Raw genomic sequence first — 57,671 nt, 5'->3', positions numbered from 1 at the left:
CCCTAACCCGGAGCTGGCAGCACTGAACCTTTAACGCCGCCATAGACCCAGCCGCTCCGGGAACCACGCAATTGAAAGTGCGGTTCGTAATGCGTCGCTCGCGCGACGTAGCCATGGAGCGTTTTAATGTCCCACCCTCGCCCCCTTCCAGTCTGCCCTGCCTGCAACCGTCAACTGCCGGGTGCCGCGGCCCGGTGCCCTTGGTGTGAAACCTCTGTTCCACTGAGAGCCGCACGCAAGCCTCATAGTTGCAAGCGCAACGAGTTCCGGCTGCCCTTTCGCTGGCTTGCGGAGACCGCAGGACAATGACACGCGCTACGACAGCAAGCCGGATCGTCTCGTCACCTGATGACAGAGGTCAGTTGCAGCAGGTCGGAGTACTTCCCTGGCGGATCGGGCGCGACGGCGAGCGCAAGGTGCTGCTTGTCACGGACCGTGAGCGCGAGCGCTGGATCGTGCCCAATGGCCCGCTCGTGAAAGCATGTCCGCCCCTCGTCATGGCCTCGCAACATGCGTTCAAGGTGGCAGGAATTATTGGCGACATGTCCCCGGCTCCGGTATTGACATACAGATACATCAAGACCCTCAACGATGGGCCTCAGCTTGTCTGCTGTGTCACGATATTCGGTATGAACGTGCGTGGCACTTTGACCCACTGGCGCGAAAAAGCGCACCGAAAAAGACGATGGTTTTCTCCACAAGCGGCGGCGGACAGGCTGAGTGATATCGCGCTTGCCGATTTTGTACGGAAACTCGATGCAGAGCCGGGGTGTCGGCATGCCCGCCGTCACTCTGGCCGCCTGATCCTGGGGTTGAACGAGCGGCAAGGTTCTGGTGTCTGACATGCCGACGATGGAGCTAACGGGTTTCGCGCTCACCATGCGTTACGTCTTTCCTATCCGAAGGGTTAGTGCCGGACGCTGATTGCCTGGCGCCAATAGTTGCGACCGCGACATTGGCGTCAGGTTTCTCGCAACCCGACACGAAAACTGCGGAGCAAATCTGGCCGCCTGTGCCATGGCATTGCCCGCATTCGGAAACAAGCAGTCATGACTTTCAGATATATTCACACCCTTCCTATCAGCGGCCCCAACAAGTTGCCTCGTTTCAGGCGGTGGGCTGCCGAAAATATTCCCGGCATTGCCGTCTCTCTGCCGCCCCAGGTACCGGTTAAGAGCGAAGCTCTAACGGTGCGATTGAAATCGGCTGAGGATCGCAACACGCTGATCGCGAAACTGGAGGGCGTCAGCCTCTAGTGATCTCGTGCCCCGCGGCGTACGGCTGATCCGGATCGAGCTGGTGGTGTTCTATGCCGCACGGTTCTTGTCGGTCGAGCTATGCCTTACGCCGCGGGGGCGTCGACTTTGAATAAGAACCGAACGGCGCATTAACCGGCGAAGAGTGCCGTGGCCTCGATCGCCCAGGGGCATCGAGGTATCTCCACAGATCCAGTCCCACAATCGTGATGACCCGGTGGTCAACAGCGCAGGTGGGACTGGATACTCAACCTCGCTCAAGTGGCCGGCCGCCATCGCCAAATAGCGCGATGGCAAACGTCGTTATAACCATCCGCGAGCCATGCCAGCCAGTTTGCGGTCACAAGGTCCGATCGGCTTTACCCAACACCTGTCGCAGCCCATCGATACTGAAAGGCTTGGATAATTGCTGCGCATCGGAAATACCCGAGGCTGTCTTGGCGTTGTCGTCACCGCTTGCGAAAACGATCCGCACGTTTGGCCAGCGTTCCCTTACATGCCTTGCAAGTTCGATCCCGGACATGCCGGGCAGACCGACATCTGTCAGCAACATGTCGATCCTGTTGGTCTCAAGGACGCTGAGGGCATCTTCCGCTGAGTTAGCCTCGTGCACCGTGTGACCAAGCTCCTCTACCATGTCGACCGTCGACATCAGGATAAGCGGCTCATCCTCAACGATAAGGACATGCGGTTTTGCAGACACCGTTGGGCGGCTATCAAGCGGCTCCTGCTCGGGTGCAGGCGCGGGCTCCTGGCGCTCCATCCGTTGCAAGGCAATCCTGTGTTGCTGCGCGTTGTTCAGGACGTGGCGGACTTTGCGGGCCAGTGCCTCGCGCGTGTAGGGTTTGGATAGCAACTCGACACCAGCGTCCAACCGGCCGCCGTGGACGATCGAATTTTCGGTGTAGCCTGAGGTAAATAACACGGCCATGCCAGGGAACTGAGCCTTGGCCTTCCTCGCAAGATCTGTGCTGCGCATCGGGCCCGGCATCACGACGTCCGTGAACAGCAGGTCTATCTGAACGCCACTGCTGACGACGGCGAATGCGGACTGTGCGTCTCTCGCTTGGAGGACGCGGTAACCAAGGTCCGTCAGCAGCGCCACCGATGTTTCCCTAACGCCGTCATCGTCTTCCACCACGAGAACAGTTTCAGTGCCACCCGTCACCGCAATGGCCTCTGGATCACTCAGGCTGTCTTCGACCTGCACCGTGCGCCGCATATAGAGTTTCATGGTCGTCCCATGCCCGACCTCGCTGTAGATTTTGAGGTGGCCGCCGGACTGCTTAAGAAAGCCGTAAACCATCGACAAACCGAGGCCGCTTCCCTTCCCGTCCGTTTTCGTGCTGAAGAACGGTTCCAGGACATGTTCGATGATATCTGGCGATATTCCTGACCCCGTATCGGTCACTGCAACGAGTACATATTGTCCGGGACGGACATCGTCGTGCGAACGGGCGTAATTGTCGTCGAGAACCGCATTTCCGGTCTCGATTGTCAATCGTCCGCGGCCTTCCATCGCGTCCCTCGAATTGATTGCCAGGTTAAGGATGGCGTTCTCCAGCTGACTCGGATCGATCAGCGTATTCCATAACCCGCCGGAGACAACGGTTTCGAGTTCTATCTCTTCGCCCAGTGCCCGGCGCAGCATATCGTCCATATTCTGGATGAGTTTTCGAACATTGACGACTTTGGGCTCGAGCGGCTGACGGCGGCCGAAGGCCAAAAGCTGCGATGCCAGCTTTGCGCCGCGGGCAACGCCGGCCAAGGCATTTTGCAGGCGTTGTTCTGCCCGCCTGTTGCCGTCGATATCTTTGGAGAGAAGCTGCAGGTTGCCGCTCACGACCTGGAGAAGATTGTTGAAGTCATGCGCCACGCCACCTGTGAGGTTACCCAGCGCTTCCATCTTTTGCGCCTGCCTCAACGCGATCTGTGCGGTTTCGCGCTCGACAGTTTCTTTCTCTAGCTTCAGAAGCGCAGTTCTCAGTTCAATAGTGCGCTGCTCGACTTTTTCCTCAAGGGTGTGGTTAAGGCTCTGAAGCTGATCCTCAGCACGCTTTTGGTCCGTAACATCGAAGCCATCAACGAAAATCCCGGTCACTGATCCGTTAAGATCAAAAATTGGCTGGTAGATCAAATGTACGAAGCGCTGATCCGGCTGCTCCTTGCCATCCCGTTCAAGGAAAACAGGCACATAACGACCTATATACGGCGTGCCCGATCGAAAAACACCGTCGAGCAATTCGAAGAAGCCTTGCCCGGCAATCTCAGGCAGCGCCTCTCTGACGCTGAGGCCAAGGAGCTCGCGATGCCCGACAAGTTGATTATAGGCATCGTTGACCAGCTCGAACGTGTGTTCAGGCCCGCTGAGGATGCACATGAAACTTGGGGCTTGCTGGAACAGGGCGCGCATCCGATCTCGCTCCGCGGTCCGAAGTTCCACTTCTGAGGAGAGTTGACGATTGAGCTGCTCGAGTGCCAACGCTGCTTTTTCCCGGATCTCAGCAGCCTCCGCAAGCGCCGCTGCCCGTCGACGTTCTGTTTCGAACGCTTCGGCGCTCGCCAAGCGCGAGGTGATCTGGCCGGCAATCAATTTAAGGAAATCCAGGTAATCGTCGCTGACCGCCCGATGCGGATTGAGCCCGGTGATCATTACCCCCTTGGGTTGGTCGCTGGCTTGTCCGACCAAAGGAATGACCGCAGCCTGAGATGGCGCTCTTTGCCAGGGCCCCGACGGGATGACGTCTGTGGCCGACAACTGTATCAGATCCATGGCCTGTTCTTGCCAGGCGCGTTCAAGGTTCCAGATACCCACACCACGGTTTATTGTTACAGGCAATAAAGTGTCGTCTTCAGCTGTGCCGCAAACCCACCGGCGCATCGCATTGCCGTTCTCGTCAAAAACGTAAAGTGCGCAGAAGGGAAGATCCTGAGGGTTGTCGTTAAGCGCTTTGCGTGAAGCGTTGAAGACTTCGACCTCGGTGTCGGCCACGGCAAGGCCAGACGCCAGGGTGCGCATGGTTGCCAGGCGGCGTTCACTGATGACCCGCTCGGTTTCTTCCGTGACCGCGCAGAAGACGCCCTCGACCTTGCCATTGTCTCCGATCAGCGGACTGTAAGAGAAGGTATGATACGTTTCTTCCGGATACCCGTCGCGTTCGAGAAGCAAGAGCAGCGCGCGGTCCCAGGTTGCCTCTCCGCTTGAATAAACGGTTTCCAAGCGCCCTTTGATATCATTCCAGATTTCAGACCATAATATCTTTGTCGGCACAGCAAGCGCGTTGGGGTGCTTATTTCCCAAGGTCGGCCTATAGGCATCGTTATAGAAAAAGGCGATGTCTGGACCCCAGCCAAGCCACATTTCAAATTTTGAGGTGAGCAACAGCCGAATTGCGACCTTCAGCGCTTCGGGCCACTCGTCCGGACAACCAAGTGTACTATCCGCCCAGTCATGGCGCCGCATCATCTGCGCCATCTCTCCATCGCCAACAAATATGTCCCGATACCGGTCCGAAATTAATGCCATTCCACTTCCATCCCAATAAAGCACATCCTACGTAGAACATTGATAACGCTTCGCTGGCCAGCTAGTTCTAGATCGATACCAGCTTTTGTATGGGGTGGGAGACATTTGAAATTGAGCAAAGGCACATCACAACCTGAATGGAGTACAGCCGAGCTCAGGCGTGCTATCCAGTCGGCTGGGGTCGCGCTCTCGGCCTGGATCGTCGATGACGACACGTTTGTGATGGATGCCAAGGCTTACGAACTCTGGGACATTTGTGGCGAGGTAGACCTCACTTTTGAGCACCTTTCCGCCAAGGTGCATCCCGCCGACCGAGACCGCGTCAGGGCGGCGTTCGTCGCAACCCGCGCCATCGACGGCCCGTTTGAAATTGATTTCCGCATTCTCACGAACGCCTCCGACGTTCGTTGGATTTCCGCTCGGGGCCAGGGCAACGAGGGAGACGCTGCAACCGAAAAAATGACAGGCATCTTTCTTGACGTCACGGGCCGCAAGCAGGCGGAGGAAGGGCATGAACTCCTTGCCGGCGAGATGAGCCATCGCGTCAAGAATATTCTGGCTCTGGCCTCTGGATTAACAAATATCACCTCGCGGACGACCGAGACAAAAGAGGAAATGGCAAAGCAGTTGACTGAGCGACTGACGGCCCTCGGCAGGGCCCACGAACTGGTGCGCCCGCTCCCCGATGGCCAGGGGAGATCGGCATTGCTCGGTGACCTCTTTGCTGTGCTGCTTGCCCCTTACGACGACGTCGGAGCTTTTGCAGGTCGCATCCGCGTTGCTGTGCCGCGGATGGGATTAGGAGAAAAGGCCGCAACCAGCCTGGCACTCGTGATACACGAGTTGGCAACGAATTCGCTCAAATATGGTGCCTTGTCGAATAATGCGGGATTGCTCGACATATCCGGTTCTGTAATCGAAGACGAGGTCGAGATCGTCTGGAGCGAACACGGAGGCGACCCTGCCCAGTCGCCCAGATCGTCAGACGGTTACGGCAGTAAGATGTTGCACAGGACAGTCTCTGGACAACTCGGTGGATCAATCGACTATAACTGGGGAGAGGGCGGCGTCGTTGTAACGCTAAGGATGAAAGAAAGCCATCTTTCTGGATAAATGATCGGGGACCGAGAGTTGGCCCTCAAGCACCCGGCGTGCCGAGACAAAAGCCGAAGTCCCGACCACCGACAGGCTGGGCGCCCTTGCGGGGAAGCATCGACGCGCGCTCCACCAAAACTGATGGAGCCTCACCGTTCTGCGGGACTGAATATGGGCAATCAGAGTGTCGCACGGTTGCGTAGTGACAACATGGACATCGGTATCCCTGTGTCTTTCGGCCATTTAAGTGGTGATGACGGCCATTCTCCTCAAGGCAGAGTTTGTCCAATAGCCTATCTCGGTGTCTTCGCTTTTGCGGTCGAATAGCGACAAACACAAACCATGCCGACGACCCACTACCCAGAGCGATGTCGTGCAACGGAGCACGTGTCTGCTCGCAGCTCCTGGGCGAATGACGGAGACGCTCCTTGAATGCATTTAAGAAATTTTGGCTTGGATTGAGGTCCGAGTGATCATCTCATCTATGCGTTGGAGCGGGTCAGTGGCTCGGGTCCCTTGAAGGCAGAGATCTTAGGCCCCTTTTAAACAGGCTTTAGCAAAAACCGTTCAATTTAAGGATTCGATACGCTTCGATTGAGCTTCGAAGTGCATCCTCAGAATTGCGGTCTCCGTCATTGGCGTCGGGATGGTGCATTTTGAGCCTCTCCTTATAGCGGCTCTTGATTTCTTGGGATGTCGCCTGGGAAGAAAGGCCGAGTGTTTCGAAAGCTTTGGCTTCCAGTACCTTGAGCTTTCTCTGTTGGGCGCCGATCCGGGTTTGCCCTTGCCGATCGGCTTTGCGAGCATTTAGCGTTTTTGCCGAGCCTGAACGAACTGAAGACGGTAACGGAGTTTCAGTCGCCGCGCTCACCCTCTTTCCCCAGGTCGGGCGCGCACCCGTCGTCGCTTCTTTTTGGTAACGGGCGACGTCGGCATTGGAGGGTGGTGTCGTAAAACTATAACCCTTGTTGTAGTCAGTCACATGCTCAAGGCAGAATAAGAGGTAAAGACCTTCTGCACCCGATCCCACCGGCGCGCGGTGAGTACCGCTCTTTTCACACCCGTCCCATTGGCATTTTGGGCCTGTGGCTTGGCTGGCCGATGGCGAGCGTTTGCGAGCGGATCGAAGACCTACGAATATTTTCGAATCATGCGTCATTGGAACTATATGGACGCGGAGGACCCCTAGGGCAACATCAGACATGTCCAATCTCGGGCAATACGTACAGGGCGCGACAGCCAACCTCACTGGGGGAAGCGCTGTTTTCTTGGCAAATTGGTCGTTTGGAAATGGCCAACATGGTGGAAAACATCTTACCGATCACACGCGGTTTCTTCTGAAGTCGATTATCGATTAAGGAGAGTTTGAGCCAACTGACGGTCCTGAAAACGCGCAAAGCCACTAGGTTCTTGCCCTTGACGGTTGAACCCAAGCCGATCGCTTTGGTTCTTCGTGGCCGAGAATCTATATCCAGGTTTCATCGCGATGCCAGCATGTTAGAAATATTCGCGTAAGGCCTTGCCGTCATCCGCGAAGATCTCGGTGCCGTTGACGAAGCTCGGTCGCGCGACCTTCGCAATCTCTTGCGGCTCGCAGTCGCCTAGGCCGTGGCAGAAGGCGCTGAGTAGCCGGCCGAATGTTCGGTTCTCCAGCGATGTTTTAATGACGTCGGGCTCGCCCGGCGTGCGTCGTGATAGCCTGTTGGTGACGTCGGGAGATAATGCCCCAGCCGCCGTGAGCGCCAGAATTTGCCGAAAACCGCAGATGATTAGAAGATTTTTGCTTTCCGGCTTTCCCTTTCTGTGTTTCTTATAATGCTTAAATAGAATTTTTAACGCTTATTAATTCAGAATTAACATGATGGAAGACCGAAAAACCGATGCAGTGTCTGTCAATGCGGGCGGCTTGCTGGCGCTGGAGGCGCGGCTTGCGCACGAGCTCGCCCTTCTAGAGCGACCAGCGAAGCCATGGGTGCCGCGCATGGAGATCGACGGTGGCGGAGTGCTGGATGTTGCAGTTATAGGTGCCGGGCTTTGTGGGCTCACCGCGCTTGCCGCCCTCTCATTTGTCGGGATCGATAATATCAGGGCCTTCGATAAGGCTTCGAGCGGCTTCGAGGGTCCCTGGGTAACGAGCGCGCGTATGGAGACATTGCGCACCCGCAAGGAACTCGCTGGTCCCGCGCTCGGCGTACCCTCCCTGACATTCCGCGCATGGTTCGAGGCGCAGTACGGCGCGCGCGCCTATGAGGAGATGGTGCTCATACCGCGTGAAGACTGGATGGCCTACATGGTCTGGTATCGCAATGTACTGGCGCTGCCCGTGAGCAACGATACCGAACTTTCCGGTCTCATTCTGCGCGAGGATGGCCTGCTTGATCTCGAGTTACAGGGGCCGGAAGGTGCGACCAGAGTTCTGGCGCGCCGGGTGATCCTGGCGACAGGGCTTGATGGCCTCGGTGCGCCGCGACTGCCAGATGTAGCGAAAGCGGTTCCTGCAAGCTTCGTGCGCCACAGCGGCGATATATTCGACGTGAGCGCGTTACGGGGCAAGCGGGTCGCCGTGGTCGGAGCCGGAGCTTCGGCAATGGACAATGCGGCCGCAGCACTTGAGGCGGGGGCTGACCGCGTCGACCTTTTCATTCGCAAGCCGGATATTCCGCGTGTGGAGAAATTCGGCGGCATCGCAAGCCTCGGCATGTCCCACGGTTATATCGGCCTGCCCGATGCTGACCGCTGGGCCTTCATGGTCGAGGCGGAGCGGACGCAGATTCCGCCGCCACGCCACAGCATCCTGAGGGTCTCGCGGCATGGCAATGCGCTCTTCCATCTTGGCAGTCCCGTTATCAGCATCACAGAAGTGGGCGAGGCGGTGGAAATAGAGACTCCGAAGGGGCGCTATCCGGCCGACCTCATCATTTTCGCCACTGGCTTTGATGTCGATTTCGCCCGACGGCCGGAATTTGCGGCCTTAAGCGGCAGTGTCCTGCTCTGGCGCGACGCCTACCAGCCGCCCGCGGAGCAGAGCAACGATGCGCTGGGATCCTATCCCTATCTCGGGCCGGCCTTCGAATTTCTGCCGAAGCCGGATCTGCCTGCGACGGAGGCGGAAACGATTTCCCGTATCCATTGCTTTGCCTATCCGGCTGTTCCCTCCCACGGGAAAATCACCAGCGGCATTCCTGCGGTCAGTCAGGGGGCGGAGCGTCTGGCGCAGGGCATTGCCCGCTCGCTGTTCGTCGAAGACCGCGCCCGTCATTTCGAGACTTTCATGAACCACGACGCCGCTGAAATCACCGGCGAGGAATGGCGCGACGCGGACGCGCGGGACAAGACCAAGGAGCATGCCAATGGCTGAACCGGCACTGAAACTGGAAATATTTTACGGCATTTCATCGCCGTGGGCCTATTTCGGTGCGCCACGGGCGGTCGAAGTCGCGCGCTCGCATGGAGCCGAGATTGTGCTGCGCCCGATCCGCATCATCGAGGCCAATGGCGGCATTCCACTGCGCAGCCGCCCTGATGCCCGGCAGAGCTACCATGCCGTGGAACTGGACCGGTGGCGCCGTCATCTCGATATGCCGCTCAATCTCACGCCGAAATTTTACCCCTGCGCCACCATTGAACGCGCAGCGCAACTCGTCATTGCCGCACAGAAGGCCGGGCTGGACGCGATCAGCCTTTCCTTCGCCATCCAGCGCGCATTGTGGAGCGAAGACCGCGACATTGCCGATCTCGATACGCTCCGTGCCATTGCGCAAGCGGTTCTCGGTCCCGAAGCTGTGGCGCTGGTGCGCGATCCGCAGCCGGAAGACATCGTGGCGGAATGGAACGGAAATCTCGCTGAGGCCGAGCGCCTCGGAATTTTCGGAACACCGACCTATGTGGTGAACGGAGAGCTGTTCTGGGGGCAGGACCGCCTGGAATTCGCAAGCCGCGCCCTTGGTGCCCTGAAGCAGCAAATTTCGCAATCCGCAGTGAGGACATCCGCATGACCGATGCCGCAAAACTCCACAATCAGGCCATCGTCATCGACGGCCTGCAGACCTGCCAGTGGAACAGGTCGATATTCGAGGACATGCGCGCGGGCGGCCTGACCGCCGTCAACGTCTCGAGCGTGATCTGGGAAAATTTCCGCGAGGGCATCGGTTATGTCAGCGAATGGAAGCGTTTCCTGCGGGAAAATGACGACCTGATCCGCCCGGTGCGCACGGTGGCCGATATTCACGTGGCCAAGGCGGAAAACAAAACGGGTATCATCATAGGCTGGCAGAACACCTCGCCGCTTGAGGACAAGCTGGATTATGTCGAGATTTTCAAGGATCTCGGCGTCGGCATCATGCAGCTGACCTACAATACCCAGAACTATTCCGGTGCAGGTTATCTGGAAGAAAACGACAGCGGCCTGACGGGCTTCGGCCGTGAGGTACTTGGGGAGATGAACCGCGTCGGCGTGCTCTGTGATCTGAGCCACGTCGGCGACAGAACTACGGCGGATGTCATCGCCCGCTCGAAGGCGCCGGTCTGTATCTCGCATGTGTTGCCGCGTGCGCTGCGCGACGTGAAACGCAACAAGCCGGACGAACTGCTCAAAGCCTGCGCGGAGAAGGGCGGCATCATCGGCATCAGCCTTTTTGCGCCGGGTCTTGCTGCCGGAAACGATGCGACGGTCGAGGATTATCTCGATGCCATGGCCTATGTCATCGATCTCGTCGGCGAAGATCACGTCGGCATCGGCACGGATTTCTCGCAGGAGCGGCCGCGTCCCGGCCCCTGGCAGCTCTGGGCCAACCGCGACAAGGGCACGGCCCGCACGCTGACGGAATTCGCGACGGTCAAGATTTCCAAGCCGAAGGGCATCGAGCGCATTGGTGAGGTTCCCAATATCACCGCCCGCATGCTGGCGCGCGGCTGGAGCGAAACGCTCGTTCTGAAACTTCTCGGACAAAATTGGCTGCGCGTGCTCGATGCCGCGTGGCGGCCCGCAATCTGACAACACCAAATCAAATGGAGGCAACTGAAATGAAAAATGTTCTCAAGCGCCGCAAGGCCGCTCTCGTCGTCGGCATCGTTGCCGCCGGGATCGCCTCGCTCTCGGGAACCGTCTTCGCGCAGGATGCGACGAAGGGTACCGTCAACATCGTCGGTTTTTCCGGGGTCTTTGCGGATAACTATCAGAAATTCATCATCGACGCCTTCAAGGCCCAGCATCCCGGCATCGAGGTGAACTATCAGCAGAGCAAGAATTCGGCCGAAACGCTGGCGTTGCTCACCCTTCAGCGCGCCGAGCCGAAGGTCGACGTCGCCCTGATCGATGTTTCGGTCGCCATCAAGGCGAACAAGGAAGAATTGTTCACCAAACTCGATGCCGCCAAGGTGCCGAACCTTGCCGAGCAACCGGAATGGGCGCGCATCGATGGGGACCGCTCCGTCGCCTTCTCGCAGGACAATCTTGCCATCCTCTACAATACCGACGCGGTGAAGGAACCGCCGATAAGCTGGACCGATCTTGCCGACCCGAAATACAAGGGAAAGATCGCCGCCAAGCTTTCCGATACGCGCGGCGTCATTCTGCTGCCGATCCTCACCAAGCTGAAGGGTGGCGACTACAAGACCTCCGTCGATCCGGCCATCGATTTCCTGAAGCAGGTTGCGCCGAGCGTTTCGACTTTCGAACCGGCTCCGGACTGCTATGCCGTGGTGCAGAGCGGCGAGGTCGATCTTTCCATCTGCTGGAATGGCCGCGCGCAATATCTGCATGACACGCAGGGCGGGAAAATCGGCGTGGCCTTGCCGAAGGAAGGCTCCATCGGCCAGACGAACACGATCGGTCTGGTCGAAGGTTCCGCCAATAAGGAGGCCGCCGAACTCTTCGTGAATTATGCCCTGAGCGCCGAGGCGCAGGCGACATTTGCCGAAAAGAGCTTCTACGGTCCGGTCAACAGCAAGGTCTCGCTGAGCGAGCCGGTTGCTGCCCGCATCTACGGCAGCAAGGAAGCCCAGGCCGCGCAGTCCTCGCTGGACTGGAGCTTCGTAGCGGACAAATATTCCGCATGGATACAGCGGATCAACCGCGAGGTCATCGCAGCGAATTGAGACAGGACGCAGAGGACGCCATGGCCGATCATCATGTCGAGATCGACAATCTCGTGAAGACCTATCCGGGCGCCCTCAAGCCCTCCGTGGATCATGTCAGCTTTTCCCTGCCACGCGGGGAAATGCTGGCGTTGCTGGGCCCATCCGGCTGCGGCAAGACGACGATCCTGCGCATGATTGCAGGACTTATCCCGGTAACCTCAGGCGAAATCCGTCTGGATGGCCGGGATATCTCCGCAACCCCCGTCCATAAGCGCAATATGGGCATGGTTTTCCAGGCCTATGCCCTGTTCCCGCATATGAACGTTTCCGAAAACATTGCCTTCGGGCTGGAAATGCGCGGCACCCCAAAGTCAGAGCGCAAGGAGCGGGTGGTAAGGGCGCTCGATCTGGTCAAACTCTCCGGTCTTGGCGAAAGACGCGTCTCCCAGCTTTCCGGCGGTCAGCAGCAACGCGCGGCAATCGCCCGCTCGCTCGTCATCGAACCCGCGCTGCTGCTGTTTGACGAGCCGCTTTCCAATCTCGATGCGAAACTGCGTGACGAGATGCGCGATGAAATCCGCGACATCCAGAACCGCACCGGTGTTACCAGCATTTTCGTGACGCATGATCAGGACGAAGCCCTTTCGATGGCCGACCGGCTCGCTGTCATGTCAGAAGGCCGACTCGAGCAGATCGGTACGCCACGCGAGATTTTCGACCGGCCGAAAACGGATTTCGTCGCGTCCTTCATTGGGGGCGGCTCGTTCCTTGCAGGCACCGTCGTGGCCCCGGGCCGTGCGGAAATTCCGGGGCTCGGTATCCTGCATTTTTCGGGTGCCATACCGGTCGGGCAAAAGGCGCGGTTTCTGGTGCGGCCGCATCGCTTCGTGCTGGGCGAGGGTGTCAACGTCTTTTCCGGCATTGTCGAACATGTCACCTATCGTGGGCAGATGCTGACGCTCGGCGTGCGTGCGGGCGACTATCGCCTGCAGGCCGATTTGCCCACTCACGCTGCCTCACTGCCGGCCAAGGGCGAGCGCGTGATGCTCTCCGTTGCACCTGAGGATGTGACGCTGATCGGGGAGGCGGCCTGATGGCGGCGGCGAGCCATTCCGCCGGTGGTGGCGCATCACACCGCGGCATCCTGATCCTTCTGCTTTTGCCAGGCCTCATCGCGCTGCTGACGACCTTCCTGCTGCCACTCATCTGGCTAGTACGTGCGTCGTTCGCCTCCTCGGCCATGGCCGCACTTCGCGGTGGTGACTGGACGCTCGAATCCTACAGAACCGTGCTGTTCGACCCGTTTTACTGGAAGATCGCCTGGAACACGCTTTATCTCGGCGTGAATGTCGCGGTTCTGGCGGTTATTCTCTCCTATCCCATCGCGCTGTTCCTTGCCCGCACCCAAAGCCGCTGGCGCGGGGTGCTGACAGCGCTTGCTGTTGCGCCACTTCTCACCTCCTCGGTGGTGCGTACCTATGGCTGGATGGTCATTCTGGGGGACCGGGGCGTGATCAACACCGCGGTGCAATCGTCCGGCCTGACGGATGGCGTCATCCGGCTGACCAACAATTATTTCGGTGCGACCGTCGCATTGGTTGAAATCCTGATGCCCTATGCAATCCTTGCGATGCTGAGCGGGTTTGGCCGGCTGAACACGCAGTTCGAGGAGGCCGCAGCGATGCTGGGGGCAAACCGTTTGCGCGTGTTTACCCGCATCGTGTTGCCGCTTTCGCTGCCCGGCGTTTTGACTGCAGCACTTCTGGTCTTCGTGCTGGCCATCTCGTCCTTTGTCACGCCGCGCCTGATGGGCGGCGGCCGTGTCTTCGTCATCGGCACGGAGGTCTATAACGAAGCGACGGTGACGCTGAACTGGCCACTGGCTGCCGCACTTTCGGTGTTGTTGCTTATCCTGTTCGGCAGCGTGATAGTGATTTACCAGCGCGCCATGCGCGCGCTTGAGACGTGAGGCCGGCCATGGACGCGAAATTCGGACGCTTCGCCCACGCACTTCTGCTGACCCTGCTTTACCTGTTTCTTCTGGCGCCGATCATCGTCGTCCTGATCATTTCCTTCGATACGCGCCAATATCTGGCGTTTCCGCCGGAAAGCTTCTCCTTCGGTTCTTACGCCAAGGTTTTCGCCAATGCCAAGTTCATCAGCGCCTTCTGGCGAAGCCTTGGCATCGGCCTGCTCGTCGGTTTCGTGTCGATTTTCGCGGGGCTGCTTCTGTCGCTGGCGCTGTCGCGGCACGAATTCCGCGGCAAGGGCGCGGTCAATTTCCTGATCCTTGCACCGTTCCTCGTGCCGCATATCGTGCTTGCCGTTGGCGTAATGCTGGTGCTCGGGCCGCTCGGCCTGCTCGACAGCTATACCGGCATCTTTCTTGCGCATCTCGGCATCACCACGCCCTATACGGTGCGCACCATCACCATGAGCCTGATGACCGTAGATCGCCGTGTCGAGGAGGCGGCGCGCGTTCATGGTGCATCGCCCGCCATGGTGTTGTGGCGCATCACCCTGCCGCTGGTCCGGCCAGGTCTCATAGCCGGTGCGGTCATCGCCTTCCTGATTTCGTTCGATGAGGCGACCATCTCGCTCTTCATCGTCTCGGTCAAATCCTCGACGCTGCCGACGGAAATCTATCATTATCTGGAATATTCCACCGATCCGCAGATCGCCGCACTATCCGTTATCCTCATCCTTATCTCGGTCGGTGTGGTCGTGGCGGTCGAGCGGCTGGTCGGACTGCGTCGGGTGTTGTGACATGACCATCGTGAAAGTGGCAGCCGGTACGTTGCAAGGTATCAGGGAAAACGGAATTCACGCCTTTCTCGGTGTGCCTTACGCCGCGCCGGTAAAGCCGGAACGGCGTTTCGACGCGCCGCAGCCGGTCTCACCGTGGCAGGGCGTGCGCGATGCCACCCAGCTTGGTCCCGTCTGCCCGCAAATTCCAACCTATGGTCCGGTCGGTGCCGCCGCGACCTCTAAACTTGCCTTTGGCGAGGATTTCCTGACCGTCAACATCCGCACGCCTGATACGGCAGGGCGAGCGCCCGTGCTGTTCTGGATCCATGGTGGCGGCTACGCGGTCGGTTCGGCCAATGAACCGGTGCTGCAGAGCGGTGCGTTCGCGGCGAGCGGCATCGTTGAGACCACGGTCAATTATCGCCTGGGCGCGCTCGGTTTCCTCCATCTTGAAGGCAGGCCCGACAATCGCGGTCTGCTCGATCTTGTCGCCGCACTCGAATGGGTGCGCGATAATATCGCCGCCTTCGGTGGCGACCCGGACCAGGTGACGCTGGCCGGGCGTTCGGCCGGTGGCTTTGCAGTCGCGGCGCTGATGGCCATGCCGGACGCGCAGGGACTTTTCCACCGGGCCATGCCACAGAGCGGTTCAAGCACCGGTGTCGCCTCGATGGACGATGCCGAAAGGCTGACCCGACGGTTTCTGGCGGCCGCAAATGCCGATGAGGCTTCGCTCGCAGCCCTGCCGATGAACCGGTTGCTTGAAATCCAGCGTGATCTTTGCAACCAGTCCTATGAGGAGCATGATTTCGCCCGTGACGGGGACGCCTCGATGCTTGGCGTTCCCTTCGTTCCGGTCATCGAAGGGGCAAGTCTGCCGAAACATCCGGAAACTGCCGCGCGCGAAGGCCGCACCGCCGCCGTGCCAATGATGATCGGCTGCACAACTGGCGAACATGTGGCCCACGCAATCGTGCAGCCTAAGATGGACTTCGCACTTTGCGCCGGGCTGCTGCATGAGCGCGTTCTTCCGCGTGGCCTCGCCGGCTCCGATATTGTTAAGCGCTATCGCATGGCTCTGCCCAACCACAGCCCGCGCGGCATTTGGCGCGCGATTGCTGGCGATCTCGTCTTTCAGCTCCCAGCCATACGTTTCGCGAGGCTGCATGCCCGTTTCAATCCGGTCTATAAATATCTCTACGGTTCGCTGGAGGCCGATGAGCTGGGTGCGCCACACGGCGCCGAAGTCGGTTCCGTCTGGTATCGTGATGGTTCGAATGACCGCGAATTGCCCGAGCGCCAGCGCGTGGCGGATCCGGACTTCGCAAGAGCGATACATGATCTGTGGGCCTCATTCATAAAGGACGAACGTCCCCGCGCCCCAAACGGTGAGTGGCCGCTCTATCATGCTGACAAACCAGTGGTTCTGCGTGCAGGCCCGGCCGGTTTTGAATTTACTGCCGACCCCTTCGACGGGCGCGAGGCGCTTTGGCTGCCAGCTGGCCATGACGATCGCGGACCGGTATAGCGCTTGGGTACGACGAGGCAAAAACACAGGTCCTGGGCGGAGTGAAAAATGGCGTCTGACTATCTTGATACGCGGCAGCTAGAAGCTTTCGTGGCGGTGGTTTCAATCGGCAGCATCACCGGTGCAGCGAAGGCCTTGGGCAAGTCTCAACCCGTCGTGACACGCCTCATTCAGGATCTGGAGGGCGAAATCGGTTTTGCGCTGCTGCATCGCAATGGTCCCCGTATCACCCCCACAGAAAAAGGAGTGGCCTTTTTCGCCCAAGCGGAGTTGTTCCTCGGCGGCCTCAGGACGATTAGCGAAAGTGCGAGGCGCATTCACGCCTCACGGCGCACGGCCATCGAGGTCGCGTCCATTCCGGCGATTGCTGCAAGCCTCCTGCCAAGGGCGCTCGCGGCCCTGCCGGCGGACCGGTTTCCCGATCATGTGCATCTCCAGAGCATTTCTTCGGAAAATGTCGTGCAGGCGGTGATGGCGGGCACCGCGGATCTCGGCGCCGTCAGCCTTCCGCTAGACAATCCCGGCGTCGATATTCACTGGCTGGGGGAGGTGCCGTGCGTGGCCGTGCTCGCGGAAGATCATCCGCTCGCTCGGAAGGCGGTCATCTCCGCCGCAGACCTTGCCGGAAACCGGCTTATCGCTTCGGCAAACCCCTTCCGCCTACGTATGCGGATTAATGATGTGCTTTCCAGTCTCGGTGTCGACCCTTCTTCCGTCATCGATAGCAATGCGACCTACGTTTCCCTGTCGCTGGCGCGCATGGGTCTCGGTGTCGCAATCGTCGAGTCGATTACTCTCTGGGGTTTGCCTGTAGAGGGTGTTCGCGTCATACCGCTGTCTTTTCATATCCCGTTCCAGTGGGGCTTCGTGACGGCTGCCGGTCGGCCGGTCATTTTCGAGGTGGAACAACTGGTGGCAACGGCACGACGGCTGGTAGCCGATATTCCTCAAGCGATTATCTACGACAGAATATCGCAGATTCAGTCTTTCGATTGACTTGTACATCTTACTTGCCAGACCCTGCCAAAGGCGACACTGCAGGGAAAAGGCAGCGCCGGCAAAGGATGTAGGCGGCGGCTTTCGTTTTCAGCTCAGCTTGTCGAGGATCTTACACAGCCTGATCATTCTGGCCTCCTTAAAACCTGTTCCGACGTGGGCGAGCTCATTACTACAAAAGGCCGCAGGGGCCAGAGAGCTAAAACCGCCGGGCGACGCGTCGATACCGAGGCCGCCCGTGACAAGCTGCAAAGGATATCGGAAGGCACCGCCAACCAGTTCGCAATGGAGAAGGCCATCGCTTCAGGCGATGGGCGCCTCATGCGCAAGGCCAAGCTGGCGGCCAATACTGCCCGGCTCAAACGGCTCCGAGCCGCCTACGAGGACGACCAATATACGGTTCCGTCGCCAGATGCACGATGCCGAAGCCGCGGGCAATCAAAGCTCGACCGGTGGCAGATCTGGACGACGAGACCCTCGCGGCGGCTGCATAGCTGCATTGCACAATAAATGTTTTCCTGATGGTCAAAAATCAGGCATAACGCCTTCAGCTGATGCAGATGACGGTCACCTCCCAGTTCCGTCGCAGCAGCTGTTCCCCTCTGGAGGTTTTAGATCTCCACACTTCATGGGCCGCGGTTTCCGCAGGCCCATTTTTTTATTCTTCGTTCGACGATTCTGAGGGATTTATACCGAGGCGGCTTTAGCGCAGGTCCCGCCGCTCGGCAGCTTGAAGAGCGATCATATCAAGGTACCTTTCTCGCATGGCTTTCATGTCGAATTCTCCGCGGGACCATTGCTCCAGCAAAGCAACGAAGACAGGATCCTTGTCGATCGGCATATCACGCGCTGCCGCGCGAGCAATAGCACGCTGCGCGATCGCCCTGCGGGTTTCGGGGTCTGTGCTCATGTTGCCTCGCCTGATATTCAGATGGACGGGAAGATCTAACAGGGAGTAGTCCAGATCGCGACTCCAAATTGCTCTTCCTCAAAAAATATCTGAGCATTACCGCTGAAATTGCAGCGGCGTTGGATATTGTCCCCGGGATACAAAAAGAAGGTTGCTCCCCTCACGGATTGAGCGCCTTTTTCGTATCGGCGGCGCCCGCAAACATAGTCCTGCGTCTTGACCGGAACTGGTGCTTTCCCGCCGCATTTGGCATGTTTTCCAACCCAGTCGCTTGCCACCAAATTGCGGAAGCCGCGGATATTCCACTTCTCGTACCGGTCCTCAATAATTCCGAAAGGGGGGCCGTGCGCCAATCCGTGCTCGGGGTTTATCCAAACGGCTATACGGCGAAGTCGAACGCTATGCCGCTCGTCTCGCTGTCACCTTCACTGGATTTCACGAGCGTCGTCTCAGCGAGCCGCGCCTGGACGGCCAAGGTCGCTGGTCGCGATGCTGTAAGTACTCGCGGTACCAGCCCCTCAGCGCATTCTTTGTGGGATAACCCTGCTGGCGAATGGTCCCGTTAAGTCGCTTGCCAAGCCTGATGTAAAGCTCAACGGCTCGAAGTCTGTCTGCGTAGGAATACATGAACCACCTCTTTGGTGGTCCAAGTTTTCATCCGCACCCCCAACGGGTCAAATCCTGCTGAAACTCAGTACTCTTGAATTTTAGCATCGTTCTTGGTAATTTGATATCAAAGAGATCATTTTTTCAAGGATGATATCAATGCCGGCGGTCACCATTCGTAACCTTTCTGAAGAAACACATCGCGCTCTGAGGGTGCGAGCGGCTCGTCATGGCCGGAGCACGGAGGCCGAGATTCGTGCCATTATTGAAGCGGCTGTTCGTCCTCCGGAACGTATTCAGCTCGGGTCCTTGCTAGCGGCCATTGGTCGCGACGCCGAGCTTTCCGACAGCGACGTTGAAGCTCTTCAGACAAGTCGCGACAAGACACCTGCTAAGCCGATGACCTTCGAGTGATCTTGCTTGACACCAACGTCATATCCGAACCGTGGAAACCGGTTCCAGACGAGGCGGTGATTGCCTGGTTGGACGCCCAAGCTGTCGAAACGCTGTTCATCTCCGCAATAACGATTGCGGAACTTCGCTTCGGAATTGCTGCTATGCCTTCAGGCAGACGGCAAACTATCCTCCTCGACCGTCTCGAGGGCGAGGTGCTGCCACACTTTTCCGGCCGCATCCTGTCCTTCGATCTGACTACTTCTCAATTCTACTCTGAACTGATGGCACGCACTCGAGCGTCTGGGAAAGCGATCGGCACTGCCGATGGCTACATTGCAGCCACAGCGGCGGCAAATGGCCTCACGATCTCAACTCGCGATACAAGCCCTTTCGAGGCTGCCGGGGTGAAAGTGATCAACCCCTGGTCCAGATAACCACAATGGTCATCTGGGCGTGACGCATGGCATTGTTTGTTCATCGCAACCGAGCCGGTTAGGCACATAATTCCACAGATGGATTGGGTGCCATCATCGGCATCGTAGCGTATTTCCACAGTTGGGAATGAGGCTTCTGTCATTGCCAGCTGGCAAGCAGCACTTCAAGTGTAGCACGATCCTCGTCGTCCAGACGGGCGAGTCCTGGTGCTCGAACTGGGCCAACCGCAAGACCCTGTATCTGCATCGCTTCCTTCACCACAGTCACATTGGCGCCGTTCCGGTATCGTGTCCGCAGCCGTTCGAACAACTCGATCTTTTCAACGATCTTACGTGCGGCCGAGAAATTGCCGGCCGTCAGTGCATCATGAACTTGCAGGGAAAAGTGCGGAGCGACATTGACGAGACCGGATGTGAAACCGCGGGCTCCGACGGCGCAGAAGGCGGGAGCCCAGCTTTCTGCCAGTCCACACACGTAAAGTGAGCCGTCAGGATCGGAAGCGGCGATCGCGCGCGACAGAAGCATAATATCGGTCGTCGCGAACTTTATGCCTGCGACATTCGGATGGCTGGATAGTCTGACCATGTCGTTGACCGAGAACCCGTCGGCGCGGACATAGGCTACGAGAGGCAATTCGCTGCCTTCAGCCAGGCCGATAAAATAGTCGATCTGTGATTGCGGCGCTGCGAACGGGTCAACCGGCTGGTGGGACATGACTGCAGACGCGCCCATCTCCCTGGCCCGACGCGCCATGGACAGGGCCTCCCGCTGCGAGCGTCCAATCGCTGCAGTAACGGGGGCTTGCCCGTTCACCCCTTCTATCGCGGCTTCGTAGACTTTGAGAATTTCAGCGGGCGTCAACGCGTAAAACTCGCCGGTATTGCCCGCAGCAACGATATTGTGGATGCCCGCCTTTGCTACACGGGCATAAGCTTCGATGGTGACACCTATATCGACTTCCCCATCTGTCTCGTAAGCCGTTACGGGGACGCCGGAAATACCGTGCAGAGCCTGGCGGAAATCGAATGTCGTCATCAACTGGTTTCCTTAAAAATCAAAGGGCATCTTCAGATAGAAAATTTGTGAACGGCTACGCCCACGACAGGCACATCAAACGCAACAAGCGTACCTGGGGTGGTTGTTCCGTTCGTTTCGATTACAAGACTCGTGAGATAGATCGTTTTGAGGTCCGGGCCGCCGAAACATGGCATGGTCGGCCCTTTGAACGGCAACCTGTATATCTCGAACAGTTCGCCCTCCGGCGAAAAGCGGTTGAGACGCCCGGCCTGAACGCCGGCGCTCCAGTAACAGCCTTCGCAATCGGTCGCCGCGCCATCAGGCCTGCCTTCGTCGGGTGCGAAATCGTGCAGGCGTTCGGCTGGACCGAGCGTGCCCGTCGCGACATCGAAATCGAACGCCTGATACATCAGACCGCTGCTGTCAGAATGATACATACGCGTTCCGTCCAGACTCCAGGCAAGCCCGTTCGATGTGAACATATCGCCATTGATGACAAGCTCGACGCCGCCATCCGGCGCGATACGATAGAGGCGGGCATTTCCTGTCTGCACGGCAGCCTCGTCGCGGGTTCCCACCCAGAAATGGCCATCGGGGCCGACCTTGCCGTCGTTGAGACGGCTGTCTGCTCGTCCTTCGTCCGGATCGCACAGCAGTTCGAGCGCGCCGTTTGCGGGGTCTAGAAGGTACACGCCCGTCTTGAGGCCCGCCACGACAAGGCCATTGTCGCAAAGACCGAGGCATCCCACCTGTGCGGGCATTTCGTATCTGTCGAGTTTGCCGCCCGGATGCAGGCAGAAAATGGCGGGGGCGAGAATGTCGACGAACCACAGATTCCCGGTACGCTCATCCCATGCCGGTGATTCGCCGACCTTCAACGGCGTGTCGATGAGAGAGCGGAGTTTCGGCTCTATGATGCGTGGCTGGATCACTGATTATTTTCCCTTGCCGTGTATGGCTCGCCTTTTGAAATGTGGAAAAACGGTTCTAGCTGCCGACGCCCTGAAACATGCGGGCGCGAGCCTTCAGGATGTGATCTTTCATTGCGTCATGCGCGGCCTGTTCCTGGCGCGCAAAAATCGCTTCCACGATTGCCGTATGTTCGTTCTGTACCTCGCGCACATGTTGCGGCGTACGCTTGAGGCTGAGGCTGCGTGTCACCGACTGGCCGATCGCGAAATGCGGCTTGAACCATATGCGCACGGTGATATGGAACTGGTTATGGCTCGCTTTCGCAATGGCTTCGTGCAGGGCAAAGTCCTCCTCCGCACCAAGATCGTTGCGCGCAAGACACTGTTCCAGCGCGGTAATGGCCTGTTCGATGCGGGCTTTGTCGGCCGCCTGCCAACTGCGTGCTGCAAGTTCGGCGGCTGCAGACTCAAGGCCGGACCGGAACTCGAAGAAACGCTGCACATCGGCAAGCGAGCCGACAGGAACCTGCTGCAACACGGATGAATCCGGCTGCTGGCGCACATAGGAGCCGGAACCTTTCTGCGAAACGATAAGCCCGTCGTTGCGCAGCCGCTCCAGCGCTTCGCGCACCACAGGCCGGGAAGCCCCGAACAGGGAAGCCAGATTTTGCTCCGACGGCAACCGCTCGTTCACGGGAAACCGCCCATCAGAAATCATTCCGATGATCTTTTCGTAGATGATGTCGCTCAAGCGAGTCTCGCCTCGAGCGGCGGCGGATGCGGTTTGATTGTCCATCAGCAGCCCTTCCGTTGCAAATCGCTGAAGTTAATGGGTTTCCTGCATTTCAATCGCAACAGAAATACCGGGGTTTTCATGAACGTGGTTACTGTCGTGCCGGTTCTTTCCTCAAACCTGATCATGAAAACCGGTCTACGAATAAAAAATATGTAAAAATCTGTCAATACTTGTAATCATCTGAAAACGCCCATATGGTCTGCCCTGCCGGTGGAGGATCGGTGTGCTGGCTGGCCGGGAGGCTGTTGCGGTTCGGTGAAAGCTGTCTCGCTGCCGGTGATTTTTTGGGAGGATAGTCGATGCGCGATGGCGATAAATTTTCACTGGGCGTGACGCGCCGAACCTTCATGGCTGGGCTTGGCGGCGTCGCCGCCGTGTCCGTCATCGGGAGCTCGGCCCTGGCTGCTGCCGGCAAGGAAGCGCCGGAACTGGCAGCCCTGGTAAAAGACGGCAAACTGCCGCCGTTGGCGGAACGTCTGCCAAAAAATCCGATGGTGGTAACGCCGCATGAAAAGATCGGCACCTATGGCGGCACATTGCGCCGCGGCCTGCGCGGTTCGTCGGACCATAACGGCATCCTGCGCATGGTCGGCAACCAGGGGCTGGTGCGCTGGAACATGGACTTCACCGAAGTTCTGCCCAACCTTGCCGAGAAATGGGAGGTCAATGACGACGCCTCGCAGTTCACCTTCCATCTGTTGCAGGGCGCGAAATGGTCTGATGGACATCCCTTTACCGCAGATGACGTGGTGTTCGCCATCGAGGACTGCATCAAGAACAAGGAGCTTTACAGCGCTACCCCGGCGCAGCTCTCCGTCGCCGGTAAGGCGGTCGATGTCGAGAAAGTCGATGATTTCACGGTCAGGTTCAAATTCGCAGCGCCAAACGCGCTCTATCTGGAAAACCTCGCCACGCCGCTCGGCCAGCATCCGACGCTGTTTGCCAAGCATTATTGCAGCAAGTTCCTGCCGAAATACAACACGGCGCTCGATGCCGACGTCAAGGCGGCTGGCGTTTCCAGCTGGACGGAACTGTTCCGCGCCAAGTGCGGCGACATCGAAATTCCGTCGCGCTGGTCGAATGTCGACAAGCCGACGCTCGACCCGTGGGTGGTCAAGGAACCCTATTCCGGCGGCGCGACCCGTGTGGTCATGACACGCAATCCTTACTTCTGGCAGGTCGATACAGAAGGCAACCAGCTTCCCTATATCAACGAAGTCAATTTCGGCATTTCGCAGGATGTCGAATCGTTGATGCTGAACGTCATCTCCGGCAAGATCGACATTCAGGAACGCCATATCAGCGTTCTCGCCAACAAGCCGACGCTGTCGCAGAACATGAAAAAGGGCGATTACCGTCTGTTGACGCTGGTGCCATCGGCTGCGCAGCAGTGCCAGATCTACCTCAACATCACCCACAAAGACCCTGAGATGCGCAAGATGTTCGGCGACAAGTCGTTCCGTCAGGCGCTGTCCATCGCGCTCAACCGCCAGGAAATCATCGACATCGTCTATTTCGGCCAGAGCGAGGGCTATCAGGCGGGGCCGCGCCCGACGCATCCCTGGTATCACGAAAAGCTGGCGCGTCAGAGCACCGAATACGATGTCGCCAAGGCGAACGATCTTCTCGACAAGGCGGGTTACGAAAAGAAGAACGGCAACGGCATGCGGCTCCGGCCTGACGGCCAGCCGATTTTCTTCTCGATCGATGTGATCCCGACACTCTATCCCGATCTGGTCGATGCGCTGGAACTGGTAAAGGCGCAGTGGGCGCAAATCGGCGTCGATATCAAGGTCAACACCATCGAACGCGCGCTGTACTACACACGCGGCGATGATAACGCCCATGATGCGGCGGTCTGGCCGGGTCCGGGCGGTCTCGATCCGATGCTCGACCCGCGTGACTTCTTCGCGTTCCACCCGCAGGGGTCGCGCTACGCCATTCCGTGGGCGCTTTGGTACACATCCAACGGGCAGAAGGGGGAAGAGCCGCCGGAAAGCCAGAAGAAGCGCTTCAAACTGTTCGATGAAGCGCGTTCGACGGCCGACCTTGTCAAGCGTGGCGAGAAGATGAAGGAAATCTTCGATATTGCGGCGGAAGAGTTCGAGACGATCGGTCTTTGCCTTGCCGTTGGTGGTTTCGGTATCATCCGCAACAACCTTCGCAACGTGCCGGAGAAAGAACCCGACAGCTGGTCATGGCCCAACCCCGGCCCGGCGTTGCCGCAACAGTTCACCTTCACAAGCTGACACCGCCACATGGGCGCCGCTTCATCAACGCGGCGGCGCCTCTCAGGTTGCTTCGACCACCCGAAAGCCGTCTCGTAGTGGATGGCGGCGCGTGTGGTAAAACGTGATTGCGAGAACGTTATGCTGCTATTTATCGTAAAACGCCTGCTGTGGATGATACCGTCCCTGTTCGCCGTCAGTTTTCTTGCCTTTGTACTGATCCAGCTGCCACCCGGTGACTACGTGACGACTTACATCGCCACGCTTGCTGCGTCCAACGAAGTCATAGACCACAATACGGCGGCGCAACTGCGAGAGCGCTTCGGCCTCGATGACCCGATGATCATGCAATATCTCAAATGGATATGGGGCATTATCAGTCGCGGCGATTTTGGCATCTCGTTCGAATGGCAGCAGCCCGTTTCCGGCCTCATCTGGGAGCGCATGGCGCTGACGCTGGTTCTGGCCATAGCAAGCCTTCTCGCAACCTGGGCCATCGCACTTCCGATCGGCGTCTTCTCCGCCGTGCGCAAATATTCGATCGGCGATTATCTTTTTACCGCCTTCTCCTTTTTCGGCCTGTCCATACCGTCATTCCTTCTGGCGCTGGTGCTGATGTATGTCGCGGCGGTGGAATTTGGGGCCGATGTCGGAGGGCTGTTTTCGGCGGAGTACGAGACTGCCTCGTGGAGCATCGCCAAGATGATGGATCTGATGGCCCACATCTGGCTACCAGTTGCGATCCTCGCCGTATCCTCCACGGCAAGCCTCATCCGCGTCATGCGCGCAAACATGCTGGACGAATTACCCAAACCCTACGTGACCACCGCGCGCGCAAAGGGATTGTCCGAGTTCCGGCTTCTGACGAAATATCCTTTGAGAATTGCGCTCAACCCATTCATTTCCACGATTGCATGGCTGTTGCCCAATCTCATTTCAGGCTCGGTTGTGGTTGCTATCGTGCTCAATCTGCCGACGGCCGCGCCGCTGCTTTTGCAGTCGCTGATGGCGCAGGACATGTATCTCGCCGGCGCCTTTGTGCTTTTGGTCTGCGGATTGACGTTGATCGGATCGCTCATCAGCGACATCCTTCTTGCGCTGGTCGATCCGCGCATCCGTCTCGAATAGGAGGGCGCCATGAGCGATATCGCCATCACCACCAATACCCGGCCGGACCGCGCTGCCGTCGCCTCGCAATGGCAACTGATCTGGTGGGCGTTCAAGCGCCACAGGCTGGCCATGGCCGCCCTGTTCGTCACCATCGCCATGTATATCGTCGCGCTTTTGCCAGGTTTCTTCGCCATCAACGATCCGGTTCTGCAGAATGCGCGCGCCACTTTCCATCCGCCGCAACGTGTGCATTTCCTCGATACGAGGGACGGCCTCTCGCTTGGTCTGCATTATTATCCGCTGAAGCTGACGCGTGATCCTGAAACGCTGGCAGCAGTGTTCGTCGAAGATACGGCCAAGAAAATCCCGATCCAGCTATTCGGTCGCGGCTACGAATATTCGGTGCTCGGCCTGTTCACCACGGATATCCATCTGCTGGCCTCGACCGACAAGACCCGACCGCTCTTCCTTTTCGGCGCGGATCGCCTTGGCCGTGATGTTTTCAGCCGGGTAATACAGGGCTCGCAGATTTCGCTGTCCATCGGTCTCGTCGGCGTGTTTTTCTCGCTGCTTCTCGGTGTCGTTCTGGGCGGTATCTCCGGTTATTACGGCGGCCGCATCGATTTTGTCATGCAGCGCGTCATCGACTTCGTTTTGTCGCTGCCGACCATTCCCATCTGGTTGGCGCTTGCCGCCGCCCTGCCGCAGGGTTGGCCGGCAACGCTGCAATATATGATGATCACCATCATCCTGTCTTTGACCGGCTGGGCGCAGCTTGCCCGCGTCGTGCGCGGCAGGTTCCTGTCACTGAGGACGGAAGAATTCGTGGCGGCAGCCCGGCTGGATGGCGTGCCGGAAGGGCGCATCATTTTCCGCCATATGCTGCCGAGTTTTTCGAGCCACATCATCGCCTCGGTCACGCTTGCGGTTCCGGCGATGATCCTTGCGGAAACCTCGCTGTCCTTCCTCGGTCTTGGCCTCCAGCCGCCGACCATTTCCTGGGGCGTGCTGCTTCGCGAGGCGCAGAATATTCGCTCGATTGCAACCGCGCCGTGGCTGTTCCTGCCCGGCGTGGCTGTTGTCGTTGCCGTCATGGCGCTCAATCTGCTCGGTGACGGTCTGCGTGACGCAGCCGACCCCTATAACAAGTGAGGCCCCGGATGAGCGATATTCTCTCCATGAAGCCAGACCGACCGCTGCTTGACGTCCGCAATCTGGTCACCGAATTTCCCGTGCGAAACGGCATTTTCCGCGCGGTAAACGATCTCTCCTTTTCCATCGATCCCGGCAAGACGCTCTGCGTCGTGGGCGAAAGCGGTTCCGGCAAATCCGTCACCGCCCGCTCGATCCTCCAGATCATCGACAGCCCCGGTTACATCGCTTCCGGGTCGATCATCCTCAACCGTGCCGACGGCACGTCGCTGGATCTCGCAAAGCTCGATCCGCGCAGCCGGGCCATCCGCTCGGTGCGCGGCGCAGATATCGCGATGATTTTTCAGGAGCCGATGTCGTCGCTGTCGCCGGTGCATACCGTCGGTGATCAAATCACCGAAGTTCTGCGGCTGCACTTGAAGATGAGCAAGGCGCAGGCACGTGCGGAAGCCATCGAGCTGCTGCGACAGGTGGAAATTCCCAACCCCGAAAAGGCGCTGGATCGTTATGCCTTCCAATATTCCGGCGGCATGCGCCAGCGCGCCATGATCGCCATGGCGCTAGCCTGCAAACCGCAACTGTTGATCGCTGACGAACCGACAACCGCGCTAGACGTCACGACGCAGGCCGAAATCCTCGACCTGATATCGCGGCTGCAAAAGGCGCATGGCATGGCGGTGCTGTTCATCACCCACGACATGGGCGTGGTGGCGCAGATTGCCGATGACGTGCTGGTCATGCATCACGGCGTCGCCAAGGAATATGGCACTGTCGATGAAATATTCCACAATCCGCAAGACCCCTATACGCGCATGCTGATTGGCTCGGTTCTGAAGCTGGAGCAGAAGGCGGATATCCGGCTTGCCCGCCCGCCGCTCGATCTTGCCGCGGCGCCTATCCTAGAAGTGAACGACCTCTCGATGCACTTCGGTGAGATGAAAGCGCTGGATGGCGTGTCGATCAAGCTGCTTCCGGGCGAAACGCTCGGCATCGTCGGCGAAAGCGGCTCCGGCAAGACCACCATGGGCCGCTCGATCATGCGCCTCTACGATCCGACCGGGGGCGAGATGCGCTATCGCCGGGCGGATGGCACGGTGGTCGATCTTGCCAAAATCGAAGGTGCGGAGCTGAAAGCGGCGCGGCGTGAGTTACGCATGGTTTTTCAGGATCCATTCGGTTCGCTCAATCCGCGAATGACGGTGGCACAGGTCATCGGCGAGCCGCTGCTGGTCAACGGCATTGCGAAAGGCAAAGAACTGGATGAGCGCGTCTGCGCCCTGATGGAGCAGGTGGGTCTGGACCCTGCCGGACGTGAGCGTTATCCACACGCCTTTTCCGGCGGCCAGCGCCAGCGTATCGGTATCGCCCGCGCCATCACGCTCCGGCCGCGCATCATCGTTGCGGATGAGGCGACATCGGCGCTCGATGTTTCGGTGCGTTTCCAGGTGCTGGACCTGCTCATGCGGCTGCAGGACGAACTTGGCCTGGCTTACATTTTCATCAGCCATGACATCGGCGTCATCAGATACATGTGCGACCGCGTCGGAGTGATGTATCGCGGCAAGCTTGTTGAGGTGGGAGACGCCGAAAAAGTCTGCAACGCGCCGGATCACCCTTATACGCAGGCACTTCTGTCGGCCATTCCGCGCCCGGATCCGCGCGACCGCGACCGCACGAGAAGGTTCCGCTTCGTCGAGCCGCCCGAGATCAAGAACGGAGCTGCTGCCAGATAACAGCGCGGCTGTTGCTTCTCGCAATTCAAGAGGAAGACCAAAGCATGAAAATCGATAGCATGCGGGTATTCGTTACCCGCGACAAGGACCGCCCCCGCGTTATCGTCGCTCTCGATACCGATGACGGTTTGACCGGTTGGGGCGAATGCTACAATCACGGCCCCGATCTCGCATTGCCCCCGGTTCTGGATTACCTCTACGGCTTCCTTGACGGGCAGGATCCGACTCGGGTCGAGTATCTCTACAATCTTCTCCTCCAACAAAACCGCTTTCCGCCCGGAGCACTTGGTCTTTCGGCAATCTCAGCCCTTGACCATTGCCTCTGGGACCTTGCCGCCAAGGCGGCGGGGGTGCCTGTCTACAAGCTTTTGGGCGGTGAAGTGCGTGATCGTATCAAGGTTTACGCCGGCGTCTACACGGCACCGGATGCGCCGGCGGCAAGGGAAGAATTCGATCGTCTCAACGAAGACTGGGGGTTCACAGCCTTCAAGCTAAGCCCATGGCGCGTCGATATTCACGCCCATCGCTGGGGCGAGGTGGTGCGCAGTTCGGCCGAATATTTCCGCTCGCTTCGCGAAACGGTGCGGCCCGACTACGATATTGCCTTCGACGCGCATGCCAAGATTTTCGAGCCTGCTGCCGCTCGTCAACTGGGTAATGCGCTTGCCCCTTACGATCCGCTATTTTTCGAAGAGCCGTTGCGTCCGGACAATATCGAGATGTGGGGAGACCTGAAGCAGGGGCTGAACTGCACGCTGGCAACGGGTGAAAGTCTTTACAACCGCAATGACTTCCTGCGTCTTCTGCAAGTCCGGGGCGCCGATATCATTCAACCCGACATCTGCGTTGTCGGTGGTATTTCGGAAATGCGCCGCATCGCTACGCTTGCAGAGGCGCATTTCGTCAGCATCGCGCCGCACAACCCGATGGGGCCGCTCGCCACCGCCGTCAACGTGCATTTCTCCGCCGCCCAGCAGAATTTCCGTATTCTTGAATACAGGCTACCGAAGGGGCAGTGCTATGTTTATGGTGGCACTGACCTCGAAAAACGCGAGGATGAAACGCGCTATGTTGTCGACCCTTATCTGCCAAAGGATGGATACCTGGAACTGAGGCCGGACCGACCGGGTTGGGGAGTCGAGATGGATGAAAAGGCCATGCAGGAAGATGGCTATGTTCACTGGCAGCGACGCGTGCCGAAACGGCCTGATGGCTCATATGCTTTTGCCTGAAACGGTTACGATTGCCTTCAGGCAGCTTTCGGCCCGCCTCCGCCCTTCCTGGGGTGGAAGGATGACGCATCTGCACCACGAGGATCACGGCGATATTCTGGTGCCGACAGCGGGGGAGTCTTTTGACCCGTTGAACTGGCCGAGGGCAGGTGCCTATCCGCTCATTCCTTACCACAACAGGTTATATGGCAGCTCATTCGTTCACGCGGATATCCGCCACGACCTTCTTCCACATCCCGCCCTTTCGCCTGATGCCATGCATGGACCTGCTCACCGACGATCGTGGGATATTTCCAGCCTGGCGGGCGATCAGTGCACGCTGGTGCTTGACTATAAGGCGGATGCTGAGTGGCCATTTTCCTTCCGCGCTGAACAATCTTTTATGCTTGAAAGCAACCGTCTGACGGTGGAATTGTCGATGACCAATCTGGAAAACCGGCCTGTGCCGGTTTCGCTTGGCTGGCATCCCTATTTTTCGGCAGAATTGGGCTGCGACGCCAGCACCGATGCCAAACTGCAATATCCCCTCGATGTGCAGAACGTGCCAACCGGCCAGCAAGCGGTGCCCCGCTCGAAACCTACCATTCCTGCTACGACGGGATACACCTTGCACTTCACCGACTGGTCATATGCGCGCATCGGTTTTGACAGTTTTTCACTGTTGCTCGAGGCCGATCCTGTTTTTAGCAATCTCGCTGCCCACCGTATGGACCGCTATCTTTGTCTTGAACCCGTTTCCATGGTCGCCGGAGCGCTTGGCTTACCGGAACCAGAGCGAAATGGCCGCGGCGTCGAAACGATCTCGCCCGGTCAACGACTGTCTGGGTGTATTAGGCTTTCTATTGAAGTTGACAGGGGCGTAGGTGCCTCACGCACCTAACGGCTATTCCGGGCGCTCCGCCTGTCTTGAATCCTGCGCAATCAGTAAGGTTATGCGTTCCTATCTCAAGGATATCCCCTGGCGATCAACGTCTTCCGAGCGGCGGCGTATGCCTCCTGCAGCGCCTAGTGGCCTTAGCCCGTCAAGAGGTGTTGTCACGCTAACCGGCTTGCCGTTGCCCAGGTTTTGGATTGGGCGCGCAGTCGATCAGGATGGCGTCGTTCTCGAAGAAATATTACAGAAGCGACGTGACAAAAGGGAGGCCAAGCGCCTACTCGTGTCTTTGATGAAGCGCTGTGGTTTTGCTCCCTAGCGGATCATCACTGACAAGCTGCGCTCCTACGAGTGCGGCAAATGCGGACGTGGCTGCCGGCCTTAACAACTGGTCGCACAACAGCTTCAACAATCGGGCCGAGAACAGCCATCTGCCGTTTCCAACCGAGAACGAACCCTGCAGGGTCGCCAATCGCCAGGAGCATTGCAACAGTTTGTTTCTATGCACTGCGCTACCCACATCGCTTTTCTGTTTCCGCCCGCCGCCGCGCCGCACAAACAATTCGCTACCGCCTCGAAGCGTTCGATGCATCGAAAATTGCTGCCTGCATTGCTTGAAAATTCGAGCCGCTGCCTTTCTCGGCCTAGGTAACTTAACGTGACAACATCCCATGAGGTTATGCTTCAAGCCGGCGTCTGTCGTGCGCTCGTCCGCAGGCGAATGTAACGACATTATCTTTACGACGCTTGTAAAGATAATGTCGTTACGCTATATAAATGCGCTTGGATAGGAGTTTCCCATGCCGACCTCACACACGGGTAAGAGCCCGGACGCAAGTGTGCCGCTGAATATGCGCATCAAACCTGCTACTCGCAACTTGATCGATCGCGCCGCGGAGTTGCTCGGCAAAACGCGCACAGATTTCATGTTGGAAGCTTCCGAGCGCCGTGCGGAGGAGGTGCTGCTCGACCGTACAATCGTCACGGTAAGCCCCGAAATTTATGCCGAATATCTTGCCCGTCTCGATGCGCCTGCACAGCCAAATGAGCGTCTAAAGCGCACGATGTCGACCAAAGCGCCCTGGGATGAGGCGTGACTCTCAGCGCACCAGTCCCCCTGGCCGATCATCACGAACTGGCCGAATTCAATTCTGGAGTACCTGAACTGGACGACTGGCTTCGGCGCCGTGCCCGGGCCAATCAAGCAGGCGGCGCGTCGCGGACCTTTGTCGTGTGCGACGAGAGCCGCGTCATCGCGTACTACGCCCTGGCCTCTGGCTCCGTGAAGCCGCCGGAAGTGCCTGGCCGCTTTCGGCGCAATATGCCTGATCCAATCCCAGTTGCAGTGCTTGGCCGCCTCGCCATTGATCAATCCTGTCAAGGGCGTGGTATCGGCAGGGCATTGGTGCGCGACGCGGGTTTGCGCCTGCTGAATGCCGCTGAAGTGCTCGGGATCCGCAGCGTGCTGGTCCATGCGATTTCTGATGACGCACGAGCCTTCTACGAAGCCGTCGGCTTCCTGTCTTCTCCGTCCGATCCCATGATGCTGATGGTCGGTTTGCACGACCTCAATAACGCGCTGAACACCTAAACGAAATTCATCAATAATTTTCGTTTGAGTCCATTCCACTGTGTTTCTAAGCCAATGGAACTGCTCGAAAAAGTCTGACAACAAATGACGTGCGGCAGGTTCGTACCCCCTTCAGGGCGAAAAGACACTTTGTCGCAAAACGGAGTGGACTTTAAAGGCCAGCTCGCCATGAAAATCATTTCTGGAATAGTTTTGGTTATCCTCGAGCTTCGACAAAAGAAAACAAAAGGCGCTACAGCGTGAAGAGCGACCTTATGAATCGTGCCGCGTTTTAAGTATTTTATCAAATCAGCCGCTTCGCCATCACGATCGATGGTGTCCGGTCAATTTCCACAAAGCCGAATTTGGCGTAAAATGCTACGACCTTTTCGTTATACTGATTAACGCCTAGATGGACGCCTCTTACGTCAGACCTCGTCAAAGAATCCAGTTGATGTCGCAGTAGCGACGACCCATGGCCGCCATTTTGGATCTCAGGAAGAAGATTGATATGCAGATGGGCGGGGTAGGGACCCGTGACCTGAGCTGGGGTCCTTATTGCGCTTCGAATATAAGAAAGAACGTTCTCATCCTCTACCGTCCGCGTTGAGAAATCGCGAAGCTCTTCCTGCAAGGACGGCCACCATGCGGCCTCGAGCCAATTTTCATAGGCAATCGTATCGGGTGCTGCGACACAGTAGCCCATGACGACGCCATCATTCGTCAGCACGAATGCATTTTCTGCGCAGAAGCGGACATATGGCAGCGCCCATACTAATCCCGGAAGTCTTTGGTCAATGTAGTATTGTGATCCGTCCTGCCCTCGATCGGCAGTGCGCACGCAGATATCGAGGATCGCCGCTTCATCGGACGGTTGAGCGTTGCGGATGATAACGGATGACGAAAGCGCTTGCATGGTCATAATCGCCGCTCAAGCAGCAGCATGCGGGATGCGAAGCGCGTCGTCGAAACGCTGCCAGGTCTCGGCAAGCTCTATCGTGCGCCGCGAACGACGTGCCTCATCGATCTTGATTGCAACAAGCCCCGCCTCCAAAGCCGCGACGATATTCACGGGCAACGGTGCAGCCTTTGTCAGATGCCGATAGATATCCAAAGCCATCTGGTCATCGGCGCCATAGTGATCGCTTTCATGCCCTTCGTAACGTCGCTCGACAAGCTTTTCACCCGTTACGGCCGAATGAACCTCGAAGCGATTGCGAATGAAATCGCCCTCGGCCATTCCCTTGCTACCGATCACGCAGAAGCGGCGAAACTGATCTGGAACGTTGAGATTGGTATGAAACGTCATCGTCGCCCCGCCACTATATTCGATAATCGCGGTCTGATAGTCGATAATATCGCCGTCACTCTCAAACACCGCGCCACCCTCTAGCCAGCCGCTTGGCTTTTTATAGAATTCCCGCTGTTGAAACGCTGAGAACTGATCCGGTTTGTTTTCCGCGATAAACGACTTTCGGCCGCCGAAGCTGGCAACGGCCATCGCCCGCTGCCCAACAACGCTGCCATAGAGGTCGAGATCGTGGCAGCATTTCTCCAAGATAAACGGCCCAGCATAGCGCGTATGCCGTCGCCAGTCCCGCATGAAGAACGCTCCGTGGTAGGGTGCGATATGCTCGGATGCCTCAATCGACGTGATGGCGCCGATTTGACCTTGCGTCTGCGCTGCGCGCAGATCCCGATAAAGGTCAGAGTACCGCAGAACGAGCCCCACGATAACGCTTTCATCGCCATATTCGGCAAGCAAACGCGCCATCGTCATCGTCTGGTTTTCGTCGATCACCACCGGCTTCTCCGTGAAAACCCGCACGCCTGCGCGCAATCCCGCGGTGATATGTTCCAGATGGAAAAGATTGGGCGAGCCGACCATAAGAAGATCCGGCTTCGTCTGCGTCAGCATAGCCTCGATGGTTTCGAAACGTCGCGGCGCCGCCATGCCTGCGGACTGAATGGCTGGCAGCCCAGCAGGCTGCGGGTCCATCAAGCCGACAATTTCCAGTTCAGGGCAGGCCTTGCGGAAGGAGGCAATGACATTGGCAAGCCGAAAGCCGAGCCCGGCAATTGCGATTTTCATGTTTTAGTCCTGTCGGCAAGAGTTATGTAAATCAGGATGACGTGTCGTCATCCGTTGGCGCGCCTGCGACCCGATCGAAGCGTCTTTCGAAATCAATCGTCTGGCTGCGTCCGCGCATCGATGAGAGGCGCCTGAAGTCTGGGCTGCCATGAGCAATCACAGGTAGCATGGCAGCGCCGATCGCGGCGGCCTCCGGCCCTAGAGCGCCAGCACACAGCCGGGGAATTTCGCGGTGGCTTCGGGCGCTGACTGACGGCAAAAGGGGATAGGCCCGGTCGATCAGGGAATTGATGAGCGCTGGTGGAAAGTGCCCTCCAACCACGATGGTCTGCGGGTCCATAATGTTTTCAAGCAGCGACACCAGCAACCGCAGGCGCTTTGAATTGAGATCGAGCCATCGCATCAGAACACTGTCGCGTTGAGCGTAAAGTTTCTCCAATGCCCCGGGCCGCGCAATCTCCTTGCTTTCGCACGACAGCATCGCTGCGAGCTCGTCGATCGAAAACGGTGTCTGTTTCCCCGCATCTGGATTGGCAAGTTCCGCCGGCCATGTCAGGAGACCGATTTCTCCGGCATTGTTCCAAAATCCCTGGAGCGGCATGCTGTCATTGATAATGCCTGCCCCAAGTCCGTGCCCGACGAAAATATGGACGTAGTGGCTCAGTCCTCCGGCACTTCCCACCCTCAGTTCGGCAACTGCTGCGGCTGTGGCGTCATTCTCGACGATGGTGGGGAGGCCACATGCATCTTCGATGGCTTCCGCTACCGGCATACGGCTCCACGCATCCCAACCCGGCGGGCCGACGGGATGTTCGAATTCCGCCTCCTGCAATGTGGGCATCGCGATGCCAATGCCCCAGGCGGGACGATCCACCGTAACCGACCGCAGACGCTGTGTCATATCGGCAATGGCACGGATGGTGTCGGATGGATCTTCGAGCGATGCGGATGCGGTGTCGCGACCCAACTCCCGCCCCGCCAGATCGCAGACGATGCCCAGAAGCCCGTCGCGATCCACGTGAATACCGAGGCAGCAACCGGCCTCGGCTCTGACCCACATCTTCTTTTGCGGCGCACCGCGCGCGCCCTCTTGTTGGATGGTTTCCACAACCACTGAACGGTCTATCAGGTCCTTGCAGATATTGGACATGGTTTGCGGCTTCAAGCCTGTCAAATCAACAAGGTCACGCCGGCTTATGCCATTGCCAGATCGGATCAGATCGAAAACGAGGCGACGGTTGTAGCGGCCGGAATATGTGTGATTGCTGCCCATCAAGCTCATCGGGGCCAATTCCTATTTAATAAATTAAATGGAATTTATCAGCCCAGCCTATGGGCGTCAAGCAGTTCGCAACGCAGATAATCTTAGCCTTCAGTCATAATACTGTAACGGAAGGACCGTAATTCCGAAGAAAAGGCGGCTTGATTTTTAATCTGGTAAATGGATTAATAGGGTCGCCTTCTTCTCAGTGACTTTAAAAAGGGAACATAGTCATGCTGAAATGGACCTTGCGGCGTATCATAGCGGGCGCGTTGGCGTCGGCGTCGATCATCAGTGTTGCGAATGCCGGAGAACTGGTGGTCTACACCGCTCATGGGGAGGCGACATCTGCTCCCATCCTCGACGCTTTTGCCAAGGAAAATCCGGATGTGAAGGTGACCGTCGTGCGCGGCGGTACTGGCGAGCTGATCGAGCGTCTGCGTGCAGAAGGTGGCAATTCCTCGGCAGACGTCATGTGGGGCGGACCGACGCAGACCTTCGAAGAAAATGCAGCGCTCTTCCAATCGTTCGAAAGCAAGTCCGACGCCGACATGGTGACTAACGATCCCAATCACATCTGGCATCCGTTCACGGTGCTGCTGCAGCCGCTGGTCGTCAGCACCAAACGCGTCGAGGCCGGCTCCATACCAAGCACGCAGAAAGATCTCGTCTCACAGGACTTCGCAAAGAACGGTGGCCTGATTATTCCAGACCCTGCAAAATCCGGCACCGGCTATGTCATTCTTTCCGCTCTTGCTGGCAATTTCGGTTGGGATTTCGTCGGTCAAATGGCCAAGGGTGCGCGCATTGCTCCCGGTTCCGATGACGCCTTCAACGCCGTACGCGACGGTGAAGCAGCAGTTGGCTGGATTAACGAGGATCTGGGTGCCAAGTGGAAGGCTCAAGGTCTGCCGATCGAAATCGTCTATCCGACCGATGCGGTTACCGGCCAGATCGATGCGCAAGCCATCGTCAAGGGCGCACAGCACATCGAAGACGCCAAGAGCTTCATCGATTTCCTCGGCAGCAAGACGGCGCATGAAATCGTTCGCGACGCCACCGTTCGACGCTCGGCACGCAAGGATGTAGCGCCTCCCGCCGCTCTGCCTGACATGGCTACGCTCACGATCGTATCCGCTGTCGATCCGCGCCCTGTGGTCGTCGCTCGCTTTCAGGAGCTTCGCGGAAAATGAAGGTGCTGCGCGACAATTGGCTGATATTTTCAATCGTCGCGCTCGTGCTCTGCGGCCTGACGATTGTTGTCCCGCAGGTTCGCCTCATGGCCGCCTCCCTCCTGGAGGAGGGCGGCCGTTTTACTCTTCTGCATAATAAAGACGGCTTGCAATTCGTCCCGGAAATGACCGCCCGATACAGCGTTGCTAAACTTTCTGACGGCGTTGCGATAACGTTGAGTTCGACTGACAGTCTGACTGTAGACGTCCAGGATGACCGAACGCTGCGCCTCTCTTCGCAACAGCCGATTTCGGTTGGTAAGGACGAGGCAGGTTTACTTGAACTCGATCTGGGCTCGGCTCGGTTCACGCTTTCGCAGCAGGCGCCCCGGGGGCTATTCGCGACAACTGCACCAGCGCCTTTAGACATCAACGCGCAGTCGCTCAACGCCGTCCTGCTCTCACATGCCGCGAACGCCTACATCACCTTCGAAAACAAATCGCTGTCGCTCTCTGCTGTCCACTATACCGAGTTCTTTACACGCTCGGAAACCCTTTCCGCCACGGTAAACAGCCTGCTGATCGCGTTGACGTCCACCGGACTTGCCGCTTTGATCGGCGTATCGCTGGCTTATCTTGTCGCACGTTACCGGGTCGCGGGCAGCACTGCTATCGTCTTTCTTGTCACTATGGCGTCCGTGTCTCCACCATTTCTGGGGGCATACGCCTGGCGCTTGCTTCTGGGACGAAACGGCGTTCTGACCAACTATCTCGGCCTCGATGTCTCGATTGTCGGCTTGCATGGCGTCATTTGGGTCATCACCTGGCTGGTCTTTCCGATCATCTTTCTGCTCAGTCACAGCTCGTTTCAGAGTTTGGACGCTGGCCATATCGAGGCAGCGGAAAGCCTTGGTGCCAAGCCGCCTCGTGTGCGCATGACGGTCGAAATTCCGCTGGCACTTCCCGGCATCATCACCGGTCTCTATCTGGCAACGATGGCAGCCCTGTCTGACTTCGGAACGCCGCGCATCATTGGCCTCGATGTCAACGCACTGCCGGTTCTGATCTATACGTCCTTCCTGAGTGAGGCAGGACGCAATCCGGCGCTTGCGGCCACAGGATCGATTGTGCTCATCACCATCTCGAGCCTGTTCCTCATGGCGCAGCAAATCTATTTGGCGCGACGCGGTTTTGCCGTGGTGTCGTCGCGGGCGCTGGAACGCAAGCCGCTATCGCCTCTTGCTCATGTCACAGTGCTTGGCGCGGTCATCATTGCCCTTCTCATGGCATTCACGCCACACCTGACGGTGCTGGTTTCCAGCTTCATGGAATGGCGGGTCGGCCTGCCCAGGGCGAACTTTACGCTGGAAAACTACGCCACTATGTGGCGCACCGGCATGGGGCCGGCTTGGGTGACCTTGTCGCTTGGTATTGCCGGAACGCTGGCGGCAACAGCAATCGGGTTGGGGATTGCATATGTGATTATACGCAAGCGCTACCGGATCATTGCCCCCGTTCTCAGCCTCACCGTCATGATGCCCTACGTCATTCCCGGCACGGTGCTCGGTATCGGTCTCATCATGATGTTCAACAAGGCGCCGCTGCAACTCACCGGCACCTGGTTCATCCTTCTCCTTGCCTATCTCATTCGTAACCTGCCTTTTACGGTGAAGGCGTCAGAGGCGGCCCTGAGGCGCGTTCACCCGGCTCTCGAAGAGGCCGCAATCAGTCTTGGAGCGCGCCCATTCAGGGTCTTCTTCACCATAACGGCACCTCTGGTTCTGGCGGGTGCGGTAACCGGTGCAACGCTCACCTTCCTTCACATCGTCACGGAGCTGTCGTCTACCATCGTTCTCTATCGTCCGCCGTGGAAGCCGATGACAGCCGTGATCTTCGAAAACACGCTGGTCGATGCCGATTTCGGTGTCTCTGCAGCACAGACCATCCTGCTGATGCTGATCATTTACATCCCTCTCTATTTCATTGTCGGCTACGGCCAAATTCGAGGAAATTCCGGTGGTTGAAACCTCATCTTCCAAAACTCCAACCCAAGGCTGCGAGGTCGTCATCGACGCCGTCTCCAAGACCTTTGGCAATCATGCAGTTCTGAAAGACATCAGCCTCACGATCAGGCCCGGCGAATTCTTCACGCTGCTAGGGCCGTCCGGTTGCGGCAAGACGACACTTTTGCGCGCCATTGCAGGATTCCACCCAATCGATGGCGGAAAAATCCTGTTCAACGGGCAGAACGTGACCTCGCTCGCCGCCTGGGACAGAAATATCGGCTTCGTCTTTCAGAACTATGCGCTATGGCCAAACCAGACCGTGTTCGACAATGTCGCTTACGGGCTCAAGCTGCGTAAGGTTCCGAAGAACGAAGTTGCTGAAAGGGTTCGAGCCGCACTGGCCCAGGTCGAGCTTCACGGCGTCGAGAAGCGCTATCCCGCAGAAATGAGTGGGGGTATGCAGCAGCGCATCGCGCTGGCGCGTGCACTCGTCATCAACCCGCCGCTGCTTCTCATGGACGAGCCCATGTCCAACCTTGATGCGCGTCTTCGCGTGGCTCTTCGCCATGAACTGCGCAGTCTGCAGAAAAGGCTCGGTCTCACAGCAATCTATGTGACGCATGATCAGGAAGAAGCCCTCGAAATGTCGGACCGGATCGCTGTGATGCAGAATGGAATCGTGCAGCAGCTTGCAGATCCCGAAACAATTTATTCGCGACCGGCGAACCGCTTCGTTGCCGAGTTCGTCGGCAGCGCAAACTTTCTGGAGGGTGAATTTGATGAGACCGGCTTCCAGATGGCTGACGGATCGAGACTTCCTATCACAGGAAGCGGCCACCGCGGTAAAGGCACACTTGTCGTGCGTCCCGAACAGGTAATGACCCGCGAAAAAGGCAGCGCTCTCGTCAATGCAACGGTGAAAGATCGCCGCTTCATGGGCAAGGCCTGGACGCAGAGCCTTCGACTTGAGAACGGTGCGACCATCTCGGTGGAAACACGACACGCACTCGATCTCGACTCGCGCGTCGGTGTGGATTTCGAGACGATAACTTTTCTACCCTCGGGAGTATGAGATGGCGGACCTGTCGCTTGACGAACTGATGCAGCTTGCATTGTCCGCCGCACTTGCCGGAGGAGCTGAACTGAAGACGCATTTCGGCGCCATGTCCCGCGATAGTGTTCAACGAAAAGCTTTGGGTGATTATGCGTCCAAGGCCGATCTTGCTGCCGAGGAGGCTATTGCCGCAGTTCTGGCAAGGGCAGGTGATCGCTACGGTTTCGTGGGTGAAGAAACCGGTACGCGCAAGCCAGACGCACGACGCCGCTGGGTGGTAGACCCGCTCGACGGAACCAGCAACTTCATTTGGGGCATTCCCTATTTTGCTGTCAGCATCGCTCTTTGCGACGACGATGGCGAAATACTGGGCGTCGTCCTTGACCCATTGCGGGACGAGATGTTCACGGCAGTTCGAGGGCAGGGTGCCCGGATGAACGGTAAGGAACTGACACGGTTGGAAGAGAAAAAGCCCGAAGAATCCATCATATCTCTATCTATGCCGATCCACGGACAGTTGAAGTCGATGGACCGCAGTAGTTTCTTCCGGGCCCTGGATACCATCACCAACGAGACGGCAGGCATCCGCAGACTTGGCTCGGCCGCACTTGATCTCGCATATGTTGGCGCGGGCAGGTTAAATGGCTATTTCGAAGACGGCCTCAGCCATTACGACTACGCGGCTGGAAAGATCATTGCCCAGGAAGCCGGAGCGCTTGTTACCTCGCTTAGCGGCGGTGTTGTAAAGGACGGCGGTTCACTGTTGGCGGGAACGTCATCCATACATCAGTGGCTCCAATCCAAGTTTCAGCAAGGGGAGACTCCAAGCTGAAAGGTCTCACAACCGCAAGCCGCTTTTGATGTCGCAACTGTCAAGCTTTAGACCTGACTGCTCTTAGTTCGCCGTAGATACCTAGAGACGCGTCCAGAACGTTTTCAATCTTCGTATCGATGCATCGTGCTTTTTTCCAGAATGCAGGTTTGTGCGGTGATGAGCGTGCGCAAGTCCAGGGGCTGAAGCTTCCGGGTGGTCCTATGCGTTATCAGACGAGATGCGTGCCCCTTGGTAACATCGACAGACTTCTCGTGGCTGCGTTCAGGCAGCCACCGGCGGCACTCGGCGCTGGCGCGCCACTTTTCTCACGGGGCTTTTCAAGGCCACAGGGCCTGTGTCGCTCAGGGCTGACACGACGGCCTGCGTGAGCGAAGCGGCAACGAAGTCGGCGCTTATGTCTTGTGGGTCGATTGGCGCTTCGCGCCCGCCTTCTCCCATCGGCAACAATATGCCGACACGAAGAGAAGGTCTTACACGCTTCAAACGACGCACGATCTGTCGTGCGTGCGATTTCGAGTTCTCATTGAGAAACGTAACGACAACGGTGTCGATATCGTCAGCCACCAGAGCCTTTAGATCTCGTCCTTCAATCACCGTATAGTCTGCTTGTCTGATCTGCGCACACTGAACCAGGAGAACTTGCGATAACATCGCAGACGCTGCATCGTCCATGGCCCCTCTGCCTCCCAGGGATAGAATGGATCTGCCGTTACCGTCCGGCAGCGCGATTGTCTCTTTGGTCTCTGGCGCTGAAGTCTGTTCGTCTTCCGACAGTCCCTCGTTTTCCTCTTCGCTCGCAATCTCTGCAAGATTTTCAATGAGGGCATGGGCGCTGGAGGCAAGAAGCGCGATCTGAGCCTCTGTCATCACGCCGCGCTGGCGGTCCGCTTCGCCCAGGATCAAGGCAGGAAGACCAACTTTTTCGTAGTAGTCGATGAGATATTCCTCTTCGAGAAACTCTTCGGCGTTGTCAGTCGCTTCGTTGGGGTCGCCGGAGAGCAGCCGCTGGTAAAGCTTTTCCTGCGGTTGGAGGACTGGGTCATTTCCGAGCAGAACATCCAGAAAACTGAACTCGGGGACATATCTGCCAAGAACGACCAGACACACCGTGAGAGGTGTCGACAGCATTAACCCCAGCGGTCCCCAAAGCCAGGACCAGAAGATTGCGGAGACGATGATCGCCATCGGAGACAAGCCGGTGTGGCTACCATAGAGCCAAGGTTCAACGACGTTATTGCTGATCAGTTCGGTGATGATGAAAAGTGCCGCGACCCACGCGACCAACGACCAGCCGGGAGAGATTGCAAGGGCGAGGAACAGCGGCAATACCATTCCGATAACGGGACCAATATAGGGCACGAAACGCAGAACCAGCGTCAGCAGACCCCACAGAATCGCGTTCGGAATGCCAAGCACCCAAAGCCCAATGGTGATGGGAAAGGCGTAAAGGGCATTTACCACCAATTGCATCAGAAGGTATTTCCCAACCCGTTTTCCAGCGTCCTGCAGCGCTGCCGTCGTGCGATGGAGGTCACCAAGTCCAACCAGCCTGATGAACCTGTCGCGAAGGTCCTCGCGCTCGATCAACATGAAAATCACAAGAACGATGACCAAACCTGCCGTTGCAAACGGGCTGATAAGCGGAAGAATGAAATTGCCAAGTGTCTCGACCGGATGGGATCGCGTGACGATTTCAACGGGCATCGGCTCTCGCATGGTTGGTGCGGTCGACTGCTCGTCCTGACTTTCGACGGCGCGTGTCTGCAACTCGGCGCCGACACGCTCGACAACCTTGCTCAGATGTTCGAGCACACCATTGCCTGATCCGGCTTGGCTGAGCGCCTGAACCTTGGTGACGATATTGCGCTGATATGTCGGGATGTTTTCGGCAAGATTTGTCACCTGCGTGGCGACGACGAAACTGAACAGCGCAATTGCCATGAAGGCTGAGGCGACCGCCAAAATAACGGCGGCAATCTTGGGCACAGAGTGTTTTCGGAGAAAGGAGACAATAGGTGCCAGAGTGAATGTCAGGAGGAGAGCCAAGGCTAATGGCACGAAGATTTCCTGACCCACGTGCAGGATGACCGCGACGCCAATCAGAATGAGAATCGTTCGTCCAGAAAGCCTGGTGTTAGCCAGCGGACCTTGATGAGAAACGGCCATAAGTTTTCCGATGTCGTTTGTTGTTAAAGCGCCAGTGTCCATCAGCAGTCCGCCTTTAGATGCACCGATGAACTCAAAAAAATGTGCCATGTCCACATCTGCTTTATGAAGATCAGCTTTAACTCGCGAAAGACGTTAAAGATGCAAGGGCGTGCCTTACATCTTTCTCTCGACCTAGCAGTCCTGTAGTAGCGCCAATGTAAGGGAGAATATTGCTTAAAAATTACTGTGGCCTATCGGAATCGAAAAAGGGGTGTAGGGCCTGAGCGATGCCGGGCGATTGGTGCTGTCACATAGGCAGGATCGAGGCGATTGAGCGTAACTGGTTCGGTTTCAATGGATGCAGATAGCTTGCGCAACGCTCTTGAACGCAACTCTCCACATCCCCATTCATATTAGGCTGAGGCATATCTCTTTTATGGAGCACGATTGTATGACAGCGAGAACGTGGAACGCCCACGGCACATCGGACGACTTCGTGGATAGTGCTGAGCGGCTCCGCCGCCTGCGGCGGCTGTCGGGCATCGCTCGTATGATGGACACAGCGATCCGCATTCCTGGCACGGGAATCCGTTTTGGTGCAGATTCCATCATGGGTTTGCTGCCACTGATTGGTGATGGTGCGGGCGCGATTGTCGGCCTCTATATCGTCAATGAAGCGCGCCGCCTTGGTGTGCCGCAGGAAAAGCTTGCGCGAATGGTTGGCAACATCGCCATGGATGCTCTTGTGGGCAGTGTTCCTGTCTTCGGTGATCTGTTTGATATTTATTTCAAATCGCACCGCCGTAATGTCGATATGATCATCCAGCACTTTGGCATCCCTGGCGACGAGTTGCGGCGGAAGCGCAAATAAGCCTCGACGATGGCCCGAAAAATCCTGGCGGCGGTTCTGGAATCGCAGTCGAGGTGTACCGTTTCCTCGTCGGTGGTCGAGACCACGTCTTTCAGCCTGTGCACATTGTTGGCTGTCGCCTTAGGGCGGGTAGGCTCAACTAAGATCCTTCAGTGCTGGATAGAGGCCGCCCCGGCGGACGGAGTCGTCCCTGTTTCGCCGGGGTCAGCCGGCTTTCCTGCGCGCTCGCAATCCACGCGATGGCAGTCAAAACACCAATCCCAAATCTGGACGCTGCTGAGCGCGTCGACATGCCATCCCGTGACGCAGCTAGAACGCGGCTACGCAGATCGTCGTTGAAAGCTCGGGCCATGTTGCCCGCGACCAAATCACCAATCGGAGCGATGGAATCAGAATTCCGCCAGTAAGCGAGTCCTAAACGCGATTCCGCGTTCAACGGAAGTGATCTATAAATCCAATGGAAATCAGCGTGTAAACACTGCTGGGGACAGTTCGGCTCCTTTCAAGAGCTAACGATAAAGATACCCCTTGTCTCAGTTCAACAGACCTAACTTTTTTCTAAGTGCTTCCGACCAGACCGCGTAGCCTGCCGCATTCAGGTGAACCAGATCGGGTAAATAATAACGGAACATCGGCAGGCCATTTTCGCCAGTGAGGCCGGCGTTCGGATCAAGCCATGTCGTGTGTTCGCGGCCGTTGCACCAGTCGCGCGCCGTCTGGTTGAAAAGATCGAATTCATGTCGGTATATCCAGCGCGCCGGACTGGGCTTGATCGCCAGAACAATGACGTCCGCCTGCGGTAGCGCTCGAGAGATGCGATCGCGCAAATCCCGCAGGTGCGCAAGCGTCGTCTGCGCCTTGAGGCCGTCGCTGGCAATATCGTTTTCGCCGAAATAAAGCACCACTCTACCTGGCTTCAAGGGAGCCAGGAGCCGGTCGAGGTAGTGGCTGGCAGAGAGGTAAGTGCCACCGCCAAATCCCAGATTGACGATATCCATCGAGCCGAGATCCTCGGTGATGGAGCTCCAGATTCGAAACGAGGATGAGCCATAAAAGGCGATCGGATTGTCTGGAAGGCCGATGCGCTGAATGCGGGCCAGAACGGCAATGATATCATTTTCGTGACGGCTGGTGCCGATATTGGCTGGGAAGTCGTACATGATTGGTCCTAAAGATTGTCTTGAAAGCCGGATGCCGCCATTTCGGCAACCGGCGATCGGCAAGGGTTATAAAAGCGCTTGCCGCAGGACAGTCAGAGCGCCTTTTGTGAGGGCGTCATCCGCACCCATGGATGTCTTGAGCCCGAACACATCGGCGGCAACCAGATAGAGATCGTTCAGCCCGTCATTGCCGACGATAGCTGCCTCGTCTCCTTCCGCATACCATCCGGCCTCGCGGGCTTGCCGAAACTCCTGCCCGATGACCAGTCCTCGCACATAGGATCGCAACTGATCCGGCGAAAGCCGGCCCGCAAGCCCGCCGGTTCGCGCCGAAAACAGCAGCGACAGCATGGCGGCGGATCGTTTTGCCTCTGTCAGACCCCAGCGATAGGCCTCCTGATCATCGACCGGCGGCTGCGTGGAACCGCGCGCGATGAAGGAGTGATTGATAAGCAGGTTGAAGATTTCACCGGTGACGAATGTCTGGAAGCCATCGATCCTTCCCGCCGTCACCCGCGCCCATTTGCTGTGTGTTCCAGGGATGATGAGGGTGGCGTCTTCGCCTAGGCCGTGGCCGACGATCTGGGTTTCTTCACCACGCATCACGTCCGGGAAGGGCTGGCGGGCGGGATCGGTCAGACCGGGCAGGAAGACGAGATCGGACCCGTTCGGCAGCGACCTGCGCACCGTGCCGGCGGCAAGTTCCGTCGGGCCTGCCGGGCATGGCACATAAGCGACCTCGACCCAGCCATTTCGGCTGGTGATCATGCCGAGTGCGGCGACGGGCAAGGCCCCATGGCGTGAAAACCAGGGTGCGAGTGCATCCATCAGCGCCGCCTCGTGCTCACCCTTGCCAAGGCTCGAAATACCGTCGGCGGTTTCAAGATGATCGAGTTCTTCGCCGCCTTCATCAACGAGCGCCGCCCTCAATGATGTCGTTCCCCAATCAACGATGATCGATGTCGCCGGTGCTGCCATGTCTTGAACCTCCTCGTTCATTTCATCTTGGGGCTTGTCATAGGTCGCAAGTCTATATAGTGTCAATTAGTGAATTCAAGGTATCAAAATATGATACTTAATCGGGAGGAGAAAGATGGTGGCTGGCCTTAAAGGGATTTTGCCTGTTCTGCCTACGCCGTTTCTGGCTGATGGCGGCATTGACGAAGCGGGTATGAAGCGACTGGTGGTCTTTGCGCTCGACAAGGGCGTCGATGGTGTCGTGTTTCCCGGTTTCGCCAGCGAGGTGGAGACTTTGAACGCCGCCGAGCGTGCGGCGTTGCTGAAAATTGTCGTCGATGTGGTGGCCGGGCGGGTGCCGGTCGTGGCCGGGGCAAGTGCGGCCGACTGGCGTGATGTGGTTGAGCACGGGCGGGCGGCATCGGCGCTTGGCATCCGCTACCTGATGGTGCAGGTGCCCAAGTCGGTCGGCACGGATGCGCCGGCGCTGATCGAATTCCTCGGCAGGATCGTCGAGGCGCTGCCCGAAGTTGAAATCATTCTGCAGAATGCACCTGCGCCGCGCGGCTCCGACCTTTCGCCGCAGGCGATCGTGGAGATCGTGCGGGCGTTGCCGCAGGTGACCTATGTCAAGGAAGAGACGCTTCCTGCCGGCCCGGCTATCAGCCACATCGTCGCCCATGCGCCTTCGACACTGAAGGGCGTCATCGGCGGGGGCGGCGCGCGTTACATTCTCGACGAATATGCCCGAGGTGCTACGGCGGCAATGCCGGCGCTGGAGATCGCCGAGGAACATGTTGCCATCGATCGGGCGCTTGTTGCCGGGCGGCAGGAGGAGGCTCGTCGGATTTATGTCCGCACCCTGCCTCTTTTGGTGCTGCAGGCGGTCTATCGCATGCGGCTGACCAAATATGTGCTGGCCCGCCGCGGCGTGATCGAAGGCGTCGGTGTGCGTGCGCCGACACCCGAGCTTGATGCGGCGGCCATTGCCGATATCGACGCCAATCTGGTCGAACTAGGCCTTGTTGCCGTGGAGGCCGCATGAACAGCCCCATCGCAAGCGTCGAAGTCTTCACCCTGACGCAGCCGCGCAAAGTGCCTTATCTCGGCGCCTTGCGTGAAGGTGAGGTGGTCAATCCCAACGGCTATATCGTACGCAAGGGAAATCGCACGGTCTACCCGACCTTCGACCGCAGCGTGCTGGTGCGCATGACGACCGAGGCCGGTGTTGTTGGTTGGGGTGAGACCTATGGTATCGTCGCCCCCGGTGCGGTCGCCGCTCTCATCAACGATCTTCTCGCCGGTTTCGTGATCGGCCGCGATGCTTCGAACCCTTCGGCGATCTATGACGACCTTTACGACATGATGCGGGTGCGCGGTTATACCGGTGGCTTCTACGTGGATGCGCTCGCCGCGCTCGATATTGCGCTATGGGATATTGCCGGACAGGAAGCCGGCAAGTCCGTTCGCGACCTGCTCGGCGGCGGCGTGGATACGTTTCCGGCCTATGTTTCAGGCCTGCCTGAAAAGACGCTCAAGGCCCGCGGGGAACTGGCGAAATACTGGCAGGACCGCGGTTTCAACGCCTTCAAGTTCGCAACGCCGGTGGCAGACGATGGCCCGGCGGCCGAAATGGCGAATCTCCGGAAGGTGCTTGGACCCGATGCGAAGATCGCCGCCGACATGCACTGGAACCAGACGCCGGAACGGGCGCTGGAACTGATTGCCGAAATGCAGCCCTTCGACCCGTGGTTCGCCGAGGCTCCGGTCTGGACGGAGGACATTGCCGGTCTCGAGAAGGTTTCGAAGAATACCGAAGTGCCGATTGCAGTTGGTGAGGAATGGCGCACCCATTGGGATATGCGCGCCCGCGTCGAGCGCTGCCGCATTGCGATCGTGCAGCCGGAAATGGGCCATAAGGGTATCACCAATTTCATCCGTATCGGTGCTCTTGCTTCCGAGCACGGCATCGATGTCATCCCGCACGCCACCGTTGGCGCCGGCATATTTCTTGCCGCCAGCCTCCAGGCGTCGTCGACATTGCCAACGCTCAAAGGTCACGAATTCCAGCATTCGATCTTCGAGCCGAACCGTCACCTGCTGGAAGGCGACATGGATTGCCGGGAGGGCAGGTATAACCTGCCGTCCGGACCCGGACTTGGGGTAAGGCCGTCGGAGGCGGCACTCGGTCTGATTGAACGTATCTGAACTGGTTTTTTGGAGGAGGAAGCCATGAACAAGACAATAAGCCGATTGGCGCTCGGCACCGCGACCGCCGTTTTGATGACAATGGGCAGCCTTGCCCCGGCCAGGGCCGATACCGTTCTGAAATTCATTTCCTGGCAGACGGACGATGCCGGCACAGGCGAATGGTGGCATTTGGCCATTGCCGCCTTCGAAAAACAGCATCCGGGCGTGAAAATCGAATTCACCAAGGCCGAGCGCAGCTCGTATGCCGACACGATGACGACGCTTTTTGCGGCCAACCAGCCGCCGCAGATCGTGCATCTGGCGTCGTTCGAATTTCAAATGTTTGCCGATAGCGGCTGGCTCGAGCCGCTCGACCCGTGGCTGAAGAAGGACGGCATCGACATGACCGGCTGGGCCGGCCAGCAGAAATGCGAATGGAATGGCGAAACCGTCTGCATCATGACCAACTATTTCGGTTTCGTGATGGCCTACAACAAGAAGCTTCTCGAAGAAGCGGGCGTCGCGGTTCCGAAGACCTATGACGAGTTTCTGGCCGCTGCGAAGGCGACGACCAAGGATCTGAACGGCGACGGCATTATCGACCAGTTCGGCACAGGCCATGAAACGAAAGGCGGTCCGGGTCAATATCTGACGGAGATGCTGAACTACATCCTCGACGCTGGCGCCTACTGGACCGACAAGGACGGCAATATCACCATCGATACGCCGCAGATGGTGGAGGGTCTTTCACGCTGGAAAACCGTGATGAAGAGCGGGGTCAGCCCGGTCGACATGAGCGCCAGCGACGTGCGCAAGCTGTTTGCCGATGGCAAGATGGCCATGCGGCTTGATGGGCCCTGGCTTTACGGTACGACCGAAAAGGGTTCGGCCAAGGCTGATATCGTTTATGCCGCACCGCCGCTTCATCCGCCTCTTGGCGGTTCGTCCAATGTACTCGCCATGCCGGCCGATATTCCCGACGACCAGAAGGCATTGGTCTGGGATTTCATCAAGCTGACGATGTCACCGGAATTCCAGCGCAGCTATGCCACCCTTGGCGGCAACACCCCGCCAAGCCCGACCGCCGACGTCTCGGGTGTCGAACAGACCATCCCGCATTTTCCGGTGCTGATCGAGACGATGAAGGCCGCGTCCGAGGCGGGGATCGACCGCATTCCGACCGGACTTGAGCTCTTCTACAACGAGTTCAGCAAGATGGTGATGGAAGAAAGCCAGCGGATGATCATTCAGGATCTCGATCCGGCGGCGGTGGCGAAAACCATGCAGGCAAAGGCCGAAGCCATCAAGGGTTGATCCCGTTGTCTTGCCATGGCCCGGAAAGGGCCATGGCCATCATCCGCATCCGGCAGGAGGACCATCCATGACCGAACCCGTTCGGGCTGGGCGTCGCAAGTTCTTCGATCTTGCGCGCCCCAGCCGGCAACATCTCCTCGGCTATTTTCTGATTGCGCCCGCAGTCCTGATGGTTGCCGCCATCATCGTCTGGCCGCTCGTTTTGGCCATCGACCTGTCGTTCCAGCAGGTCAAGATACCACGGCTTGGCGGTGCCAGCCGGCCGTTCTCGCTGAGCAATTATACATGGTTGTTCTCCTCGCCGGAATTCTGGCTGGCCTGCTGGGTGACGCTGAAGCTGGTTATCGTCGTAACCGCCGGCAGCGTCGCAGTCGGCCTCAGCACGGCGCTTCTGGCCAATAATCGCTTCAAGGGCCGCACCATCGCGCGGCTGGGAATGGCGCTGCCCTGGGCGGTGCCGGAAATCATCGCGGTCGTCATCTTTGCGTGGATGTTCGACACCTCCTTCGGCCTGTTCGGCTGGCTGGCGATCAAGCTCGGTTTCACCGACCAGATGATCCCCTGGGTCAGCAGTTCCACGGCCGCCTTCTGGGCCGTTGCCATCACCATGGTGTGGAAGGGCTTTCCTTTCGTGTCGATCATGTGTCTGGCCGGTCTGCAGTCCATTCCCACCGATTATTACGCCGCCGCCAAGGTGGATGGCGCCAGTGTCTGGCAGCGTTTCCGCTGGATCACCATGCCGTTGCTGATGCCGGTTCTCGGGGTCACGCTGGTGCTGACCCTGCTTTGGGTGTTCCGCGACTTTTCCATCATCAAGGTTCTGACCGGCGGCGGCCCGCTGCGTTCAACCCAGACGCTGTCGATCATGACCTATGACCAGGCCTTCCAGTATCACAACTTCGGTCGCGCCGCCGCCGTCGGCGTGCTGACGCTGGTGATCTGCATCGTTGCCAGCCTGCTTATGCTCGGCCGGCGCTCGAAATCAATCTACTGAGGAGGCTTTGATGAAACGTAGCTTTGCACAGAGCCTTGCCCTCTACGCGACGGTGATCTTTACGCTGGTGATGATCCTGTTCCCGGTCTACTGGCTGCTGGTTACCGCCCTTTCCACCACCGACGAACTCTACCGCCTGCCACCCACTTTCTGGCCGGACGATCCGCAATGGGACATTTTTGCCCGTGTCTGGGCGGCAAAGCCGATCCTTCTGTGGCTGTGGAATTCGATGCTTGCCGCAGTCGGCTCGGTTGCACTGTCGATGCTGGTTTCGGTCAGCGCCGGTTACGCCCTGTCTCGCTATTCGATGCGGGGCGGCGCTACCATGGGAATGTTCGTTCTAACAGCCAAGATGTTGCCCGCCACGCTACTCGTCATCCCACTGTTTTCGATCTTTTCGAGCTTCGGTCTGATCGGCAGCCTATGGACGCTTGTGCTTGCACATTCGACCATGATCATTCCCTTCGCAACCTGGATGCTGAAGGGTTATTTCGACACGATCCCCAAGGAACTGGAACAGGCTGCAATGGTCGACGGCTGCTCGCCGATCGGCGCCATGGTGCGTGTCGTACTTCCCATCGCAACACCGGGGCTTGCTGCCACCGCGCTTTACGCCTTTGTGCTCAGCTGGGCCGATTACGCCTATGCGCGCACCTTTCTGGTCAACTCGCCGGACAACTGGACCGCCAATCTCGGCATCACCACGATGCAGGGCGAATATGTCACCTATTGGAACGACATCTCCGCCGCATCGGTGTTCATCGCGCTGCCGATCATCGCAATCTATCTGTTCCTTGAACGTTATTTGGTCGGCGGTTTGACCGCTGGCGCGGAGAAATAAGCATGGCCAATATTTCCATTCGCAACGTCAGCAAGTCCTATGGCGCGCTCAACGTGCTAAGGCCCTTTTCGCTTGAGATCGAGAACGGCGAGTTCGTGGTGCTGGTCGGACCTTCCGGTTGCGGCAAGTCGACGATGTTGAAAATCCTTGCCGGTCTCGAACCGGCAAGCGAAGGGCAGATCTTCATCGGCGACAATGAAGTCACGGATCTGGCGCCCGGGGACCGCGATATAGCCATGGTGTTTCAGAATTATGCGCTCTATCCGCATCTGACGGTTCGCCAGAACATTGGCTTCGGGCTGAAGATGCGCGGCACGGACAGGCATGAGATTGACCGCCGGGTCGACGATGCGGCGCGCATTCTGGAAGTGACGCCCTATCTGGATCGCAAGCCCAAGGACCTGTCAGGCGGTCAGCGGCAGCGCGTGGCTCTGGGACGAGCGATCGTGCGCCAGCCGCAAGCCTTCCTCATGGACGAGCCGCTGTCCAACCTCGATGCCAAGCTGCGTGTCCATATGCGTGCCGAAATCGGCGCTTTGCACAAACGCATCGGGGTCACTACCGTTTATGTGACGCATGACCAGGTCGAAGCCATGACCATGGCGGACCGGGTCGTGATCATGCAGGGCGGCATCATCCAGCAGATTGCCGCACCAGACGAACTGTTCAACAACCCGGCCAATCTTTTCGTTGCCGGTTTCATCGGCTCGCCGGGCATGAACTTCCTCAATGCGCAACTGCGTGACGGCACTGTTACCCTGTTTGGGCAACATGTTTCCGTGCCGGGCGCGGCTGATCGCCAAGGCAGCGTGATCGTCGGTCTGCGGCCGGAACATCTCGTTCTCGGCGATGCGCTGGTCACCTTCGATGTTCACCCGACGCTGGTGGAAAGCCTCGGATCGGAAAAATACGTCTATTTCGACGCGGAAGGCGCAAGGGTGGCCGATGGCGAGGAGGGCAAGTCCAAGGGTCTGATCGCGCGCGTCTCGCACACCGGCAATCTTCCTGGCAACGAGGGACTCCGGCTCGGTTTCGATCCGGCCAAGCTTTATCTCTTCGATGCAAAGACCGGAGAACGGCTATGATCCTCGTCACCGGATCGGCGGGCCGTGTCGGTCGTGCCGCTGTCGCCGCCTTGCGCGCACAGGGCCGCAGCGTTCGCGGTTTTGATCTCAGGCCATCGGGAACTGGCGGCAAGGAAGTCGTTGGGTCGCTGGAGGATGCGCAGGCACTGTCCGAAGCTATGAAGGGCGTGAGCGCCGTCCTGCATCTGGGAGCCTTCATGTCCTGGGCTCCGGCGGATCGCGATCGTATGTTCGCTGTCAATGTCGAGGGTACGCGCCGGCTTCTGGATGCCGCTTCAGCATCTGGCCTGCGGCGTTTCGTGTTCGCTTCCTCAGGCGAGGTTTATCCGGAAAACCGACCGGAATTCCTGCCGGTCACCGAGGATCATCCGGTTTGCCCCAATTCGCCCTATGGCCTGACCAAGCTTTTGGGCGAAGAGCTGGTGCGCTTTCACCAGCGAAGCGGCACCATGGAAACGGTGATCCTGCGGTTTTCGCATACGCAGGATGCGGCGGAACTGCTGGACGAAGAGAGTTTCTTTTCCGGTCCCCGGTTTTTCTTACGGCCGCGCATTCGCCAGCAGCAGAATTTCGGAAACGTTGCTATCGCCGAATTGCTCCAGTCCCGCGATATCGGCGAACCCGCGCACATTCTGGCGCGCAACGAAAACGGCCGGCCGTTCCGCATGCATATAACCGAGACACGAGATATGGTGTCGGGCATTCTGCTTGCCCTCGACCATCCCGACGCGGCGGGTGGCACCTTCAATCTCGGCGCGGATGAACCCGCCGACTTCGCCGAGATTCTGCCGAAGATTGAGGCGCTGACCGGCCTTCCCATCGTGACAGTCGATTTTCCCGGCGACGGCGTTTATTACCATACGTCCAACGAGCGGATCAGAAACACTTTGGGGTTTGAAGCAGAATGGACGATGGACCGGATGCTGGACGAAGCCGCGGCCGCAAGGCTGGAGCGACGCGCGAAGGAGCAGAGGCGATGAAGCCCGATACCCCGGGCGGCACGGCGGCGCTGGCCAAAGGGCTAACCCTGCTCGATATGGTTGCCGACGCGCAGGAACCGCTACGTTTTGCCGAGTTGTTGCGCGCCTCCGGCCTGCCGAAGCCGACCTTTGCACGCATCCTGCGCACCCTTATCGCCTATGGTCTCGTCCGTCAGGATGCGGCCCGTGGCACTTATGTTCTGGGCCAGCGTTTTCTGGAAATGTCCCATAGGGTCTGGGAGAGTTTCGATCTTGTCTCGGCGGCGACCCCGGAACTCGAGCGCCTGGCGGCCGAACTGGGGGAAACGGTTGCGCTGTGCCGGCTTGACGGCACGATGACGCAATATCTGGCCGAACGTTCGCCGAATGGCCTTTCTGTGCGCGTCGAGGTAGGGCGCCGCGTCCCCCTGCATTGCACAGCACCCGGCAAGGCACTGCTCGCCTTTCAGGACCCCGCCGTCGGCCGTGCCCTCTTGGACCGTCTGACGCTGGATGTGCAGACCCCGAAAACCATCACCACGCTCGATGCGCTCCAGGCCGACCTGACGTTGACCCGGGCACGTGGCTATTCGATTTCGTATGAGGAGCACTTGCCAGGTGTAAATTCGGCAGCCGCGCCTGTCATGGGTCGCGACAATACGCCGATCGGCGTGCTTGTTGCGCTTGGCCCATCATCGCGGCTCAGTTCCTCCAATATCCATCCAGCCGGGCGCGAATTGATTGCTGCCGCCCGCCGTATCACGGGTGCGGCTGGGGCTGTCGCCATTAGTTCCAGGCCCAGACCCCGGTCTGTCACCGGCCGTCCGAGTGCCGAGCTGAGTTGCGTCTTGCCATGGGGCGCACAGCTTGGCGAGAGTCCAGTGTGGCACGATGGCGAAAATACGCTCTACTGGGTCGATATTCTTCATCCCGCTGTCCACCGGTTTGATCCAGCAAGTGGCCGGAACGAAACCTGCGAGACCGGGAAGTTGGTCAGCGCGGTCATTCCGGTTCGCGGTGAGCGTCTGCTGGTGGCGTCTCAGGATGGGATCGAATGGCTGGATTTTGCATCAGGTCGCCTCACACCCTTCGTCAGCCCGGAGGCAGGCATCGTCGACAACCGCTTGAATGATGCCAAATGCGGGCCTGACGGCGCGATATGGGTGGGATCGATGAGGATTGACGCCTCCAAGCCCACGGGTGCGCTTTATCGTATCAGCACCGATGGCGCATTCGAACGCAAGGAAGGCGGCATCATTGTCTCCAACGGCCTCGGCTGGAGCGCGGATGGGAAAACCTTCTACTTTGTTGACACGGTACCTGGCCTCATCCACGCCTATGATTGCGATCCCGCGACCGGAACGCTGTCGGGATGCCGCGAATTCGCACGCATTCCCGTCGCTGACGGCCGGCCGGACGGTCTTGCGGTGGACGCGGAAGGAGGGGTCTGGTGTGCGATCTGGGATGGCTGGTCCGTGCGCCGTTATCTTCCAAACGGGAAGCTCGACCAGGTAATTGAGATGCCGGTGCCCCGTCCCACCAGCATCGCCTTTGGTGGCCCGGATCTGTCGACGCTGTTCATCACCAGCGCCCGCACCCGCCTGCCGGCCTCGACACTCGCCGACGCGCCTCTGTCAGGTGGACTGTTTTCCTGCCGCCCGGGAGTTTCCGGTGCGCACGTCTCATTGTTCGAAGGATAAAGGATGAACCTTGAAAACATCTTTGGCCTGAAGGGCCGCGTGGCGCTCGTTACCGGTTCAAGCCGTGGGATAGGAGCGGCGATTGCCGAAGGGCTGGCTGGGGCAGGTGCCCATGTCATCCTGCATGGCGTCAAGCCGGGCGCCACAGCGGCTGTACATGAGCGGATTGTTACGCACGGGGGAACGGCGGATCATCTGGCAGGCGATCTCTCCGAAGTCGGGGCTGGTCGGGATCTTATCGAGCGAGCAGAGGCCATCGCACCACTCGATATCCTTGTTATCAACGCCAGTGCCCAGATCAACGCCCCTCTATCGGCGCTGACGCCAGGTGATCTGGCGTTTCAACTGGCGGTCAATCTGGGCTCGACGGTCGACATGCTGCAGACGGCACTGCCGCGAATGTCGGCTCGGAAATGGGGCAGGATCGTCTCCATAGGATCAGTCAATCAGCTAAGGCCCAAAAGCGTCGTTACCGCCTATTCGGCGACGAAGGCCGCACAGCACAATTTAATTCAAAGTCAGGCTAGAGATTATGCCCGCGACAACGTGTTGCTCAATACTCTCGCTCCCGGCCTCATCGATACGGACCGCAACGCTCATCGCCGCGTCGACGACCCGGATGGCTGGAATGAATATGTAAGCTCATTGAACTGGATGGGGCGGGCCGGGCGACCGGAAGAGATGGTGGGGGCAGCTGTCTTTCTGGCGTCGGAGGCATGTAGTTTCATGACGGGCGAAACGATTTTTCTCACCGGAGGTTATTGAGCGGGTGGATATTGAAAAAATGCAAAATGTCCCGAACGCAGGTGTTGGCCCAGCAACTTTTGCGGTGATCGTCTGGAGAGGTCGTCATTCGAAAAACCAGCGCCGATAATGTGGCGATTGTGCGGGCCTGGCTTCGACGTTGTCATCACGGAGCTGCCGCATACTATCATCCACTCATGCGTCTGCTTGATTTGCCGAACTTCATCCTCACGCCGCATGTGGCGTGGGTAAGAAGCGCAGCGGTCCAGTCGCTGGTCTATCAGCTGATCGACAATGTCGAGGCGTTCTAGCGCGCCCTTCGTTTGACCGTTATAGCTTCTCATGTAATCGAGAAATGCGCGCATGGCGGCACGTGGGAGGCGGGTCGTAAAAACCATTGCGGTAGGAGAGTGTCCATTGGAGGAAGCTCCGCCAGCCGGCCGATTTCCTTTCAGGTGTCGCTGTACCTTCTAACGTTCAGCGGTCGAAGTTTCCCAGATATCGGGCAGGCGATGTGCCAAGCGCTTTCTTGAACATGGTTATGAATGCAGAGACGGATTGATATCCAAGATCCCCCGAAACCTGCTGCACCGTTGCACCCGCTGCAAGGCTTCGGATTGCGACAATCACCTGCAATTGTTGTCGCCAGCGGCCGAAGGTAAGGCCCGTTTCGCTTTGAACGAGACGGGCGAGCGAATTCTCACTCATCGCCACTCGTTTTGCCCATTGCGCCATCGTACTGCGATTGGATGGATCGTCTGCCAGCTCGGATGCAATGCGTGCAAGCCGGGGCTCGTCCGTCAGCGGGAGGTGAAGATGCTCGACCGGCATCCGCGACAATGCCGACAGAAGCAGCGTTTCCATGAGCTCTAAGTCAGCAGTCGCGGCAGCCGATTGGTCGGCCATCTCGATGATCAGTTCCCTGACGAGCGGAGACAGGGAAAGCGTGCAGCACCGGTTCGGCAGATCGGCAGCCCCCGGCTCGATGAACAGGAAAAACAAACGTGCGTTGGCGGTGGCCACATTGCTGTGAAGCATGCCCCCTGGAACCCAGACGCCACAATGAGGCGGAACCATCCACATGCCGCTTGGGACGCGACAAGTCACGCCTCCCAGCAGCGGCATGACAAGCTGGCCCTTACGGTGCTGGTGTTCGGGAGCCTCGCGTTCATTCTGAGACACGTCGATCCTCACAGCGCGAACGCGCGATGAAGAGCTTTCGACATCATGGTCGGCGAGGGCACCGGACAGGGATAGTGGTGGCTGGGGGTATTTAGTGATCATTAGAGGGAATATCTAAATTCGTCCGATCGGTTTGTCGATAGGGTCATCCCGCAAGAAGCTGGAGGGTGATCATGGCACTTCAAAAACACAACGACCGCTGGTGGTCGGATATCGTCCGGACCGAAATTCGTCTGACCTCGAAAGGACCTCGCAGGCTCTGCATCCTGCCCCCATCCCTGATGGGGACAAGGCCGGATCGTGCCGTTGTTCTGAAAAGGATTACAGGCATTCTTTTTTCGGAAGCCCGAGCGTTGCTTGCCCGCCAGCCTCCGGCCATGTCGACTGTTGTGCGCGCTGACCCTGCCGAAGCCTATCTGCACGCATGCCTCGCTGCACCATTCTTTTTCTACGTGTCGCCAGCGACCTACGGCCTCGCAGACAATGTTACCACCGATGAAAAAGGCATCGAGCGCAAGGCCACACTGCCGGGGGATGAGGTGTGAGTTCCCGGCCAGTTGTCACCAGCGGGAACGTTATCTTTTCGCTGAAAACAATTCTTGCGGCCATGGCGGCATAATCTTGCAGCCATCTGCTTCGATCTCAACCGGCCGTCCTGGGCGGTTGTAACCGTCTACATCGTCGCTCATCCCCTGTCCGGCGCGATCATCCTGTGGGTCTCCGGGTGTACCTTCGTCAGTCTCCTAGATCGCACACCGCGTAGTTATATTTGCCTGTTGGCGGGCTATACCGTGCTTCTTGCAGGACTGCCGCTCGTCAACGCTCCGGTAAACACCTTCGATATTGTCGTTTCCCGCACCGAGGAGATCGGCCTCGCAATCATCTGCGCGTCGATTGTCAGTCACGTTG

At 58.2% G+C, this 57,671-nt stretch carries 50 protein-coding genes and 3 pseudogenes; 38 read left to right on the top strand and 15 right to left on the bottom strand.

Annotated elements, in window-relative coordinates; translation table 11 throughout:
• Positions 1–305 precede the first annotated feature (305 nt).
• Together CRP02_RS01055 and CRP02_RS01050 are read left to right on the top strand one after the other, a co-directional pair.
• Positions 306–842: an NUDIX hydrolase gene (locus CRP02_RS01055; protein ID WP_082546278.1), complete on the top strand. Its 537-nt coding sequence runs from the start codon at positions 306–308 to the stop codon at positions 840–842.
• A 207-nt stretch (positions 843–1,049) separates the two neighbouring features.
• Positions 1,050–1,256: a hypothetical protein gene (locus tag CRP02_RS01050; protein ID WP_035200907.1), complete on the top strand. Its 207-nt coding sequence runs from the start codon at positions 1,050–1,052 to the stop codon at positions 1,254–1,256.
• Positions 1,257–1,596: 340 nt separating this feature from the next.
• Here CRP02_RS01050 and CRP02_RS01045 read toward each other — a convergent pair whose 3' ends face one another.
• Positions 1,597–4,731, bottom strand: a complete 3,135-nt coding sequence (locus CRP02_RS01045; RefSeq protein ID WP_097169945.1) for a response regulator — start codon at positions 4,729–4,731, stop codon at positions 1,597–1,599.
• Positions 4,732–4,887: 156 nt separating this feature from the next.
• On the opposite strand from CRP02_RS01045, the gene CRP02_RS01040 reads away from it, so the two are divergent.
• Positions 4,888–5,895, top strand: a complete 1,008-nt coding sequence (locus CRP02_RS01040) for a sensor histidine kinase (RefSeq protein ID WP_097169944.1) — start codon at positions 4,888–4,890, stop codon at positions 5,893–5,895.
• Positions 5,896–6,430: 535 nt separating this feature from the next.
• Here CRP02_RS01040 and CRP02_RS01035 read toward each other — a convergent pair.
• Positions 6,431–7,036, bottom strand: coding sequence for a J domain-containing protein (locus CRP02_RS01035; RefSeq protein ID WP_097170255.1), 606 nt, complete (start codon positions 7,034–7,036; stop codon positions 6,431–6,433).
• 699 nt (positions 7,037–7,735) lie between these two features.
• Here CRP02_RS01035 and CRP02_RS01030 point away from each other — a divergent pair.
• The 9 genes from CRP02_RS01030 to CRP02_RS00990 are packed head-to-tail and all read left to right on the top strand — an operon-like array spanning position 7,736 to position 17,227.
• Complete coding sequence (locus CRP02_RS01030) at positions 7,736–9,235, top strand: NAD(P)-binding domain-containing protein (protein WP_097169943.1); 1,500 nt, start codon at positions 7,736–7,738, stop codon at positions 9,233–9,235.
• Complete coding sequence (locus CRP02_RS01025; protein WP_097169942.1) at positions 9,228–9,872, top strand: 2-hydroxychromene-2-carboxylate isomerase; 645 nt, start codon at positions 9,228–9,230, stop codon at positions 9,870–9,872. The genes CRP02_RS01030 and CRP02_RS01025 overlap by 8 nt, the downstream gene beginning before the upstream one ends.
• Positions 9,869–10,870, top strand: coding sequence for a dipeptidase (locus tag CRP02_RS01020; RefSeq protein ID WP_097169941.1), 1,002 nt, complete (start codon positions 9,869–9,871; stop codon positions 10,868–10,870). The genes CRP02_RS01025 and CRP02_RS01020 overlap by 4 nt, the downstream gene beginning before the upstream one ends.
• A gap of 29 nt (positions 10,871–10,899) precedes the next feature.
• On the top strand, positions 10,900–11,973 hold the full coding sequence (locus CRP02_RS01015; RefSeq protein ID WP_097169940.1) for an ABC transporter substrate-binding protein: 1,074 nt from the start codon (positions 10,900–10,902) through the stop codon (positions 11,971–11,973).
• A 20-nt stretch (positions 11,974–11,993) separates the two neighbouring features.
• On the top strand, positions 11,994–13,049 hold the full coding sequence (locus CRP02_RS01010) for an ABC transporter ATP-binding protein (protein WP_097169939.1): 1,056 nt from the start codon (positions 11,994–11,996) through the stop codon (positions 13,047–13,049).
• Positions 13,049–13,924: an ABC transporter permease gene (locus CRP02_RS01005; RefSeq protein WP_097169938.1), complete on the top strand. Its 876-nt coding sequence runs from the start codon at positions 13,049–13,051 to the stop codon at positions 13,922–13,924. Before CRP02_RS01010 ends, CRP02_RS01005 begins: the two co-directional genes overlap by 1 nt.
• An 8-nt stretch (positions 13,925–13,932) precedes the next feature.
• A complete protein-coding gene (locus CRP02_RS01000; protein ID WP_097169937.1) occupies positions 13,933–14,721 on the top strand; it encodes an ABC transporter permease in 789 nt (262 codons plus the stop codon).
• A gap of 1 nt (position 14,722) precedes the next feature.
• Positions 14,723–16,231: a carboxylesterase/lipase family protein gene (locus CRP02_RS00995; RefSeq protein WP_097169936.1), complete on the top strand. Its 1,509-nt coding sequence runs from the start codon at positions 14,723–14,725 to the stop codon at positions 16,229–16,231.
• Between the two features lie 48 nt (positions 16,232–16,279).
• A complete protein-coding gene (locus CRP02_RS00990; RefSeq protein ID WP_097169935.1) occupies positions 16,280–17,227 on the top strand; it encodes a LysR family transcriptional regulator in 948 nt (315 codons plus the stop codon).
• 703 nt (positions 17,228–17,930) lie between these two features.
• Here the strand turns inward: CRP02_RS00990 and CRP02_RS00980 are convergent.
• Both CRP02_RS00980 and CRP02_RS28035 read right to left on the bottom strand, forming a co-directional pair.
• Positions 17,931–18,137 carry a hypothetical protein gene (locus CRP02_RS00980; RefSeq protein ID WP_097169934.1) on the bottom strand — a complete coding sequence of 69 codons (207 nt, stop codon included), beginning with the start codon at positions 18,135–18,137 and terminating at the stop codon, positions 17,931–17,933.
• A 459-nt stretch (positions 18,138–18,596) separates the two neighbouring features.
• Positions 18,597–18,764: pseudogene (locus CRP02_RS28035) on the bottom strand (IS3 family transposase); the annotation flags it as partial.
• Between the two features lie 138 nt (positions 18,765–18,902).
• On the opposite strand from CRP02_RS28035, the gene CRP02_RS00970 reads away from it, so the two are divergent.
• Positions 18,903–19,157, top strand: a complete 255-nt coding sequence (locus CRP02_RS00970) for a FitA-like ribbon-helix-helix domain-containing protein (RefSeq protein ID WP_097170254.1) — start codon at positions 18,903–18,905, stop codon at positions 19,155–19,157.
• Positions 19,154–19,573 carry a type II toxin-antitoxin system VapC family toxin gene (locus CRP02_RS00965; protein WP_097169932.1) on the top strand — a complete coding sequence of 140 codons (420 nt, stop codon included), beginning with the start codon at positions 19,154–19,156 and terminating at the stop codon, positions 19,571–19,573. Before CRP02_RS00970 ends, CRP02_RS00965 begins: the two co-directional genes overlap by 4 nt.
• A gap of 139 nt (positions 19,574–19,712) precedes the next feature.
• Here CRP02_RS00965 and CRP02_RS00960 read toward each other — a convergent pair whose 3' ends face one another.
• Genes CRP02_RS00960 through CRP02_RS00950 form a run of 3 tightly spaced genes read right to left on the bottom strand, consistent with a single transcriptional unit; the run spans position 19,713 to position 22,298 of the window.
• The gene (locus tag CRP02_RS00960; RefSeq protein WP_097169931.1) at positions 19,713–20,609 is read right to left on the bottom strand and encodes a dihydrodipicolinate synthase family protein; all 897 of its coding nucleotides are present in this window, start codon (positions 20,607–20,609) and stop codon (positions 19,713–19,715) included.
• A gap of 32 nt (positions 20,610–20,641) precedes the next feature.
• Positions 20,642–21,523 carry an SMP-30/gluconolactonase/LRE family protein gene (locus CRP02_RS00955; protein ID WP_097169930.1) on the bottom strand — a complete coding sequence of 294 codons (882 nt, stop codon included), beginning with the start codon at positions 21,521–21,523 and terminating at the stop codon, positions 20,642–20,644.
• A 55-nt stretch (positions 21,524–21,578) separates the two neighbouring features.
• On the bottom strand, positions 21,579–22,298 hold the full coding sequence (locus CRP02_RS00950; RefSeq protein WP_003517195.1) for a FadR/GntR family transcriptional regulator: 720 nt from the start codon (positions 22,296–22,298) through the stop codon (positions 21,579–21,581).
• A 299-nt stretch (positions 22,299–22,597) separates the two neighbouring features.
• Between CRP02_RS00950 and CRP02_RS00945 the strand changes: the two genes are divergently transcribed.
• The 8 genes from CRP02_RS00945 to CRP02_RS00905 all read left to right on the top strand — a co-directional run bounded on the left by CRP02_RS00945 (position 22,598) and on the right by CRP02_RS00905 (position 32,218).
• Entirely contained in the window at positions 22,598–24,547 is a 1,950-nt protein-coding gene (locus tag CRP02_RS00945) for an ABC transporter substrate-binding protein (RefSeq protein ID WP_065662738.1), read from the top strand.
• Positions 24,548–24,667: 120 nt separating this feature from the next.
• Positions 24,668–25,654: an ABC transporter permease gene (locus tag CRP02_RS00940; protein ID WP_097169929.1), complete on the top strand. Its 987-nt coding sequence runs from the start codon at positions 24,668–24,670 to the stop codon at positions 25,652–25,654.
• 9 nt (positions 25,655–25,663) lie between these two features.
• Positions 25,664–26,788: an ABC transporter permease gene (locus tag CRP02_RS00935; protein ID WP_097169928.1), complete on the top strand. Its 1,125-nt coding sequence runs from the start codon at positions 25,664–25,666 to the stop codon at positions 26,786–26,788.
• A gap of 8 nt (positions 26,789–26,796) precedes the next feature.
• Positions 26,797–28,521, top strand: a complete 1,725-nt coding sequence (locus tag CRP02_RS00930) for an ABC transporter ATP-binding protein (protein WP_179783901.1) — start codon at positions 26,797–26,799, stop codon at positions 28,519–28,521.
• A gap of 44 nt (positions 28,522–28,565) precedes the next feature.
• Positions 28,566–29,753 carry a galactarate dehydratase gene (locus CRP02_RS00925; RefSeq protein WP_097169927.1) on the top strand — a complete coding sequence of 396 codons (1,188 nt, stop codon included), beginning with the start codon at positions 28,566–28,568 and terminating at the stop codon, positions 29,751–29,753.
• The gene (locus CRP02_RS00920; RefSeq protein ID WP_097169926.1) at positions 29,740–30,633 is read left to right on the top strand and encodes an aldose 1-epimerase; all 894 of its coding nucleotides are present in this window, start codon (positions 29,740–29,742) and stop codon (positions 30,631–30,633) included. The genes CRP02_RS00925 and CRP02_RS00920 overlap by 14 nt, the downstream gene beginning before the upstream one ends.
• Positions 30,634–31,427: 794 nt before the next feature.
• Positions 31,428–31,724, top strand: a complete 297-nt coding sequence (locus CRP02_RS00910; RefSeq protein ID WP_019565754.1) for a DUF1778 domain-containing protein — start codon at positions 31,428–31,430, stop codon at positions 31,722–31,724.
• On the top strand, positions 31,721–32,218 hold the full coding sequence (locus tag CRP02_RS00905; protein WP_097169925.1) for a GNAT family N-acetyltransferase: 498 nt from the start codon (positions 31,721–31,723) through the stop codon (positions 32,216–32,218). The genes CRP02_RS00910 and CRP02_RS00905 overlap by 4 nt, the downstream gene beginning before the upstream one ends.
• 283 nt (positions 32,219–32,501) lie before the next feature.
• Here CRP02_RS00905 and CRP02_RS00900 read toward each other — a convergent pair whose 3' ends face one another.
• Genes CRP02_RS00900 through CRP02_RS00890 form a run of 3 tightly spaced genes read right to left on the bottom strand, consistent with a single transcriptional unit; the run spans position 32,502 to position 35,571 of the window.
• Positions 32,502–33,119: a GNAT family N-acetyltransferase gene (locus CRP02_RS00900; RefSeq protein ID WP_097169924.1), complete on the bottom strand. Its 618-nt coding sequence runs from the start codon at positions 33,117–33,119 to the stop codon at positions 32,502–32,504.
• A 9-nt stretch (positions 33,120–33,128) separates the two neighbouring features.
• The gene (locus tag CRP02_RS00895; RefSeq protein ID WP_097169923.1) at positions 33,129–34,289 is read right to left on the bottom strand and encodes a Gfo/Idh/MocA family protein; all 1,161 of its coding nucleotides are present in this window, start codon (positions 34,287–34,289) and stop codon (positions 33,129–33,131) included.
• 31 nt (positions 34,290–34,320) lie between these two features.
• A complete protein-coding gene (locus tag CRP02_RS00890; protein ID WP_097169922.1) occupies positions 34,321–35,571 on the bottom strand; it encodes an ROK family protein in 1,251 nt (416 codons plus the stop codon).
• Positions 35,572–35,783: 212 nt separating this feature from the next.
• Between CRP02_RS00890 and CRP02_RS00885 the strand changes: the two genes are divergently transcribed.
• From CRP02_RS00885 to CRP02_RS00870, 4 genes are read left to right on the top strand one after another with little or no spacing between them, the layout of a single operon-like run.
• Positions 35,784–36,743, top strand: coding sequence for an extracellular solute-binding protein (locus tag CRP02_RS00885; protein ID WP_097169921.1), 960 nt, complete (start codon positions 35,784–35,786; stop codon positions 36,741–36,743).
• The gene (locus CRP02_RS00880; RefSeq protein WP_097169920.1) at positions 36,740–38,746 is read left to right on the top strand and encodes an ABC transporter permease; all 2,007 of its coding nucleotides are present in this window, start codon (positions 36,740–36,742) and stop codon (positions 38,744–38,746) included. The genes CRP02_RS00885 and CRP02_RS00880 overlap by 4 nt, the downstream gene beginning before the upstream one ends.
• The gene (locus CRP02_RS00875) at positions 38,739–39,800 is read left to right on the top strand and encodes an ABC transporter ATP-binding protein (RefSeq protein ID WP_097169919.1); all 1,062 of its coding nucleotides are present in this window, start codon (positions 38,739–38,741) and stop codon (positions 39,798–39,800) included. Before CRP02_RS00880 ends, CRP02_RS00875 begins: the two co-directional genes overlap by 8 nt.
• A gap of 1 nt (position 39,801) precedes the next feature.
• Positions 39,802–40,614 carry an inositol monophosphatase family protein gene (locus CRP02_RS00870; protein WP_080850357.1) on the top strand — a complete coding sequence of 271 codons (813 nt, stop codon included), beginning with the start codon at positions 39,802–39,804 and terminating at the stop codon, positions 40,612–40,614.
• A 264-nt stretch (positions 40,615–40,878) separates the two neighbouring features.
• On the opposite strand, the gene CRP02_RS00865 is transcribed toward CRP02_RS00870, so the two are convergent.
• Positions 40,879–42,783, bottom strand: coding sequence for an AI-2E family transporter (locus CRP02_RS00865; RefSeq protein ID WP_097170252.1), 1,905 nt, complete (start codon positions 42,781–42,783; stop codon positions 40,879–40,881).
• Positions 42,784–43,216: 433 nt separating this feature from the next.
• Here CRP02_RS00865 and CRP02_RS00860 point away from each other — a divergent pair, with 433 nt between their 5' ends.
• Positions 43,217–43,636, top strand: coding sequence for a DUF4112 domain-containing protein (locus tag CRP02_RS00860; RefSeq protein WP_065703203.1), 420 nt, complete (start codon positions 43,217–43,219; stop codon positions 43,634–43,636).
• Between the two features lie 148 nt (positions 43,637–43,784).
• Here CRP02_RS00860 and CRP02_RS27760 read toward each other — a convergent pair.
• From CRP02_RS27760 to CRP02_RS00850, 3 genes and pseudogenes are all read right to left on the bottom strand, one after another.
• A pseudogene (locus CRP02_RS27760) lies at positions 43,785–43,988 on the bottom strand (IS630 family transposase); the annotation flags it as partial.
• A 181-nt stretch (positions 43,989–44,169) separates the two neighbouring features.
• A complete protein-coding gene (locus CRP02_RS00855; RefSeq protein WP_097169918.1) occupies positions 44,170–44,796 on the bottom strand; it encodes a GDSL-type esterase/lipase family protein in 627 nt (208 codons plus the stop codon).
• A 66-nt stretch (positions 44,797–44,862) separates the two neighbouring features.
• Positions 44,863–45,774, bottom strand: a complete 912-nt coding sequence (locus CRP02_RS00850; RefSeq protein WP_097170251.1) for a 2-dehydro-3-deoxygalactonokinase — start codon at positions 45,772–45,774, stop codon at positions 44,863–44,865.
• 115 nt (positions 45,775–45,889) lie between these two features.
• Here CRP02_RS00850 and CRP02_RS00845 point away from each other — a divergent pair, with 115 nt between their 5' ends.
• The 9 genes from CRP02_RS00845 (at position 45,890) to CRP02_RS00805 (ending at position 55,601) form a co-directional block, all read left to right on the top strand.
• On the top strand, positions 45,890–46,798 hold the full coding sequence (locus CRP02_RS00845) for a dihydrodipicolinate synthase family protein (protein WP_097169917.1): 909 nt from the start codon (positions 45,890–45,892) through the stop codon (positions 46,796–46,798).
• The gene (locus tag CRP02_RS00840; protein WP_097169916.1) at positions 46,795–47,961 is read left to right on the top strand and encodes a mandelate racemase/muconate lactonizing enzyme family protein; all 1,167 of its coding nucleotides are present in this window, start codon (positions 46,795–46,797) and stop codon (positions 47,959–47,961) included. Before CRP02_RS00845 ends, CRP02_RS00840 begins: the two co-directional genes overlap by 4 nt.
• A gap of 24 nt (positions 47,962–47,985) precedes the next feature.
• Positions 47,986–49,257: an ABC transporter substrate-binding protein gene (locus CRP02_RS00835; protein WP_097169915.1), complete on the top strand. Its 1,272-nt coding sequence runs from the start codon at positions 47,986–47,988 to the stop codon at positions 49,255–49,257.
• 67 nt (positions 49,258–49,324) lie between these two features.
• Positions 49,325–50,251: a carbohydrate ABC transporter permease gene (locus CRP02_RS00830; RefSeq protein WP_097169914.1), complete on the top strand. Its 927-nt coding sequence runs from the start codon at positions 49,325–49,327 to the stop codon at positions 50,249–50,251.
• Positions 50,252–50,261: 10 nt separating this feature from the next.
• Positions 50,262–51,092 (top strand): carbohydrate ABC transporter permease, encoded by an 831-nt coding sequence (locus CRP02_RS00825; protein ID WP_003492168.1) that lies wholly within the window; start codon positions 50,262–50,264, stop codon positions 51,090–51,092.
• Positions 51,093–51,094: 2 nt separating this feature from the next.
• Complete coding sequence (locus CRP02_RS00820; RefSeq protein WP_097169913.1) at positions 51,095–52,177, top strand: ABC transporter ATP-binding protein; 1,083 nt, start codon at positions 51,095–51,097, stop codon at positions 52,175–52,177.
• Entirely contained in the window at positions 52,174–53,157 is a 984-nt protein-coding gene (locus CRP02_RS00815) for an NAD-dependent epimerase/dehydratase family protein (RefSeq protein ID WP_097169912.1), read from the top strand. The genes CRP02_RS00820 and CRP02_RS00815 overlap by 4 nt, the downstream gene beginning before the upstream one ends.
• Positions 53,154–54,836, top strand: a complete 1,683-nt coding sequence (locus tag CRP02_RS00810; RefSeq protein WP_097169911.1) for an SMP-30/gluconolactonase/LRE family protein — start codon at positions 53,154–53,156, stop codon at positions 54,834–54,836. Before CRP02_RS00815 ends, CRP02_RS00810 begins: the two co-directional genes overlap by 4 nt.
• Positions 54,837–54,839: 3 nt before the next feature.
• Complete coding sequence (locus CRP02_RS00805; RefSeq protein ID WP_097169910.1) at positions 54,840–55,601, top strand: SDR family NAD(P)-dependent oxidoreductase; 762 nt, start codon at positions 54,840–54,842, stop codon at positions 55,599–55,601.
• A 456-nt stretch (positions 55,602–56,057) separates the two neighbouring features.
• On the opposite strand, the gene CRP02_RS00795 is transcribed toward CRP02_RS00805, so the two are convergent.
• Positions 56,058–56,864, bottom strand: coding sequence for an AraC family transcriptional regulator (locus tag CRP02_RS00795; protein ID WP_051093860.1), 807 nt, complete (start codon positions 56,862–56,864; stop codon positions 56,058–56,060).
• 71 nt (positions 56,865–56,935) lie between these two features.
• Between CRP02_RS00795 and CRP02_RS00790 the strand changes: the two genes are divergently transcribed.
• Together CRP02_RS00790 and CRP02_RS00785 are read left to right on the top strand one after the other, a co-directional pair.
• Positions 56,936–57,307: a hypothetical protein gene (locus CRP02_RS00790; RefSeq protein ID WP_097169909.1), complete on the top strand. Its 372-nt coding sequence runs from the start codon at positions 56,936–56,938 to the stop codon at positions 57,305–57,307.
• A pseudogene (locus tag CRP02_RS00785) lies at positions 57,304–57,671 on the top strand (FUSC family protein); the annotation flags it as partial. The gene CRP02_RS00790 and the pseudogene CRP02_RS00785, both read left to right, overlap by 4 nt.

Origin of the sequence: Rhizobium sp. AN5 (assembly GCF_900215255.1) — a bacterium.
Classification (GTDB): Bacteria; Pseudomonadota; Alphaproteobacteria; order Rhizobiales; family Rhizobiaceae; genus Agrobacterium; species Agrobacterium tumefaciens.
Note: the sequence above shows the minus strand (reverse complement) of the source record. Positions and strands in the feature narration are given on the sequence as shown.

Bases quoted from the DNA above. Each gene is read 5' to 3' on its own strand.
- CRP02_RS01055 (WP_082546278.1), top strand. From the start codon at position 306: ATGACACGCGCTACGACAGCAAGCCGGATCGTCTCGTCACCTGATGAC.
- CRP02_RS01050 (WP_035200907.1), top strand. From the start codon at position 1,050: ATGACTTTCAGATATATTCACACCCTTCCTATCAGCGGCCCCAACAAG.
- CRP02_RS01045 (WP_097169945.1), bottom strand. From the start codon at position 4,731: ATGGCGCAGATGATGCGGCGCCATGACTGGGCGGATAGTACACTTGGT.
- CRP02_RS01035 (WP_097170255.1), bottom strand. From the start codon at position 7,036: ATGACGCATGATTCGAAAATATTCGTAGGTCTTCGATCCGCTCGCAAA.
- CRP02_RS01030 (WP_097169943.1), top strand. From the start codon at position 7,736: ATGATGGAAGACCGAAAAACCGATGCAGTGTCTGTCAATGCGGGCGGC.
- CRP02_RS01025 (WP_097169942.1), top strand. From the start codon at position 9,228: ATGGCTGAACCGGCACTGAAACTGGAAATATTTTACGGCATTTCATCG.
- CRP02_RS01020 (WP_097169941.1), top strand. From the start codon at position 9,869: ATGACCGATGCCGCAAAACTCCACAATCAGGCCATCGTCATCGACGGC.
- CRP02_RS01015 (WP_097169940.1), top strand. From the start codon at position 10,900: ATGAAAAATGTTCTCAAGCGCCGCAAGGCCGCTCTCGTCGTCGGCATC.
- CRP02_RS01010 (WP_097169939.1), top strand. From the start codon at position 11,994: ATGGCCGATCATCATGTCGAGATCGACAATCTCGTGAAGACCTATCCG.
- CRP02_RS01005 (WP_097169938.1), top strand. From the start codon at position 13,049: ATGGCGGCGGCGAGCCATTCCGCCGGTGGTGGCGCATCACACCGCGGC.
- CRP02_RS01000 (WP_097169937.1), top strand. From the start codon at position 13,933: ATGGACGCGAAATTCGGACGCTTCGCCCACGCACTTCTGCTGACCCTG.
- CRP02_RS00995 (WP_097169936.1), top strand. From the start codon at position 14,723: ATGACCATCGTGAAAGTGGCAGCCGGTACGTTGCAAGGTATCAGGGAA.
- CRP02_RS00990 (WP_097169935.1), top strand. From the start codon at position 16,280: ATGGCGTCTGACTATCTTGATACGCGGCAGCTAGAAGCTTTCGTGGCG.
- CRP02_RS00980 (WP_097169934.1), bottom strand. From the start codon at position 18,137: ATGAGCACAGACCCCGAAACCCGCAGGGCGATCGCGCAGCGTGCTATT.
- CRP02_RS00970 (WP_097170254.1), top strand. From the start codon at position 18,903: ATGCCGGCGGTCACCATTCGTAACCTTTCTGAAGAAACACATCGCGCT.
- CRP02_RS00960 (WP_097169931.1), bottom strand. From the start codon at position 20,609: ATGACGACATTCGATTTCCGCCAGGCTCTGCACGGTATTTCCGGCGTC.
- CRP02_RS00950 (WP_003517195.1), bottom strand. From the start codon at position 22,298: ATGGACAATCAAACCGCATCCGCCGCCGCTCGAGGCGAGACTCGCTTG.
- CRP02_RS00945 (WP_065662738.1), top strand. From the start codon at position 22,598: ATGCGCGATGGCGATAAATTTTCACTGGGCGTGACGCGCCGAACCTTC.
- CRP02_RS00940 (WP_097169929.1), top strand. From the start codon at position 24,668: ATGCTGCTATTTATCGTAAAACGCCTGCTGTGGATGATACCGTCCCTG.
- CRP02_RS00935 (WP_097169928.1), top strand. From the start codon at position 25,664: ATGAGCGATATCGCCATCACCACCAATACCCGGCCGGACCGCGCTGCC.
- CRP02_RS00930 (WP_179783901.1), top strand. From the start codon at position 26,797: ATGAGCGATATTCTCTCCATGAAGCCAGACCGACCGCTGCTTGACGTC.
- CRP02_RS00925 (WP_097169927.1), top strand. From the start codon at position 28,566: ATGAAAATCGATAGCATGCGGGTATTCGTTACCCGCGACAAGGACCGC.
- CRP02_RS00920 (WP_097169926.1), top strand. From the start codon at position 29,740: ATGCTTTTGCCTGAAACGGTTACGATTGCCTTCAGGCAGCTTTCGGCC.
- CRP02_RS00910 (WP_019565754.1), top strand. From the start codon at position 31,428: ATGCCGACCTCACACACGGGTAAGAGCCCGGACGCAAGTGTGCCGCTG.
- CRP02_RS00900 (WP_097169924.1), bottom strand. From the start codon at position 33,119: ATGACCATGCAAGCGCTTTCGTCATCCGTTATCATCCGCAACGCTCAA.
- CRP02_RS00895 (WP_097169923.1), bottom strand. From the start codon at position 34,289: ATGAAAATCGCAATTGCCGGGCTCGGCTTTCGGCTTGCCAATGTCATT.
- CRP02_RS00890 (WP_097169922.1), bottom strand. From the start codon at position 35,571: ATGAGCTTGATGGGCAGCAATCACACATATTCCGGCCGCTACAACCGT.
- CRP02_RS00885 (WP_097169921.1), top strand. From the start codon at position 35,784: ATGCTGAAATGGACCTTGCGGCGTATCATAGCGGGCGCGTTGGCGTCG.
- CRP02_RS00880 (WP_097169920.1), top strand. From the start codon at position 36,740: ATGAAGGTGCTGCGCGACAATTGGCTGATATTTTCAATCGTCGCGCTC.
- CRP02_RS00870 (WP_080850357.1), top strand. From the start codon at position 39,802: ATGGCGGACCTGTCGCTTGACGAACTGATGCAGCTTGCATTGTCCGCC.
- CRP02_RS00865 (WP_097170252.1), bottom strand. From the start codon at position 42,783: ATGGCCGTTTCTCATCAAGGTCCGCTGGCTAACACCAGGCTTTCTGGA.
- CRP02_RS00860 (WP_065703203.1), top strand. From the start codon at position 43,217: ATGACAGCGAGAACGTGGAACGCCCACGGCACATCGGACGACTTCGTG.
- CRP02_RS00855 (WP_097169918.1), bottom strand. From the start codon at position 44,796: ATGTACGACTTCCCAGCCAATATCGGCACCAGCCGTCACGAAAATGAT.
- CRP02_RS00850 (WP_097170251.1), bottom strand. From the start codon at position 45,774: ATGGCAGCACCGGCGACATCGATCATCGTTGATTGGGGAACGACATCA.
- CRP02_RS00845 (WP_097169917.1), top strand. From the start codon at position 45,890: ATGGTGGCTGGCCTTAAAGGGATTTTGCCTGTTCTGCCTACGCCGTTT.
- CRP02_RS00840 (WP_097169916.1), top strand. From the start codon at position 46,795: ATGAACAGCCCCATCGCAAGCGTCGAAGTCTTCACCCTGACGCAGCCG.
- CRP02_RS00835 (WP_097169915.1), top strand. From the start codon at position 47,986: ATGAACAAGACAATAAGCCGATTGGCGCTCGGCACCGCGACCGCCGTT.
- CRP02_RS00830 (WP_097169914.1), top strand. From the start codon at position 49,325: ATGACCGAACCCGTTCGGGCTGGGCGTCGCAAGTTCTTCGATCTTGCG.
- CRP02_RS00825 (WP_003492168.1), top strand. From the start codon at position 50,262: ATGAAACGTAGCTTTGCACAGAGCCTTGCCCTCTACGCGACGGTGATC.
- CRP02_RS00820 (WP_097169913.1), top strand. From the start codon at position 51,095: ATGGCCAATATTTCCATTCGCAACGTCAGCAAGTCCTATGGCGCGCTC.
- CRP02_RS00815 (WP_097169912.1), top strand. From the start codon at position 52,174: ATGATCCTCGTCACCGGATCGGCGGGCCGTGTCGGTCGTGCCGCTGTC.
- CRP02_RS00810 (WP_097169911.1), top strand. From the start codon at position 53,154: ATGAAGCCCGATACCCCGGGCGGCACGGCGGCGCTGGCCAAAGGGCTA.
- CRP02_RS00805 (WP_097169910.1), top strand. From the start codon at position 54,840: ATGAACCTTGAAAACATCTTTGGCCTGAAGGGCCGCGTGGCGCTCGTT.
- CRP02_RS00795 (WP_051093860.1), bottom strand. From the start codon at position 56,864: ATGATCACTAAATACCCCCAGCCACCACTATCCCTGTCCGGTGCCCTC.
- CRP02_RS00790 (WP_097169909.1), top strand. From the start codon at position 56,936: ATGGCACTTCAAAAACACAACGACCGCTGGTGGTCGGATATCGTCCGG.